The organism is Staphylococcus sp. GDX8P80P, from assembly GCF_017893095.1.
Classification (GTDB): domain Bacteria; phylum Bacillota; class Bacilli; order Staphylococcales; family Staphylococcaceae; genus Staphylococcus; species Staphylococcus borealis.
The window spans coordinates 1-57,671 of sequence record NZ_JAESMI010000021.1 but is presented as its reverse complement, the minus strand read 5'-3'; the positions used below and the strand labels follow the sequence as shown (position 1 = coordinate 57,671).

Below are 57,671 nucleotides of genomic sequence, written 5' to 3'. Positions count from 1 at the left end.
AATAAATATGAATATAAATGCTAACACTAAAGCAATCACATTTAATACTATTGATGACTTATATAATAAACCAAACATAAATAAAGCTATGAACACATAAAATAATGTAAGTCCTCTGACATCAAAGCTAGATGCTTTAACTTCCGCTTCCTCAGGAAAATGAAACGTAACAAATGCTAAAATAATTGCAATAACCGCTATCGGGATATTTATGAAAAATAGCCAATGCCATGTTGCAAACTCTAAAATAGCTCCACCTAGCAATGGTCCGATAATGCTAGATATCCCCCATACACTTCCAACTATACCCATAATTTTGTATCTAAATGGTATTTCAAAAGCTAATTTAGGAACAATTTGAGTTAACGACATCATAACCCCCGCTCCTAATCCTTGGACGATTCTTGAGATGATGAGCATAACAAATGTGCTACTCATTCCTGACATTAAACTACCTATACCAAATAATAATAAACCTACCATTGCAATATAAAGAATTTTAAAACGTGTTAATAATTCACCAACAATCGGATTAGCTACTACCAGCGCAATAAAATAAACTGTAAATACTAATGATATTGATGCTCCAGCATTTAAATCTGTTCTTATTGTAGGCATAGCTAATGAAATAATTGAACTTTCAATTGCAGCCATAAACATAGTTAAAACTAATGTAACAACAATACCTATAGATTTTAAGTTCATGAACAATTTTCCTCCTTTTTTATCTTTTTAGATTCTTTAATAGAATAATCGTTAGATTTATTCAGACGCAATATAATAATCACTTTAAAATAAAAATAAGACTGATGACCGATAAAATCATCAACCTTATTTTTTAGTTTCTCTATATAAAATAAAGTATTGCAATAAAGTGGAACATTGAAGCGATAACGATAAATATATGCCAAATCATATGGAAATAAGGACGATTTTTTTGCGCATAAAACCAAGCCCCTATCGTATATGATAAACCGCCTAACACTATAAATAGAATGAACATCCATGACGTACGCATAATAATAATAGGAAGAAAAATAATACCAACCCATCCCATCACAAGATATACAATTAAACTTAACTTTGGATTCACATTTTCAGAGATAGATTTATATAATATTCCCCAGACTGTGGTACCCCATAATAATATAAACACTAACCAACCTATCCATCCGCCTACAACAGTTAATAGAACGGGCGTATACGTCCCAGAAATTGCAACATAAATCATACTATGATCTATGATTCTCAATATGTATTTATGTGCAGTATTGTTCTTCATTGAATGATATATTGTAGATGAGATAAACATCATAAAAATGCTAATTACAAATATTGAAACACTGATTGAGCTCAACGTTCCATGGGCTATATAACTGTGTACTGCCGCATAAGGAAGTAAAAAAAGTATAATCAACGCAGCAACACCATGTGATACTGCATTACCTATTTCTTCACCAAAAGATAGCGGGATGATGTCTTTAAAAGATTCAACAACAGCACTTTTTGTTTTCTTAGATGAGTTAGACATCTAACACCACCACCCTTTAAATTAAATTCATACGTTCTAAATCTGATGTAGCAGTTTCAACACTATCTTTACCTTCTTTATTTTTAAGTGGAGAGAATTCATCTTCTCTATTAACTTGTAACGTGTTAAAACTAGTTGCATATCTAAAAATATCAAAATAGAACAGTTCAAATTTTAAAGTTGGTTTTTCAACAACACCAAAATCTTCATCTAATTGTTTTAGATTTTTCACTGCTAAATGATATGGTAAGTCATTATTTACTACTTGTTTAATAAATCCAACTTTAAAGGCATGAATACCAATATTTGCATTATTAAACGTATTTGCTACTTCTTCATCTAATTCAGAGTATTCAAGTACTGTATCTTTACTATTTTGATTTACTAAACGTCCAACACTTTCACCATCTTTAGGTTGAATTGATTTAGATGTTACATCACAATCATGTACTACTGTATATCCTGCAAACAGTGGATTTAAAACTTTAACTAATACATTGTCAATATTATTTAAGAAAATATATTTCACACCATCAGTTGCCATTTTATCTAAAAAGCCATTCTTATCTAATGATTTAAATACACCGCCATTACCATTTGGCGTCTCCATAATATAACCTTGTTCATTCAGAATAAGACGTCCTTCTTCACTTAACGCAACCATATTATCTTGTTTGAAGAAATGTATATTATCAGGATTATAGCCAAAATAATCGTGTTGTTCAAAATACGTTAACGTTTCTTCATGATTAATATCACTAGTCATGATATACCAATTAATTAAATGACCCGTTTCTTTTTTAAGTTTAAGTAATTGTTGTGCTTGTAGTTCAAATAAACTAATACCTTTTATTTCAAAAGAACCTTTAGGTCCTTTATAACCTAATCGAGTACCTTGGCCACCAGCCATCAAAAGTACTGCAAATTCACCGTTTCTTATTGCTTCTAATCCTTTATGTTCATATTTAGCTACTTCTTGATCCGTCAAGTCTGACTTGCGCTGATATTTCACTTCTGAAACTGTTGATACGTCTGAAATCGATTGACGATTTATATATAAATCTTTAAATAATTGCTGAATACTTTCTAAATCTAAATCATTCACTTTAGCTTCTAATTTTTCTTTTTCATTACTACTCATTAGCTTTTCATATTCACTCAAATGCTCTTGATTATATTTCTTTAATTGATTTTGATCTAACATTTTAACTCTCCTTGTGATGAATTCAATATGTATTCATACCCATAATAATTTAGTATTACCCTAAAATGGACTGGCTTATATATTGTAATAAATCATTAATAAACGTTTGGAATAATATGTATAATGCGCCAATACTTAATGCAGTAGCCAGTGATACATCAACTAAGCCGCCTGTTTTAAAGGTGAATGGGAACTTAATAGTTAGAGGAATCGGATAAAGTAACTTTACTCCTCTTGGCGTTAACATATCTAGTATAACATGAGACGCCATACCACCGATAATGGAAAACAAATAGTATATAGGAGTTTGAATTAAATTAAGGAGGAATCCAATGATACCAATAAATAATAATGAGTGAGTGAATGTCCTGTGACCAAATAAAAGCCTAATGATTATGCTTAGCAACTTTAATTTCCTACCAATCTTACTTCCAGTATGACAAATATCTGGAAGCAAACTTGAAACCACTGCTAAACATAATACAGTAACAGTAGAGAACAAATCAGTTTGAAAGTGTTCGGTTGTTAATGCACCCACTAGCAAACCAGCAGATACGTGAGTTTTGCCTGTCATATACCTTCTCCTTTATAGAGAACATTCTAACACAAAATGCGCTAAAATACGAACATATTTTCGGTTTAAGTAAATAGTGTATCACAAAATAAAAAAGTATAGCATTAATACTTGAAAACGATTACATGCTGATATATGATATAGACATAAATAACATAAAGGATGTGTTCTTTAATGGCAATGACTGTAAAGAAAGATAATAATGAAGTTAGAATTCAATGGAGAGTAGCAGATATTAAAATCCCTACTAGTGACATTAAAAATATCTCACAAGACCAAGAAATTCATGCCGTTCCAGATTTAGACTCTAAAAATATTTCACGTATTGGTTCTACTTTTGGTAAAACGAATAGAGTGATTATTGATACAGATGATCATGAATACATTATTTATACGCACAATGACCAAAAAGTTTATAATGAATTAACTAAGTAATTATATAATACAATTTCTTTCGCAAAGTTATATGTAACATTTCACTGTCAACGCATTAAATGTAGTTGGCAGTTTTTATATACCTAGACATTTAATAATTAATTACTTTTTATTTTGCGAGTTATTAATTACACTATGCTTAAGAATAAGGAGGTTAAAAAATGTTTGTAGTAACGAATAGAATTACTGTAAAAAAAGGGTTCGCTGAAAAAATGTCACCAAGATTTACTAAAGGTGGAAAAATTGAAGCATTACATGGTTTCCATAAAATTGAAGTTTGGAAAGTTGAACGAGACAGTGACAGTGAAGATATGTATGTCAATACGTGGTGGGAAACTGAAAAAGATTTCGAAGCATGGACTAAAAGTGATGCATTTAAAGAAGCACATCAAAATAGAGGTAAAACATCAGCCGAAACATCTCCAGTTATAAATAGTGAAATTGTCAAAGCTAATGTATTAGCTACCTTAAATTAAAAAGAAGGCAATGAAGTTACGTTGGATGAATAGGATCAATATTTCCAACATAAATCTTCATTGCCTAAATTGTTGTTATAACAATAAGTGGGCCATCAATGCAATAATCGGTAAAGTGATAGCAGTTCTGATTAAGAAAATCATAAATAGTTTACCTAAGCTAACTGGTATTTTAGAACCAAGTATTACACCACCAACTTCTGATAAATATATTAATTGAGAAATACTTAATGCACCTATGACAAATCTCGTAATTTCACTATGTGCATCAGCGATGAGTATTGAAGGTAAGAACATATCCGCAAAACCAATTAATAAAGTTTCAGAAGCTTTAGCTGCCTCTGGTATTTGCAATAATTCAAGAATCGGAATAAATGGTTGTCCAATAATTGAGAATACCGGTGTATAGTTAGCAATCATCGTTGCAAGTGTTCCTATACTCATAACAACTGGAAGGATAACAAACCACATATCTATGACAGTTTTTAAACCTGATTTCCAAAATTCTTTAAATCCTGGTGCCTTCAAACCAACAATCGTCGCCTCTTCAAAACCATAGCCTATCGCCGTTTTACCTTCAGGTAATTTTTCTAATCTAGTATTTTCAGAAACTTCTTTCGTAAATTCATCGGGTATTTGGTTCAATGGCCAAATACGAGGCATAATCATAGCTGCTACAAAACACGAAACGATTACTGTTAAGTAAAAAGCAAAAAACTTATGTTGCAGTCCAACCGTTTCTGCGATAACAATTGCAAAAGTGATAGAAACTACACTAAATGTAGTCGAAATCACTATTGATTCCCTTCTAGAGTAAATACCTCTTTCATATTGTCGACTTGTAATAAGCACACCTACAGTTCCATCGCCTATAAATGAAGCAAGATTATCTACTGTCGAACGTCCAGGTAATGTAAATAAAGGTCTCATAATTGGTCTAAATAAAGGCCCTAAAAATTCCAACAATCCATATTCCATTAAGAACGGTAGAAATAGTGCAGCGAATAAAAATACTGCAACTAACGTTGGTAATAGGTCGTTAAACACTAATCCACCTGTATCTTCTGAATAAATCACTTTTGACCCTAACTTAAAATAAGTCATCCAGACAAAGACAACTGCCAATAATCTTAATGTCAACCAAACTGGACCGACTTTAAATGCACTATCTAGTAATCCACCAGGCTTAACCTTACTTCTAAATAGAGTGGAGTATAAAAGTGTTAATATTGCAGACAATGTAATAATAGTAATGATGATGATAGGCATTACATCTCCTAGTAGACCTTTTAACCAATTCGCTAAAAAAGCTACAGGTAATGTCGTTTGTTTTTCACCATCTTGCGTAACCGGAATAGGAATTAAGAAAAGTATAATTCCAATAATAGACATTGTTATAAACTTCGCTCTACCTTTAGCAATTTGTTGCTTCGTATATCCTTCCACCATTTATAACCTCTTTCTCTCTCATAATTGATGTTTTTATATTCATTAATTATGTATTTATATTACTAACAGACTTATAATTATATATAAATATAAGAATATATGCATTTTTATGAATAATATGTTTAATACTATATCTTATTTTTAATAGAGATGCAATATGAAAAGAGCTAAATCTCCACCTTTAATTAGAGGAAAATCAGCTCTTTAACTTCATTATATTCTTCTTAATAAAAATAAGAAATAAGGAACACCAATGATGGCAATGATAACACCAACAGGTATATCTAATGGTGGGTGAATACCTCTAGCCAATCCATCACTGAATAAAATTAAAATCGCACCTATCAAACCAGACATGATTACTACATGAAAATATCGCTGTCCTACAATTGATCGAGCAATATGGGGTGCAATTAAACCTAGGAAGCTAATTCCACCAACAACTGAGATAGAAGCACCCGCTAACATTACTGACAAAATAAGTAAAATCATCTTAAGTCTTTGTACCCTTGCACCAAGTGCTGTAGCAATATGTTCGCCTAAATTTAAAATATCTAATTGATAACTCAAACCTAATACGAATGGTAAAGTAATAATAAACCAAGGTAGGATTGAATAAAAATTATCAATTGTATGACCGTATAAACTACCTGTTAACCAAACTAAAGCATTATTAGCATCCATAGGATTTCTAATAAGTAAAAATTGAACCACAGCTGTACATATCGCACCGATAGCTAAACCTATCAAAGCCAATGTTGATCCTTTAATATTATATTTAGAAATCAAAAATGACAAAATTAAACTGATTAATAATGCACCTATAAACGAACCAATTGGTAATACTAATAGTGGTGCAGAAGGAAATAACATAATTACAATAATTGCTGCTAAACTTGCACCTTTAGTTATTCCGATTACATCCGGAGATGCAAGTGGATTTCTAACTACACCTTGAATCACTGCTCCAGAAATAGCCAGACTACTTCCTACAACTAACCCCAATAACGTTCTTGGAATACGATATTCATTAAGTATAAAATCATCCAAACTTAAAACACTGTGAAATGCTTTTAACGGGCTATACATTGTTGAACCAACACATAAACTTACAAAGACACTTGCAATTAAACAAGTAATTACAATGGCATAACGAATAGATAATTGTCGTTTTGTCATATTCGTTTCACCCCTTTTAAAGTTATTAATAAGAAATAGATTGCTCCAACAAATGATGTAACTATACCAACTGGTGATTCATAAGGGAATGTTATAAGTCGACTTAACATATCTGATAGCAATAATAAATCTGCACCAATTAGAAATGTTAATGGCACCATTAAGAAGTAATCTTTGCTTATATAGCGTTTAACTATATGAGGGACAATTAAGCCAATGAATCCAATGGGCCCTGCTATTGAAACAGACGCGCCTGCTAGTACGATGACTAGTAGGCCAACTATAATTCTGATAAGCTGAGTCTTCTGGCCTAATCCTTTCGCTATATCGTCTCCTAATTCCATTATGGTTAATTGACGGCCTAATAACATCGTTATGATAAGCGCTAATATGAGCCAAGGCATAACTGACAAGACTGCAGTCCATTTCAATCCATTTAATGAACCTACTAACCAGAACATAACGGTAGTATTAGAATCTTCATTTAAAATGATGATGCCTTGCGTTAAACTACTGAAAAACAAATGAATTGCCATTCCTGCAAGGGCCAATTTAATTGGTGTTATTTTTTTCGTAGATCCGGATAATACATAGACAGTTAATCCACCAATAAATGCACCTATAAATGCCAAGTACGTAGCATAATTTCCAAATGCAGGTATTAATATGGTAATTAGTACTATGACAAACGATGCGCCAGAATTAACTCCAAATATTTGAGGCGATGCGAGTGGATTTCTAGTGATTGCCTGCATTAATAGACCTGCTAAAGCCAATGCACCACCAATCAATAAACCGCCAATCATTCTAGGCATTCTTACATTATGAATAAGAAATGTTTGTTTATTATCCGTAGACGTAAAAAAGTATTCGAAAATATGTTTTGCATGAATTTCAGAAGAGCCAATCGCTAAATTAAAATATGCAAAAATAAAAAGAAAGCACCCACTCACAATAAATGTGAGTGTAGTGCGTCTCTTATTTGCTTTATCTATAGCAGATTGACTATCAGTTGATCTAATAGTCATCGCTTAGCCACCTTACTTTTCTTTGTCTTTTTTAGAAATTTCAACAAGTTCTTTAGCCATTTCTTCAGAAGATATCAAACCACGAGCTCTAGCCCAAGTATCTCGGCTAACAATACTTACACGATTATGTTTAACCGCATCTAATGTATCCCAAACTGGATCTTTTTTCATTTCTTGATAAGATGGTTCTTTAGGACTTGCACCATCAGTCATTATAAACATACGTTCTGGATTAACATCTTTTAACGTTTCAGCATTGAGTTGTAAATAAGGTCCTTGTAAATATTTACTTAAACCTTTAGTAACATCTTTATTTAATGCTTCTTTAAAGCCAAGTTGAGTTAGGAATTGACCTACATAAGATTCACTTGGATGCGCTAATAATCCAGACTTAGACGCTACTGCTGGTAACACTTTTTCATTTTTATCAAATTGAATCTCATCTTTGTATTTAGCTAATTTTTCTTTATGTTCTTCTAAACGTTTTTTACCTTCATCTTCTTGATTTAAAGCTTTAGCGACCGTTTTAAACGCTTCTATATTATCGTTATAGTCACCATCAAAGCTTTTTAATTCTATTGTCGGCGCAATTTTACTTAATTCTTTGTAAATACCTTTATGTCGGTTACTATCCGCAATAATTAAATCTGGTTTCAATTTACTGATTTCTTCCAAATTAGGTTGTTTACGAGTACCAACAGATTTGTAATCACCAATTCTATCTTTTAATGGCTTAATAATACGATTTGGTTTATTATCATCAGCAACCCCTACTGGTTTAACATTAAGTGCTGCCAATGCATCTACGAACGAAAATTCCAAAGCTACTACACGCTTAGCATCTTTAGGAACTTCTGTAGTACCTAATTCATGTTTAATTTTAATTGCGTCTTTAGATGACGATTTACTATTTGAATCGTCTGACCCATTATTACTAACATTACCACATGCAGTAACTAATACTAATGCAAATAGTAATGCGACTATCCCTGCAAACTTAAAGCCTTTCATGAATTCCACTCCTTAATATGTATAGGTTTACAATACATAGTTTATTGATAACGATTATCAATGTCAATATCGTTTGGGATATTTTTTAATTTTTTTATAAAAAATTATTGGAATTTTAATTAACAATAAAATATAGGTATATAAGCATAAATTAAAAAGCCATTAATCAGAAATATAATTCTAAATTAAAGGCTAATTAATCTATTGCATAATGTTTCGATATCGGGAGTGGGACAGAATTCTTTTTAAATTCGTCGTCCACTCCCAGCTTGCTTTGCTTGTAGAATTTCTTGATGAAATTCTCTTTGCTGGGGCCCCACCCGCAAGGATGACTAGAACTGTGAAAAGCTTGATTCAAGCGCCTTCTTAGTCCAGTCAGCTACTGCGAATTTGCAAAATTGCTTCGTTATATTATTTATGTCCCATTCTTATTTATGTGTCAGTATTGGAGAATGATTCATTTGATTTTTCAAAGAATGAATATAATGATCCTTTAAATAGTTCTTTGTCATACGATTATGGTACATGACTTGAGAAAGTGCCTCATATTCCAATGAGAATTCAATAACATCACCAATTTTATAGTAATCTTGATTATTTAAGTTAATCATAAGATGGTCACTTGATGCGCCGACAATATTAACATCATTTTTTATCGGTTTAATTTTGTCAATATCTGTATCAACATAGCCTATATCTACTATAGCTTGTAGATAGCATTGGTTATTGTCTGATAATCGTGGCTTAATCTCCAATATTTCCGCTTCTAATGTAATGGCATTTTGAAATAACATCGGAATAGATTGATAAGTTGTCGTATCAACACCTCTAAACAGGGCTTCACCTATCCTTAATTCGTTAATTCTCCCCAAATCGTTATACATTAATTGAGGAATCATACTTGAGTTACCGCCGGATATAACTTTCAGTCTAAATCCTAAATTATTTTCAATAGCATCAACGAATTGATTTATTTTAAATATATCGTCCTCAGTTGGTGCGGATGATTTAAAACACATAAAATTAAAAGCGATACCTACTAACTGAATTTGAGTCATTTTTATAATTTCTTCTATATAGTTTAATACATCGTAGGTAATTACGCCTTCACGTCTATCTTTCCAATCTATCATCAGCATAATTTGATGTTTTTTATTTAAACTTTTAGCGATGTCATTAATTTCTCTAATCGTTTCAATTTCTGTTTGCATACTTATTTTTATTGTTTCGACAAGTTGCGTATAGTGTTTCTTAGATGTTGGTCTTAAAAGTAGATAATTGCATTGATCCTGGAAGTTTTCATTTATATTCTCAAGTCTGGATTCTGCAAAATGTGTAATCCCTGATTGAATTAATGTTTCAATAATGCGACTGTCACCGGCAATGCATTTGATGACTGGAGTTAAATGTATATCATTCTCTTCTAATAATGTTCTCAACGCTTCTGCATTATATTCAATTTTAGATAAGTTTATATTGATTTGAGCCACTTATTACACCTCTTTTCGAATTGGGTTCTCAAGTTGTATATTTAAATATTTTTTCACTCTATTGGTCATGCGCATGCGCAATAAAGCTTTTACAGTAATCGTTGGACCAAACAGCACCTCTCTTAATGCTTGGGCATGTGGCTTATGATCATTAATAGCGACTTCGACTTCTTTTCGGACTATATGAAACAATTCCGCTTCTGTAATATTTTCTTTTTTTGAAAAATGATGTATTAATTCAGCTAACTGATTTTGTATAACCGCATGCTGAAATTTAGCAATGACTTCCTCAATTGTTTGGGCTAATAAACTTTGATTTGTTATTTGTATATTATTCATTTTATGTGTAAGTGTGTTTAAGTCTATTCGAGAGCCACCTAAATCTCGTACAATAAAATTCATTTGAAAATTCGGGCCCAAATTTACTATCGTATTTTGCATATGTGCTTCTAAGGCTATGCCGTAGTCTTGTATTAAATTGAGTAAAGGTGTAATAAGTTGTCGACTATAATTTTCCATAAACGTTATGATGCCACTTTTATTTACTTCACCATTAACCCACTCAATATAACTATCAACTGTGATGTGTTGATCAATTGGATTTGGGTTAACCAATGCACCAGTAACAATTGTCACACCATTATTTGCTATGTAAGGTTTTTCTCTTATGATACATGCCAATTGTCTCGCGTCATCGTCATTTGTTTTAGCACACAATCCATATGGCTCGATGGCAACGTTTAGTTGTGAATACTGGTTTAAGACATTGTGTAGAGACTTGCTCAACTTTGGTCCATCCACTGTTGTTACACTTGAAACGGTTCTGACAGCACTTGTCGCTTGTACATTAACAGGTAGTTTTACGTGATAAGGTTTATTAATTAAAGACATCGTTCTAAATGATAATGTGGCTTTAGAATCGACTTCGAATGGTGTCGTGACTAATAATTTGTGCGCTATCCAATTTGAAAACTTATCATAAATGGTATGGTTGTATTGCCACGGATGTACCAATATGACGTAATAGTCTTCTAATGAAATTTGTATCGATTGTGCATATTTTCTTAGCCTTATTTGATATTCTGGAATAACTTCTCTTAATATAAAGTCTTCAGTAGCATCAATACTTGTCGCCTGAGCACAATCTTTATGTAATAACATTATTTTTAATGGAATGACTTTTTCAAATTCAGGCGAATACATTTTAACTTCATCCATAGTTAATGGCAGTTTGGTTTTAGTAAGTGGATGCGTTGGATGTCCTTCCAATACTAAACTTTCCGAATATAATAAATCATTAATCTCATTGGAATCACTTAAATGCTGTAACCATGCAAAGAAATTTAATGTGGTCGGCATACAAGAGAACTGCATACTTGATTGCACGTTATGTTGCCGTTGATCGAATTGCTTATAAATCTCAACAAAGCTATCCCTACTATGTATAATTTCATTAATAAGTTGTTGTTGTATATCAATATCAAATTGATGTTTTAAAACACTTAATAATTTTTCTACCTCAGTGATTGTTTTATTTTCATTACCACATTGGTATGTAATTGGACCTTCAAAGTCATATCGTGACATCATACTTTTACGATTAAAATGAGTAGATAGTATACACCCATGATATTGTATAGTTAATTGATGATTTTGAGTTGTTATTATGGTTTGTTCAGGCCAAATGCTTTCTTTGATCAATGCATTTAAAATGCGATATTGAATATTGGTGTCCGCATTTTGCCATGCGTTTTGAATCATATGTTACTCCTCCACTTTAATTGGTCTTTGCATCATATATGCTATGAATGCAATTATAAAAGTAAATACTCCCATTACGATGAATGTATTAATAGCACCCATAATTTCTGATAAAGTTGTTAATAGTAAACTTCCTAATGGTATCATTCCTCTGTCCATCATTACGATACTTAATATTTTTCCACGATGCTCAGGTGTTATATCCTCTTGAAAGTAAATTCGATTTGACGTTCTCGCGAATTGACTAAATAAACCTACAAGTGCCATACAAATGAACATGACCATAATCTGATGTATGATGACACCTAATAGTGCTATGCCAAATAGACAAGAACTTAAATAATACATATGAACGGTATTTAACTTTTTCAAAATCATAGGTAGTAAAAGTGTGGCTAGCATACCACCTATGGCACAAAAAGTCATTGATATGCCAAATATTTCTGAACGACCTGGAAATATATCATGTACTAATACTGGGACTAATGTCGTATATGAAAAACCTGTAGCCATTATGATTAATGAAGTAATGAATATTCTTGAAGCTTGCATATTATTCTTAAAGTATTCCCAAACAACATTAAAAGAAAACGCCTTGCCCGCTTTACTTATCTCACTTTCATTCTTAAACGTTAATGGCAAACATAAAAGTGTCGCAATGCAGTAACATGCCGTTTGAGCAAGAAAGGTAGCCGGTGCATGGTAAATAGATAAAATAAGTCCTGCAATCGCTGGACCGATTGAACGACAAATGTTGATGATGAAAGAATGATATGAAACAGCTTGACTCGTATTTAATCGACTAGATAAATCAGGTAATACAGCCTGTCTTATTGGTGTTTCCGTCGCATTAATCATACCTCTAAGTGTCGCATAAATCAGAATGATACTAATTGGAACTTTAGCTAATAGAAACGTACAAGCACATAGTATGCCTGTCACTATAAATGAGGATGAAATAGTTATTTTAAGTAATTTCCCTCTGTCAAACTTGTCTGCAATAGCGCCAGCCCAGACACTTAATAACAAAATCGGTACGAGTCGGCAAAAATTAACCAATCCTAAATAGACTGCGTTATGATAACTAGTAAGCACATACCAATTCAAGCCAATTTGTCCTATCCAATTCCCTAGAAATAATAAAAAGGAACTAGAGAAGAAAAATTTCGCCACAGTATTCCACCTACTTATTTATAATAATATTTATAATTGATAATGAATATCATTATCGATATTATGGATTATACAAATGTTTTAGATTTTTGTAAAATGAATTTGAGGTGCCATATGAATCATTTAATTTCAATACATAATAAAAACATACAGTTAACTGAGGAAGAATTAGGCGCGTTAAACTATTTAGAACAAGCGTTACCCCACTTAGTTAGCTACTTTAAAAATGAGTTACTCATTGCACGAGATAAAATCTCACAACGTTTAATTACATCACTCTACAGAGAGAATTTAGTTAACGCTCAATCAAATAGTGTCATCATGTGGTCCAATGATATCGAAGACTGTCCCATCGATGGACAACACCAAATGATGCGCGTGTATTTTCCACAAGAGGATAAATATATCTTTGCACGTATTACTGGTAAACATGCTTTTGGACGTGTGGATGTTGAAGGCCCGTTTTATTATCGCGCTAAACATAGTAACCAATTTTGTCGTATATTGCATCCAAATGAAATATTGGCTAGCATTTTAAAAGAAAATCCAGCGTTAGATAATGAAGCAAGTTCACAATTTAAGGATGATATGGAGAATAGTGTTGCAAACATGGCGTTAGCACTTGCTTATCAAGCTTATGAGATGCAACATGCAAACGAACCATTATTGGACATTATTTTTAATGAACAAGATAGTTATTTACGTTCGGAGCAGGCTGTTATCGAAGGTCATCCGCTTCATCCTGGTGCTAAATTACGTAAAGGGCTAAATGCTAATGAAAATATTAAATATAGTTCTGAATATAATAAAGAAATTAATTTAAAATGTGTACTAATTCATCAAAGTATTGCTAAAACAAAAACGTTATCGCTTACGTATAATGATGAACTAAAATCCCACTTTCCAGAACTCTATCAACGCATTGAAAATGAATGTACTGGTTTTAGTAATCTAGATGATTATGATTTGATGATTGTCCACCCATGGCAGTTTCATAATATATTACTACATCAATACGAAGAAGAATTAAAGCATCATTTAATGATTCCATTAAACGTAGAACTGCCATATTATGCTGGATTATCATTCAGAACATTAATGCCAAAATATCCTGTAACTTTGCCACATATCAAATTATCTACTAATGTGCATATTACTGGTGAAATTAGAACTTTATCTGAACAGACCACACACAATGGTCCTTTAGTGACTCGTATTTTAAATGACATTCTAGAACAAGATGCAGATTTCACATACTATAGAACTGGTATTTTAAATGAATTTGCTGGCATTCACTTTTATAATTCAAATGACGCTGAGGCTATACAAACAGATCGTAGTGAACAATTAGGGACCCTTTTTAGAGATAATATTTATAATCTAATAGACAATGATAGTGTGCCTATTATTCCATCGAGTTTAGTGGCTACTTATAAAAATAATGAAGAACCGCCGATAATCAGTTTAATTCAGCGCTATAAAACGAATTATGTAAAGGATAGTTTAGACGTTGCAGCACACGAATGGCTAACCGACTATATTTCTCAACTGTTGGGTATCGTCATGCCTTTATATGTGAAATATGGTATTGCATTAGAAGCACATTTACAAAATTCAATTGCAACATTTAATACTGATGGCCGATTGCGTACCATATATATTCGTGACTTTGAAGGTTTACGAATCGATGAACAACAATTAAATGAAGCTGGTTATGTGACTGAGCATTTTCACGAAAAATCTAGAATACTAACCGATTCTAAAACTACAGTATTTAATAAAGTATTTTACTCGACTGTTCAAAATCATATAGGTGAACTTATATTGACCGTTTCTAAGTTTATCGATGACGACAAGTTTGAAGCTACATTATGGAATAGTGTTGGAAATATCATTCATCATATTCTAAATCAATTAACAAACGTTGACACAAATCGCATATCTCAAATTAAAAAAGTCATGTTTGATGAAGTTATAGATTATAAATGCGTGACTACAATGCGTTTAGAGGATGAAGCACATCACTATACTTACATTAAAGTAAGTAATCCATTACATAAATAAAATGACCAATCGTTTGAACAAATAAAATGATACAAAAAACCCTTTAGGATGTGAACACAACCTAAAGGGTTAAATTTATACTTATTGTAATCCTGATCTTTCAGAATTGTTATTGTTGTTGTTATTATTTTTTTCGTTTTTTTGTTGCCATTCTTTTTTAGTCATCACATCATCTACTTGCATGTTCACTTCTACTACTTCTAAGCCAGTGATGTATTTAACTTGTTCTTTAACTAAGTCAGTAACTTTACGGAAGATTTTTGGTGCAGATTCACCATATTCTAAAATTACTTTTAAGTCAATTGCTGCTTGTTTTTCGCCAACTTCAACAGAAACACCTGTTGTTACGTTGTTACCACTTGAAAATGCATTAGTGAAGTTATCAGCGAAACCGCCTTTCATATCTAAGATACCTTTAACTTCACGAGCTGCGATGCCTGCGATTTTTTCAACAACTTCATCTGAAAATGTTAATTTGTTTTCAAATTGTTGTTGTTCATTTTGTTGTCTGTATTGTTCTGCTTGTTTTTGTTGTTCTTCTCTTTCTTTTTCATTAACTCCTGTTTGATTGTTATACGCTTGTTTAGCTTTGTTATTATTGTTTTCTACTGACATATTACATTCTCCTTTTATCTATATATTATTTTTTAGTCTTTTAATAATGTGTTCTCAAATAAATAGGTTAACTCCATCTATTTAAAAAATTCATGAAATCCTGTGTACGGTCTTTAATATACCCAACACCGATTCCGATTAAACATAATACGATAACTAAAATTGTTTTCCAAAATCCTAAAGTTAGGAATAAGATTGCTATAATTAAAAATGCAAAGAAACCAATGATTCGCCATTTGTAAGATTTAATAAAGTCAATGATTTGTTGACTTCCATCTTGTCCATTTTGATTATTATTATCAGCCATGTTATCCCTCCCTTACAGAACGCGTTGGCCAGCTGTTTTTTGATCTCTGACATTCACTTCAAGTTTTCTAACTGGTAATTCAGTAAAATGCTCAACATTATGTTTAATGTCTGAACGAATACTTTCAGTTAAAGACTTAACTTGTACATCATTAGGTACTAAGAAGTCAGCCTTAATATCGATGTAAGATTTATTTTTCTTATTATAAAGTTTCGCAACAACGTTAGGTTGTCTTACTTGATCGTATTTAGTAATTGTATCGTAAGCTGATTTTTCGACTGCTTTACGAGATACATAAATATGACCATCATCATAATCTTTGTATAATCCTGGTTTTCTATATGTTGGTTTAAATATGCTGAATACTAATATTAAGCCTATCAATATAAGTAATGCAGCCAAACCAATTAATAGTGGTTGGAACCAATTGAATTGTAGGAAGTAGTCTTGATATTTTGTTATTCGACTATCTTTTATGTACATAAACAATAGGAATCCAACAATAGCAACTATTAATAGGCCGAGGATAAAGTTTTTTAGTCTTTTCACCTCGTACGCACCTCCTAAGTTATTGTTGAATTATTGTATACGAATTAATACCCTATAAATATTATTCAAAACATTAATTCAAAATTATTAATATAATTATTTAAATATTTATTAAATTTTTACTTTCTACAAAGAGTATTCCCAAATTTAGCACAGTGAAAACATATATTTCATTCCTATTTTTTTATTTCTTTTTGCTTCGACGTTTTATACTGCAATATATTTGGAAATTTATTAGACGTTCTTGGATGATCTATACTTAACGATTTAAATAATGACCAAATCATTAATATTATGACAACTGAAAAGGGTAAAGCGGCTATAATAAGTAAGTTTTGAATTGCTTGTGTACCACCGGTATAAATCATAATCATGGCAAATAATGCTAGTATTATACCCCAACTTACTTTGACAAATGAGGCTGGATTAATATCACCTTTTGAACTTAACATGCCTAATACATAGGTTGCTGAATCTGCTGATGTCACAAAGAAAATCATAATTACGACTAAAGTGACAATACTTAAAATAAATCCTAGTGGATAATGTTCTAAAGTAGCAAAGGTTGCTGTTTCTGTTGCTTCTTTTGCAATATTAGCAATACCTTTATCTTGTAAATACACCGCTGATGCGCCGAAAACTGCAAAGAAAAAGAAACATACAAGTGCTGGAACAAATAATACACCGAGAATAAATTCTTTAATCGTACGTCCTCTTGAAACTCTTGCTATAAAGATACCGACGAAGGGTGCCCATGATACCCACCAGGCCCAATAGAAAATAGTCCAGTTTTGAAGCCATTGGAATTTTTCTCCACCATTCATTGGAATACGTAAGCTCATATTAAAGAAATTAAAGATATAATTACCTAATCCATTTGTAAATGTGTTTAGGATATAAAGTGTTGGCCCCACTATAAATAATCCTATTAATACAATAAATGCTAATAGCATATTTACGTTGCTGAGTGTTTTAATTCCTTTATCTATACCAGACCATGCTGACCAAGTAAACAAAGCTGTCGCAATAATAATTAATATAACCTGAGTACCAAAATTATTAGGGATATTAAACAGGAAATTTAAGCCTTCATTGATTTGAAGCGCCCCAAACCCAAGTGTTGCTGCAACGCCAGTAACTGTTGCAATAACAGCTAACACATCAATTGCGCCACCTAAAGGTCCCTTCATAGATTTTTCACCAAATATAGGGACTAGTGTTGCACTTACTAAGCCAGGATATCCTTTATGGAAACTAAAGTATGCAAAGACTAAAGCCACAATTCCATATACAGCCCATGCATGTACACCCCAATGGAAGAATGCAAATTGAAAGGCATCATTAATAGCCGTCTGACTACCTGCTTTATGTATAGGCGTTAACGTAAACGCATGACTGATCGGTTCAGCAGTAGTCCAAAATACCAATCCAATCCCCATACCAGCACTAAATAACATAGCAAACCATGATGGAAGAGAAAATTCAGGATCTTCACCTTCTTCACCAAGTGTAATCGACGCATATCTTGAAAATAATAAATAGACGCAGACAAAGAATATAAGTAAAACTAGCAATAAGTAGTACCATGAGAAATGCTTCGCTATAAATGTAGTAATGTTTTGGGTTCCTATCTCTAATTGTTTAGGAAAAATAGCACCGTATATAACAAATAGTGTACAAATAGCTAATGCTGTCCAAAACACTAAACTAATCGACTTTTTTCGCATCATATACTCCTTTCAACAAATATTGTTTATTCAATTTTGGTCAAAATAAAATGACGTTTATACCTATTGCCTTTTTCAACAGGAATAAACGCCAATTATTCATATTTCTATTACAATTAAATTATTTATATATTTAAGTTATTGCGTTAGACGAATAACTAATTTACCAATCATTGAATTTGATTCTAATAATTGATGTGCTTGATATAGGTTATCAGCCGTTAAGCCCTCTATTACTCTCGTTGTAGTTGGTTTATATACATGTTGCTCAATTTTCTTAGTAATATCTTCTAAATATTCATGATGTCTAATCATATCATCCGTTTGATTCAATGGTCTTGCAAACATAAATTCATGTGAGAAAGTTAAACTTTTAGGTTTCAAAGCATTTAAATCTTGTTTATTTTGAAATGCTACTATCGTTGCAATATGACCTCTTGGCTTCACTAATCCAATCATTGTGTCATAATACATATCTGTATCGAATGTACAAAAGACGTAATCTACTAATTCAATGCCTTGCGCTTTAAATTGCTTAACTAAATATTCTTTGTGATTGAGGACAATGTCAGCACCCATGTCCTTAGTCCAATGAATGGTTTCGTCACGTGATGCAGTCGTTATAACGTGTAGACCATAAGCCTTAGCAATTTGTGTCGCAATACTACCTACACCTCCTGCCCCATTAATGATTAACAATGATTTCCCTTTATTTTCTTCAGGATTATGTGAAATGCCAAATACATCAAACAATGTCTCGGATGCAGTTATACCAGTCAATGGTAAACTTGCAGCTTGCTCGAAGCTAATATTTTGAGGCGCCTTAGCAACTAATCTTTCATCAATGATTTGATATGTTGCGTTTGATCCATTTTGATCGGGTGAGCCAGAATAATATACAATGTCACCTTCCTCAAACATACGAACGTCGCTTCCAACAGATTCAACATAACCGACTGCGTCAAAACCTAATACACGAGGTACTTTTGATACCTCCGTCAAACGTTGTTTCGTATCTACTGGATTAACACTGATAGATTGTATTTTAACTAATAATTCATGTGCCTTTGGTTTTGGAATATCTAACGCGTAAGTTTTAAATAAATTGCCTTCTGATAAATGAAATGGTTGTTCAAATCCAATTACTTTCATTGATTTAACGCCACCTTTAACTATGCTAATGTTTTAACTAAGTATAATATTATAAACAAATAGATAGCAATATAGATGGCTTCATTTTACAATACTAATACAATTTATCTAACTTATTATTACTTTTGAAAGGAGCATATTTACAATTGAAATTAAGCATTTTAGATTATGTTCCAATTTTTGAAAATAGCAATGCCCACGATGCATTTAAGCATAGTATAACGTTAGCTCAAACTGCTGAGAAATTAGGTTATACACGATTTTGGGTTGCTGAACATCATAATGTTTTTTCGGTCGCATCTAGTGCACCAGAAATTGTAATGATGATGTTACTAGAACATACGCAAACGATAAAGATTGGTAGTGGTGGCGTAATGTTACCTCATTATAGTGCTTATAAAGTGGCTGAACAATTTAAAATAATGTCAGCATGTCACCCTCACAGAATAGATATGGGTTTAGGTCGTTCACCAAGTTTTAAGCAAGTAAATGAAGCGCTTAATGAGTATAAAAGCAAAAAGCCCACTCTAGACAATCAAATAGATGATTTGCGACACTACTTTAGTAACCAATATGATGAACCGCATCGATATATGTCTATATATGCAACACCTCAAATTGATGACTCACCTGATATGTTTATTTTAGGAATGAGCAAACGCAGTGCAGAATTAGCTGCGCAAAAAGGGTTACCTTTTGTAATTGCATATATGGGACAACCACAAGATAAACTTAATCATCTTATCAGCTATTATCGACATCGATACAATCAATTGAATGACATATCAGAATCAAAGAAACCTTATGTTATTCTGTCTACATTTGTAGTTACAGCTCAAACGTCTAATAAAGTTGCTGATTTATTAGATGCCCTACATTTATGGCTTTTGCGTATCAATTATCTCAATCAACCAAAATCTTACCCATCAATTATTACTGCGCAACACCGTCATTATACTTCGAGTGAATTAAAAAAAATTGAACAAAACAAGCGTCGTGTTATTAGTGGCCTACCTAATGAAGTACGAATAAAATTAACTCAATTAATAGAAACGTATCATGTAGATGAAATCATGATTATGCCTCACGTGTTTGGAGAAGAAGCTAGACTAGAATTAATTCAACTCATCGCTAACACCTCACAATAAAATCATCGTGTCTGGCGTTACAATTTGACAACTATTATTGTGACACTTTATTCCCACAAAAATTTTATGATTTCATCTGATACTTCTCTATTATGATGTAGCGCACTGTGTTGCGCTTCTTTTCCTGTATATTTAGATTCTCTATAAGTTTTAGGACTATCACCTAACAAATATTTTAAGGAGCGTGACGAACTATTTGATACACTTCCATCTGAATGTGTACCATCTTGTAAGTCACCATAAATATTTAACACTTCTATATTTTTATGATTATAACTATTTTTAAGACCTAATAATTCTTTATAATTTGCGTTCATTTTACTCGGTTTACCGTTTTTATCAACAGATATTTCATTTACTTTTTCATTTAAATTTAAAACACCATTATATGTACCAGCTATGTTTACTTCTTTTTGAAGTTGAGGCAATTCATTGTCATTTCCATAATATTTCATAAAGTAAGCAAATGATAAATTCCCCATTGAATGTGCTACGAAATTATAATGCTCTATATGATATTTTTCTTTCATTTGAGTGAGTACATTTTTAATATTTTTGGCATTTTGAGCTACATCCCCATTTTTATTATCTTCAAATAATATTTTGATAATTGGATTGTTTGACCTCTTCGAGATATTGCCTCTAAACTGAACTTCTCCATTGGTTGAAACATTTGCTGTAACAACATCCTTAGTCACACCTTTATTTACTGCTTGATTGACCATATATTTTTCGGAATGATTCGTTCCTCCATACCCATGCATAAACAATGTTGCAACCTGCTTTTGATCATTATTCTGATAATTAGATGAATGATTACTATTTGTTTGACAACCAACTATCGTAAATATCAATACGCTTATAATTAAACTAAAAATAATGGTTTTAAAAGTGCTCATAATATCATACTCCAATAGGTTTTCTATAAGTATAAATGATATTGTTATAAATATGAAAATTAAGCTAGTTAGTAAATTTAAATACGCTTGTTAATGAACTAAATATAAATTGCTAATTTATTGTAGTAATAGGATTAAACTATTATTAAAGAAATAGGACAGAGATCAGCTTGATATAAGCATTTTCTCTGCCCTAATTGATTGAATATAATAGTTTTGAGGCGGAACTACGAAATTTTTTTAATTTCTGTCCGGATCTTATTTAATTTCCTTACTTTCCGCTAGTTCTTTGTACCAATATGCACTCTTCTTAGGATAACGTTCTTGTGTTTCAAAATCGACATAAAATAGACCATATCGTTTTTCATAACCATTTGACCATGAGAAGACGTCCATTAATGACCATAAGAAGTAACCTTTTACATTGGCTCCATCACGAATAGCATCAGAAATGACTTCAAGATGTTTTTTCACATAATCTATACGAGCGTCATCATCTACCGTTTTACGTTCTTCATCAAATTGGTCTTTGTATCCAAGTCCATTCTCAGTAATGTAGATTTTATGATAATTTGGATAATCTTTAACTACACGCATGATTTGATCATATAATCCTTTTGGATAAATCATCCAGTCCCAATCAGTACGGGGTACATCAACATCAAATTCACGTTGACCTACACCTTTGAGTTGATATTTAGAACCACCTTTATCACCTGTGGCATTATGCGTAATTTCAGATTCACCTTCATAACCTCTCATCCAATCACTCATGTAGTAATTGATACCTAAGAAGTCATTTAAATCTTTGGCCGCATCCAATATTTTATAATCTTCTTCTGGTATATCTAATTTACCACCATTAACAGATAAAATGTGTTGAACGCCTTCCATAGTTTCACGAGAATATTTACCAAGATAAGTTGCATCTAAGATAAATTTATTGTGAATGATATCTTCTAATTCAGCTGCTCTAACATCTTCTGGGTTTGTTGGATCATAAGGGTATTTAGTTGGCAATGCGTGTACGACTCCAATTTCACCACTATAGCCATTATCCTTAAATAACTTCACAGCTTTTGCATGTGCGACCATCATGTTGTGGTGTGATTGAAACACTTTAGCAAAGTCATACTTAATTCCTGGTGGGAATTTACCTACTAAATATTGGCCATCACCAATAGGTCCAATTTCATTAAATGTCGTCCAATAATTAACCTCTGGAAATTCTTCAAAACAGAATTTTGCATATGCCACAAAATAATCGATTGTCTTACGATTTAAGAAGTCACCGTCACTGTGCAATGTTTCAGGCGTATCAAAGTGATGCAATGTTACAAATGGCTCTACATGTCTTTTATGACATTCTTTAAATAAATTATGATAGTATTCTACACCTTTAGGATTAACTTCACCATATCCGTCAGGGAATATACGTGACCATGCAATCGAAATACGAATACCATTCACACCAAATTTTTCACTTAATTCTAAATCAATAGGATATTTATTGTAAAAATCACTTGCTGGTTCAGCTGTATACCAATAGTTTTCTTCAAGATACGTGTCCCATGCTACACGACCTTTTCCATCTGTGTGAGTCGCGCCTTCTGCTTGATAAGCCGCTGTCGCACCACCGAATATAAAATCTTCTGGTAATTTTTTCATTATACTTTCATCTCCTATTTATTTTTCAAATTGTTGTTGAACGAAGTCTAATGCTGCTTTGCCATCTCGAGTTAAATTAATATATTCAACACCTTGTGTTTTTGCTAATTTAATACCTAATCGATCTGTATCTTGTTTGATATCTTCATAGTTTGAAGCAACTTGAGGCGCTAAAATAATTAATTGATAATCTTTCATAATATCCATATGCGCACCATAACCGCCTGCTGCTGCTTTAACAGGAACATTATAGTCTTCAGCTGCTTTATTTAAAGCGTTAGCTAATAGACCGCTAGTTCCTCCACCAGCACATAGAACAAGTACATTGGTTTGTTCTGTGATGTTACTTTGTTGCGTTTCATTCTTATTGATTTCTTCATCTCGACCTGTTTGAGAATGACTTGTATCAGTCGCACCAGCTGATGCTAGGATGGCATCTGCTTTTTTAGTATCAAAGTTTGCTGCTACTTTGTTTTGCAACTCATTATTAGCAGTTTTATTTCCTAATTCTTCTTCTAAAATTTGTTCATCATACACTTTTACAAATGGGTAGTAAATAATTACATCTACTACAATTAAGACGATAGCAAGTAAAAATGACCAAAATGCAAAACCAGTACCCATCACGATACCTAATGGACCTGGTGTAGTCCATGGTAAGAAGATACTAAAACTGTTCATTCCTAATACATCTACGAAGAACTTAAAGATCCATACGTTTGCAATTGGGGCAAAGATAAATGGAATAAAGAACACTGGGTTTAACACTAAAGGTGCCCCAAATAAAATTGGTTCATTGACACCAAAGAATGTAGGTACTACAGATGCTCTACCAATCGCTTTATTACGTTTTGATTTCGTTAGCCACATGAACATAAAAGGTACTACTAATGTTGCACCTGTACCACCCATTGTTACAACGAACATTTGGGTACCAGGTGTAATAACTTTATCTGCATGCTCACCTGCTTGAATTAAATGTAAGTTCGCTTCAAGGTTGGCATAAGTAATTGCTGCTATCGCAGGTTCCACGATTGATGGACCATGAATACCTACGAACCAGAAGAATGCAAAGGCACCAAAAATAATAGTTACACCAACCCAACCATCTGCTGCAGTAAACAATGGTTCAAATAATTTTAATACGCCATTGGCTACATTCGTATGTACAGTAGCTCTCACAATTAAATCTAACGCATATAAAATAATGATTACTGCTGATAGAGGAAATATATCTTTGAACACTTGCGAAATGTTAGGTGGAACTTCTTTCGGCATTTTGATTGTAATTTCACGTTTGATAAAGAAGTTATATACAATCACTGTAATAAATGCTGATAGAAATGCTGTTAATAAACCTTTCGTTCCCATAAACCCACTTAAGAATCCACCATCTTTTGCAGGATCCGCTGCTAGGAATAAAAAGCCACACATTGCTGCCATCATAGTTGAGATAAAGTTAATTTGATTTGTTTTATCCAATTTCCGGTTAAATGAATCAGTCAATGATTTAGCAGTCGTACCTGCTACTATAAAACCAACAATTCCCATCGTATAGTTGTATGGTTTCATTAGAATTCCTTCCATTGTTTTACTCCATGTGAAACCAAACACGTTAGGAACATAGGTAACTAAAATAAAGATACTAGAGAATAAGATAATTGGGATTGCTGCGATAAATCCATCACGAATAGCTCTTAAATAAATATTACGAGATATTTTTTCAAAGAACGGTTTTCCTTTCTCAATCCAGGCAATTAATTTGTTCATAGCATTCAACTCTCTCTTCTATATAATTCTAATAGATGTTTCATTAAATCTTTTAATAGTAGTGTTGTCATTAAATGGTCTTGACCGTGCATCATTGTAACGCTGTATGCGATATCTTCACCTTGTGCTTCCTTAGCTAACAAACTTGTTTGCGCTTTATGTGCATTTGCAATACATTCGTTTGCTTCTTCAGTTAATTGCTCTGCTTTATCTAACTCACCATTTTTAGCTGCAGTTAATGCCTCTAATAATTTTGAACGTGCATCTCCAGCATATGCTACAATTTCAAACCCTAGTAATTGCACTTCTTCTCTATTCATTATGATGTGCCCCCTTTAAATGATTTATTTTGATTTCCATGATGTTGCAGTTGATTTTAATACTTTATTAAGATCATCAATATTTTTGAATCCAGTAGTGCGTAACCATTTACGCGCAGCTGCTTCGCCTTCTTCGATATACACTTTTACTGCGCCTGACCAAGTAGCACGTCCACAAAGTACACCATTAAATTTCGCACCAGCTTCATGTGCAAATTTCAATGTTTCTTGGAATAATTCTGCAGAAACACCAGCACTTAAATAGATATATGGTAAATGTGTTGAAGCTTCTTGATCACGGAAATGTTGCACCGCTTCTTCTTTGCTATAAACAACTTCACCTTCTGTAAATCCTTCTACAAAGTTCATATTTACCGGTACTTCAACTTTAAGTACATCTACATTAAATCGTTCTTCGGAAAATAATTTCATAGCTTCATTTACTTTACGAGGTTTTACTTTCGCGAATTCAGCACTTTTATTATCCGGAATATTATCATCATAAGTAAGTACTTCTAAGAAGAATGGGATATCTTCTGCTACACACTCAGATCCGATTCTTTCAATATATGCTTTCTTTTGAATATTAATGTCTTCCGAATCATCAACATCATAGTAAAGTAAAAATTTAACCGCGTTAGCGCCTTGTTCTTTTAAACGTTTTGCTGACCATTCAACTAGGCAGTCTGGTAAACGTCCTTTAGCATTTACGTCATAACCTGTTTTTTCGTAAGCTAATAATAATCCACAGTCTTTATTACGCGCTTCAGATGCTGGAAGACCATATTCAGGGTCTAATAAAATTGACGAAGCATATTGTGTTAATTCTTCAGATACTAATACTTTTAGTTGTTCAATTTGTTCAACAGTTGGTTCTTCTGTTTGATGCTCAGCCATCATTCTTTTTAAAGCACCACGTTGGTCAAACGCTAAAGCTGAGATAACGCCTTCTTGATTACTCAATTGCTCTATTGATGCTAATTTTTGTTGTGATTTAGTCATTAATTACACCTCTATAACTTCAATTTGTTGGAATATTTCGTCAAATTTATGTACATCAATATGTCCAGTTTGACTTTCCATTGCATTTAATATTCCAAATGCATTGGCTTTTTTTAATAGTACGTCATCCTCATCTTGATGAATTAAACCTGATGCAATACCTGCTACAGTTGAATCACCTGAGCCAACAGGATTCACCACATCTATGCGAGGAATATTTACTTTATAGTAGTTGTTATGATGTTTGGCGAATGCACCTTCGCTTCCCAGTGAAACGATAATCCACGCTATACCATCAAATATGGGTTGATTAACTGCATCTTTTAGACACTCAATTTCTGAGGTTACTTTCGTTTGTAACAATTGTGCCAACTCATCGATGTTAGGTTTGATTACAGTTGGTTTATAATCACTTAGCAAAACATCTAACAAAGATTGACCTGAACTATCTAAGATAGTCAATTTCTGATGCTGTTCGGCTAATTGAATTAAATCGGCATAATAATCCGACTTCAATCCTCTTGGTAAGCTACCAGACATCGCAATGACGTTAGCTTTTGTTAATAATTTGGCCAAATGCGTTTTAAATTCTGACGCTTCTAGCTCAGTGATTGAAGGTCCTTGTTCAAGAATCTCAGTCTGTTGTCCCTCATGAAGAATAGCAATACAATTTCGTGTTTCTTCATTAATCTTAAAAAAGTGATGATTAATTTGATTGGCATTCAATTGTTGCTCTATAAATTCGCCCAACTTGCCACCTAAGAAACCGCTTGCTGTCACATCTTCACCATATTCTGATAAAACACGAGTTACATTTAAACCTTTGCCTCCCGCAGTTTTTATCGTGTTATTAACACGATTTACTGTATCAAGACTTAAATGGTCTAGAGAATATGAAATATCTATCGAAGGATTTAGTGTTAACGTTAGAATCATAGATTGTCACCCTTAATCGTGATATTCACCTTTGTCCCATTTTTCTAAAAATTCATCGAAGAAATGAGGATCAGCTTGTTTATCATTATGTGCTTCTAAATGCTCAATTTTAGCTATTAATTTTTTATTCTCTTCGCTTGGTTTATATTCCGCTTTGATGAAAGCATCTACAATATCAAAAATGAATAATTCACCTACGATTTTTCCACCAAAACTAACAACATTCGCATTTAATTCTTCTTTTGAATAAAGCGCTGTTGTCATATCACGAACTAAAGCAGTACGTACGCCTGGTACTTTGTTAGCAGAGTTACTAATACCAACACCTGTTCCGCAAATACATACACCTAAATCCGCTTCACCGCTTGTTACAGCTTCACCCACTTTTTTACCAAAAATTGGATAGTGTGTTCGTGTAAAGTCATATGTTCCTACATCAATTACTTCATGTCCTTGTTCTTTTAAATGTTTTGAAACTGCCATTTTTGTGTCTGTTACAATATGATCGCAACCAATAGCTATTTTCATTTTAAAGTCCTCCTATTTAGCACATTTTATTTAACATATCTACACGGATTTGATGACGACCACCGTCATAGTGTCCATTTACAAATTCTTTAGCAACATGCTTAGCAAGCATATCTCCAACAATTTCTGAACCCATCGTAATCATACGAGCATTATTATGACCACGTGTCATATAAGCAGATCTTTCATCTGAAACTTCTGCTGCAATCATTCCTTTGATTTTCGTAGCGACCATGAAACTTCCTGCGCCATAAGCATCAATTGCAATGCCTAAATTCTCATCATTCTTTTGAACTTCTTGCGCAACGGCTAATGTTGAATCAACAAAGTCAACATCTTTACCTTCTGTTACATCTAATACTTCATGATTATTCTCTTTTAAAAATGTTTTGACTACTTCTTTGAGTCGTTTACCGTCTACATCTGAACCAATAATAACTGTCATAACCATTCTCCTTTAATAAATTGATTCACATATATGTGTCTATCTTTATATTATGAAAAAGCGCTTTCAACTCTTTATGTTTAAATTATAAACATAAACAAACAAATAATCAACAATAAATGTTTGAATATTGTTTGATAATTAGTTGTTTTAAACAAAAATGTTTTGTTTTATGTTTATTTATATTTTTGAAATATAAAAAAGCCTAATATTGTTTAATTTCAAACAATATCAGGCTTAAAGTGTAATTTACTCAATCACTTCAGTATGTAATTTTAATTTCTCTATGTTATCAACATCGACCTTATCAATGATGACTGCAGTTAAATCGTCTAACCTACACAATTGGGTAAAGTCTTCTTTCCCTAATTTTGATGAGTCTATTAGTAAGTACTTTTCAACTGATCGCTCTAAAGCCAATTGTTGAGTATACGCTTCATCAATTGTCGAAGTTAGGACATCGATATCTTTTATGCCATTACAACTAAAGAACATCTTACTAAATCGCTTTGTTTTCAGTAGAGTATTAGCCATTTCTCCTACAAATGATTCAGTTAAATCTCTCATTTCCCCACCAAGTAAATAAACTTTAAAATCAATTGATCTTTTTTCAAACAATATTTTAAACACTGGAAAACAATTTGTGATAACTGTTAGTGATTTTAGCTCCATGATTTCGGCTAAACATTCTATTGTCGTACCAGGTCCAAGAAAAATCGTATCGTTTTCTTCAATTAAATGAATGGCTTTTCGTGCAACGTTTCGTTTTTCTTCTATATTGTGTGTGTGTTTCTCTTGATGTGACTTCTCTTTAAATTGAAACATAGCATTACTTCTTGCGCCCCCATGAATTTTGGTAAGTAATCCTTTTTCTTCAAGTTCAGCTAAATCACGTCTTACTGTCATATCCGATACATTTAATTCTTCTACAATCTCATTAGTTCTAACAGTGCCTCTTTGATTTACGAGTTTAATTATTTCATCTAAACGATCGTATTTATTCATTCAACTCTTCACTTCCCACATCACATTTTCAAGTAAATGAAATACATTGGATACTTGAATTTATTAAAATTAATTCGCACATATTAATTTTATACTATAAATCTAGTGAACTCTAACATTTTTATCAATGCGCTTACATTTAAATCTTATATTTAGAAAGCAATTTCTAGAAAGTATATCTGATAGTATGTTGTAATAAGTATATAAGAAATATTAAAAATAATTCTATCAAAAGTTAGAATCAATTTGTGTATATGGAGTGTTTAGAATGAGTAATAAGATCGAAAAGTTAAAAGAAATTGTAGATAAATCAAATCATATTGTCTTCTTTACGGGCGCTGGTGTCTCTGTTGCAAGTGGAATTCCAGATTTTCGCTCAATGGGTGGATTATTTGATGAAATATCCAAAGATGGCTATTCTCCAGAATATTTATTAAGTATTGACCATCTTAATGATAATAAAGAAAGCTTTATTGATTTTTATCATAAGCGTTTACTTGTAGCTGATAAAAAACCTAATATTGTTCATGAATGGATTGCAGAGTTAGAAAAAGAAGGTAAATCTTTGGGTGTCATCACTCAAAACATTGATGGCTTACATGAAGATGCAGGAAGTCAAAATATCGATGAAATTCATGGCACACTCAATCGATTCTATTGTATTAAGTGTGGTGAGGAATACACAAAATCTTATGTCATGGATCATGAATTAAGATATTGTGAATCATGTGGTGACGTTATTCGACCAGACATTGTCTTATATGGTGAAATGTTGGATCAACCAACTGTTTTCCGTGCGCTTGATAAAATTCAAAAGGCAGATACTGTGATTGTATTAGGTTCATCACTTGTTGTACAACCAGCAGCTGGTTTTATTTCTAACTTTACTGGTGATCATTTAGTTATCATTAATCGAGATAAAACACCATACGATAGAAAAGCAGAATTAGTCATTCATAATGATATGACAGAGGTCGTCGAAGAAGTATTTAAAAAGTAAAAAGATAATTCAAAGAGGCTGGGACATAAATAATATAATTAAGCTATTTTTTCAAATTCGCAGTAGCTGACTGAACTGAGAAGGCGCTTAATTCAAGCTTTTATCAGTTCTAGTCACCCTTGCGGAGGTGGGCGGGGCCCCAACACAAAAAATCACGAAAATGATTTTACAAGCTAAGCAAGTTGGGGTCGGGACCCTAGCAAAGAGAATTTCATCAAGAAATTCTACAAGCAAAGCAAGCTGGGAGTGGACAACGAATTTAAAAAGAATTCTGTCCCACTCCCTTTTATGCATAAAAAAAGCACTTCTCAAAATTGAGAAGTGCTTTAATCGTTCTAATGGAACACAACTTGCTGACGCAATTTGCGTACCAAATCTGTAAGCGAATAAATTCGTAACAGCTTTGGCAATTAACGTTTTGAGAATTGTGGAGAACGACGTGCTTTTTTAAGACCTGGTTTTTTACGTTCTTTCATACGTGGGTCACGAGTTAATAGACCTGCGCGTTTTAATGAACCTCTGTATTCAGGATCTGCTTCTAATAATGCACGTGCGATTCCGTGACGGATAGCTTGTGCTTGTCCAGTGAAACCACCACCGTGTACGTTAACTAATACATCATAGTTACCTTTAGTTTCTGTAACATCAAATGGTTGGTTTAAGTCTAAGATTAATGATTCGAATGGTAAGTACTCACGTACGTCACGTTCGTTAACTGTAATATTACCTTCACCTGGTACTAAACGTACACGTGCTACTGAGTTTTTACGACGGCCTGTGCCTCTATATTCAACTTGTGCCAATGTAATTTCCTCCTTCTAATTAACCACGTAACTCGTAGTTTTCTGGTTGTTGTGCAGCGTGTGGATGTTCAGCGCCACCATATACAAATAATTTTTTACCTTGTTTTTCACCTAAACGTGAACTTGGTAACATACCTTTAATTGATGTTTCAAGTAAACGTTCTGGGTTATTACGTTTTAATTCACCAGCAGTAACTGATTTGATACCACCTGGGTGATTTGAGTGACGGTAATAGATTTTATCTGATTCTTTTTTACCAGTTAATTCGATTTTAGCAGCGTTGATGATGATGACATAATCACCTGTGTCAACGTGTGGTGTGTAAGTTACTTTATTTTTACCGCGTAAGATAGATGCTACTTCAGATGATAAACGACCTAATGTTTGGCCTTCAGCATCAATAACATACCATTTGCGCTCAATGTTTGATTCATTTGCCATAAATGTTTGACGCATAATAATTGTCCTCCTAAAAATAAATGCTTCGTTTTAGATTACAGGTACGTATCGCAGTCGAACCTACGAACGAGGCCTGCAATCTATTCATTCTGTTACGATTTCAAAGCGTAAATGTTCATTTATTTTATTCCTGTATAATTTGCTTATATATCTTGTAACACAATAAGTTTCCGGGGCTTATCATGGGGTGGATATAAAACAATACCGTTAACTATGTTATATTTTATAGCTCCGTTTGTCAATGCAATTTAATCATTTTGTAGTGATTTTTTACGATGAATTTTAATATTATCTCCAAAGTCTGTTGTTAAGCCTTTTTCTGAGAGATATATATTCTCTAAATAAAGCCCTTCTGCCGGAGCAGTAAATGGTACATTATCTCTATTTTTTTCATTTAATAATGTCGGTACTTCATTAGGGTTACGCTTACCTTTTCCAACTTCAATTAAAAACGCTACTAACACGCGAACCATATTATATAAGAAGCCGGATCCAGTCACTACATAATCAAAGCCTTCATCGGTTATGATGATTTCACTTTGATACAACGTTCGCACTTTACTTTCAACTTCAGTCTTTTGAGAACAAAATCCTGTAAAATCGTGTGTTCCAATAAAATGCTTCGCAGCTTCGTTCATTTTAGAATAATCTAAATCTTCTTTGATAAATGTCTTTAGACCACTTTCAAAAGGATTACGATGAGATCCTTGATAGACTCTATAACGATATCGTTTACCAACACAGTCGTAACGACAATGAAATTGATCATCGACGTGTTGGACATCATTCACATATATATCGTCTGGTAACGCACGATTCATTGCATACTTCCATTGCTTAGGTTCAATGTTTAATTCAGTATCAAAGTGAAAAAACTGTTCATATGCATGCACACCTCTGTCAGTGCGACTAGAAGGATGAATTCGGACATGGCGACGATGCATACGCTTTAATATTTTTTCGAATTGTTGTTGGACCGTTCTTCCTTGTTGCTGAATTTGGAAACCCAGAAATTGACTTCCTTGATAAGAAATATTAACGAGTATACGCACTGTATTACACTCCAATGTATTTTAATACGAATAATACGAAAGCTATGGGAACGAAACTGATTAAGCACATCGTATCAGCCATTCGCCATTGTAATTTTCTATAACTTGTTCGCTTTACATTTGCATCATAACCACGCACTTCCATAGCAATTGCTAACTCCTCAGCCCTTTGAAAAGCTGAAATAAATAACGGAATCATTAAGGGTATAAATGCTTTAATACGTGTCATTAGTCCGCCTGAACTAAGCTCAGAACCACGTGATTTTTGGGCTAATATAATTTTATCTAATTCATCCATTAATGTTGGAATAAATCTTAATGCGATTGACATAATCATACTTAGCTGATGTACAGGTATCTTAAACCATTTTAATGGTGTTAATAATTTTTCAAAAGCATCTGTCAAATCAATCGGACTTGTAGATAAAGTCATTATCGTTGCAACCATCACAATAGTAATCAGACGTAATGATATAAATATACCTTCTAGTATGCCGGCACTATCAATTTTTATGATTCCGTAATCTACTAGCGGCGTGCCACCATGTGTGAAAAAGATATGCATTGCAAATGTAAATAACGTAAAGATAAATATAGGTGTCAAACCTTTAATTAGGAACCAAAATTTAATCTTCGCTAAAAACATAAATACTAATATTAATAATATAATCCAACCAAACGTTGCAAATGAATGTGCAAAAAAGATTAGAATGATAAACATAAATACAAATAAGACCTTAGCCCGTGGATCTAGATGGTGAATAACTGAGTTATTAGGCAAGTATCTACCTATAATTAATTTATTCTTCATGTTGTTGCCACTCCTGATACATCGTTACAAATTCATCTTCTGATAATGCGATTGTCTTAAATTCAATGCCGTGTTTGATTTCAATATCACGTTGTAATTGAACGACATCTGGTAATGCTATATGCCATTCTTCTAATCGGTTCACTTGTCTGAACAGTTCCTTAGGTGTCACTTGTTCAACAATATTGCCATCATTCATCACGATAATCTCTTCAGCATATTTTGCAACTTCATTCATATCATGAGACACAAGGATGATTGTTTTATTTTGCTTAATTTGTATTTCTTTAAATAACGCCATCACTTGTTGACGACTTTTTGGATCTAAACCAGCTGTAGGTTCATCTAACACAATCACATCTGGGTCCATAGCTAATATAGAAACAATTGCAATCTTACGCATCTGTCCCCCCGACATTTGAAAGGGTGACAGTGACATAACATTTCTTGGAAAACCAAGCTCTAATAATAAATCAAACGCTCTTTCCTTCACTTCTTCAACATTCATGCCAAAGTTCTTAGGTCCAAACTCGATTTCTCTTTCAATATTGTCCTCAAATAATTGTGATTCAGGAAATTGAAACACTAGGCCAACTTTTTGTCGTATAGGCCTAATCCACTTATCTTTAGTCTTTGCTGTAATTGTCAGTTGATCATACTCTATATAACCGTTTGTTGGTTTTAATAACCCATTAAAATGTTGAATTAAGGTTGATTTTCCACTTCCAGTTTGTCCTACAATAGCGTAGTACTTTCCTTGTTCAATCGTTAAATTTATATGTTCTAATGCATTATACTCATAAGGTGTGCCTCGTTGATAGGTATAAGCAACATCATTAAACTTAATTATCATAGCTTTTCTACCAACCCTTCATATGTTATGAACTGATCATCAAATCCTAGCAATTGATTCATTTTCATTGAAAAAGGTAAATCTAGACCAAGTTCTTGTAACATATGTATATCTTTGAAAATCGCTTTAGGGCTACCTTCTTTATAAACTGTTCCGTGATTCATGACAATCACATGATCTCCTTCAAGTGCTTCAGTTAAATCATGTGTAATAGATATAATTGTCACATCTTTCGTTGCTTTGACATCTTGAATCAAGCTTAATAATGATTTTTTAGCTTGAGGATCCAGCATAGACGTCGCTTCATCTAAAATAATCACGGTTGGGCTTAATGCTAACACGCCTGCAATAGCAACACGTTGTTTTTGACCACCTGATAGTGAATGTGGCTCATAGTCAGCATAATCTGTCATTCCAACATCACTAATCGCCCGAGCAACGATGACTTTCATTTTTTCTGTGGGAACAGAATGATTTTCCAAACCGAAGGCAACATCATATTTAACAATTGAACCAACAAATTGGTTCTCAGGGTTTTGAAAGACAATGCCTATGTGTTCACGTATATTTTTAAACTCCTCGTTAATAATCGGTGATTGATTAAAATATACCGTACCATTCGTAGCCGTTTCAATACCAACAATGAGTTTAGCAATTGTAGATTTTCCAGAGCCATTGTGACCAACTATAGAAGTCCATTTATTTTTAGGGATTTGAAAGGATACGTCGTTCAGTGTGAAGGCTGCATCGCCTTGATATTGAAAATCGATATGCTTAAGTTCAATAATATTTGTATGATTTGCCTCCACTAGAATCCCTCCTAAAAATTTGTACTCTTCTAGTTTACATGAATATGATTATCATGTATATGAAACTTTGTTTCATTTCTGAATATAAAAAGAGGACCGGATAGAATTCTTATTGAATTCAATATCCCGCCTCTCTATGGTTGACTATAGTAATTAGCATTTAATTGAGCCATCTCAATTTAGTCAACTACTGTGAATTTGCAGTCAAATATTAAAAGTTCGTATCTCATCATATGAGAACATTTTATATCATTGGTTGCTGATATGCGCTATTAAAATAAAAAAGCGCGCACCCCATCATATTTTAGTTGAGTTCACGCTTTGAAATTTATTTAATTGATGGGGCACTCTGAGCTAGACAATATTTGTATGTGGCAAACATTATCGTTGCACTCATTTGCTTTACATATAAGTAGTTAGTGTATTTATATCTTGAATTAATCTACTAATTCGATGATAACTGATTCAGCACCGTCTCCACGACGAGGACCTACTTTAAGAATACGAGTGTAACCACCTTGACGTTCTGTATAACGTTCAGCAATTTCACCGAATAATTTTTGAAGTGCAGTTTGTGTCGTTTCATCTTCGTTTAAGATTTCAACATTACGTAATGTTTTAGCAGCATTACGACGAGAAGCTAAATCTCCTTTTTTACCTAAAGTGATTAATTTCTCAACAACACTACGAACTTCTTTTGCACGAGCTTCTGTAGTTTCAATACGTTCACTAACGATAAGTGAAGTAGCTAAGTCACGTAACATAGCTTTACGTTGATCAGAAGTACGACCTAATTTTCTGTAACCCATGAGTTGACCTCCTTTAACTTATTAATCTTCTTTTCTTAATCCTAATCCTAAATCTTCTAATTTATATTTAACTTCTTCTAGAGATTTACGACCTAAATTACGAACTTTCATCATATCAGCTTCAGATTTATCAGCTAACTCTTGAACTGAATTGATTCCTGCACGTTTTAAACAGTTGTATGAACGTACTGATAAGTCTAATTCTTCGATAGACATTTCAAGTACTTTTTCTTTTTGATCTTCTTCTTTTTCAATCATGATTTCAGCATTTTGTGCTTCATCTGTAAGACCTACAAAAATATTTAAATGTTCAGTCAAAATCTTAGCAGCTAATGATACTGACTCTTGTGGAGTGATTGAACCATTAGTCCAAACATCTAAAGTTAATTTATCAAAATCACTACTTTGACCGACACGTGTATTTTCAACTGTATAGTTAACACGTTCAACTGGTGAGTATAGTGAATCAACAGGAATTACACCGATTGGTAAATCACTAGTATTATTTTGTTCTGCTAATGCGTAACCTCTACCCTTGTTAGCAACAAGACGAATTTTTAAATGTCCACCTTTAGACACTGTTGCGATTTTAAGTTCTGGATTTAGAACTTCCACATCACTATCATGAGTAATGTCACTTGCAGTAACTTCGCCTTCATCTCGAACATCGATTTCTAATGTTTTATCTTCTTCAGAATAGATTTTAAGTGCTAATTTTTTGATGTTCATAATGATAGTAGAAACATCTTCAACAACATTATCTATAGCTGAGAACTCGTGTAAAACACCTTCAATTTCAATGTACTTAACGGCTGCACCTGGTAATGAAGATAGTAGGATACGACGTAAGGAGTTTCCTAGTGTAGTACCGTAGCCACGTTCTAGTGGTTCAACAACGAACTTACCGAATTTAGCATCTTCACTAATTTCAATTGTCTCAATTCTAGGTTTTTCAATTTCTATCATTTACAAAAATCCTCCTTAATTACGTCGACTTAATTTTAAACTGTTTCGCTCAGTGACCTGTAACAATAACAATCTATTAAAAATTAGACGCGACGACGTTTTGGTGGACGACAACCGTTATGTGGTACTGGAGTAACGTCTCTGATTGCAGTTACTTCTAGACCAGCTGATTGTAATGCACGGATAGCTGATTCACGACCTGGTCCAGGTCCTTTTACTGTTACTTCAACAGTTTTTAAACCATGTTCCATTGCTGATTTTGATGCAGTTTCAGAAGCCATTTGCGCTGCGAATGGAGTTGATTTTTTAGATCCTTTGAAACCTAATGCACCAGCTGATGACCAAGATAAAGCATTACCAAATTCATCAGTGATAGTTACGATTGTATTATTGAATGTTGAACGGATGTGAGCCACACCATTTTCAATATTCTTTTTAACTCTACGTTTACGAGATACTTGTTTACGTGCCATTTATATTTTGCCTCCTTTACCTATTATTTTTTCTTGTTAGCTACAGTTTTAACTGGGCCTTTACGCGTACGTGCGTTGTTTTTAGTTTTTTGACCGCGAACTGGTAAACCACGACGGTGACGGATACCACGGTATGATGAAATTTCCATTAAACGTTTAATGTTTAAGTTTTGTTCACGACGTAAGTCACCTTCAACTTTATAACTGTCAACAACTTCACGAATACGACCTAATTCGTCATCTGTTAAATCTTTTACACGTGTGTCTGCTGATACGTTAGCTTCTTCAACGATTTTTTTAGCTGTTGAAGTACCAATACCATATACATATGTTAATGAAATAACGATACGTTTTTCACGTGGAATATCTACTCCTGCAATACGTGCCATATATATTTACACCTCTCTTTTATTAACCTTGTCTTTGTTTGTGCTTAGGATTGTCACAAATTACCATTACTTTACCTTTACGTTTAATGACTTTACATTTTTCGCAAATTGGTTTAACTGATGGTCTTACTTTCATTTTTATACCTCCCTATATTATGGAGTGACGATTATTTATAACGATAAGTAATTCTACCGCGTGATAAATCATACGGAGACATTTCTACAGTTACTTTGTCGCCAGGTAGAATACGAATATAATTCATTCTAATTTTACCACTCACGTGCGCTAAAATTTCATGACCATTTTCTAATTCTACTTTAAACATAGCATTTGGTAAAGTATCTAATACTGTACCTTCTAATTCAATTACATCTTGTTTCGCCATTGATTAACTTCCCCCTTTTTACAATAGTAAGGTAATCGTCAATAGACAACTTCAACGATACGAATCTAATATAGTGACTAGTTATAATAAGTTTAACAAAATGCGGGAATTATTATCGTCATTCGACACTCAGAAAATTAATTCTTGCCAGAGAAACCTAATCAAATTCACATAAACCTAGACCGTATTAAGTTGATCTATTTTAATTGATCTAAGATATCAATGACATCTTTGGTTACATCGTCAATATCTTTCGCGCCATCAATGTTTTTAAGCACACCTTTTTCATTATAGTACTCTAAAATAGGTTTAGACTGCTTAACATTAACGTTTAAGCGATTAGATACTGTTTCAGGATTATCATCTTCACGTTGATAAAGTTTTCCACCATCGATATCACAAATACCATCAACCTTTGGAGGATTAAATACAAGATGATAAGTCGTACCACATTTCTCACAGATACGACGACCTGTAAGACGATTCATCAATTCTTCCTCAGGAACTTCGATGTTTATAACCGCATCAATGTTTCTACCAAGCTCAGACATAATTTCATTTAATGCCTCAGCTTGATCGATTGTTCTTGGGAAGCCATCTAATAAGAATCCTTTTTTTGCATCGTCTTCAGATATTCTTTCTTTAACGATACCTACAGTAACTTCATCAGGGACTAATTCTCCACGATCCATGTAAGATTTAGCTTCTTTTCCTAAATCTGTTTCATCTTTAATCGCTTTTCTGAACATGTCACCAGTAGATATATGTGGTATTGGGAATTTCTTAACAATTTCACTCGCTTGAGTACCTTTACCTGCGCCAGGTAAACCCATTAAAATGATATTCATAAATTGCCCTCCTACAAATTATCTACCACCAAAGCCTTTATATTCTTTTTGACTCACTTGCGCTTCAAGTGATTTCATAGTTTCAATTGCTACACCAATTACGATTAATAAGCTTGTACCACCAATTTGAATGGATTGAGGTAAACTCATAAACTTAGTTGCTAGAATTGGTAATATCGCAATGACTGCTAAGAAAATAGAGCCGACAAAAGTTAAGCGATAAAGTACTTTAGTAATATATTTTTTAGTTTGATCGCCAGGTCTGATACCTGGAACGTAACTACCTTGTTTTTTCAAGTTGTCAGCCATTTTTTCAGGATTAACTTGAACAAAGGCATAGAAATACGTAAATGCAATAATTAGAATTACATAAACAATCATGCCGTAAGTGTTTGAAGGGTTAGCATATTCAGATATAGTTTGCGCCCAATCAGCTTTAGGGAAGAACAGTGTTAATGTTCTTGGCAATAAGAAAAATGCCATCGCAAAGATTACTGGAATTACCCCTGCAGAGTTTACTTTTAAAGGTAGATATGTTGCTTGAGATCCTAATCTTTGTGCAGATTGTTTTTTAGCGTATTGGATAGGAATTTTACGTTTTGCTTCTAGTACATAAATCGCACCAATTGTAAGTAAAACTAGTCCTACAATTAATCCAATCACTTTCAACCATGCCAACGTTGTATCATCATTACCAACAAATGCTTGTTGCACAAATTGAATAATAGATGACGGCAATGTTGATAAGATACCTGCAAAGATAATGATAGAAATACCATTACCCACTCCAAATTGAGTGATTTGGTCACCAAGCCAAATTAGAAATGCTGTTCCTGCTGTTAAAACAACGGCAATCAATAAATAACTCATTACAGATTGGTGAATAATTAATTTACCACCTAAATAGTTATTAAATTGGAATGCCATACCAATTGACTGTATAAAAGCCAAAATGATAGCGAAATAACGTGTTACATTGCTAAGCTTTCTTTTACCTACTTCACCTTGTTTCGCCCATTCAGAGAATTTCGGAACAATATCCATTTGTAATAATTGCATTACGATAGATGCAGTGATGTAGGGCATAATGCCCATAGCAAATATTGAAAAGTTCTTTAAGGCTCCGCCACCAAACGTATTAAGAAGAGCGGCGACTCCTTGATCAGAACCTTGTTGTTCAAAAGGCTCAGGGTTAACACCTGGAGCCGGAATGTAAGTTCCTATTTTGAATATAATTAACATTGCTAAGGTAAAGAAAATCTTGTTTCGAACTCCTTTAGTTTTAAAGAAGCTCACAAGCGTTTGAAACATTAGATCACCTCGTGTGCTCCACCTTTTGCATCAATTGCTTCTGCTGCTGAAGCTGAGAATTTGTGAGCTTTCACTGTCAATTTTTTATCAAGTGAGCCGTTACCTAGTACTTTAATACCAGATTTTTCATTCTTAACTACACCAGTTTCAACTAATAAAGCTGGAGTTACTTCAGTACCATCTTCAAATTTATTAAGTTGGTCTAAGTTAACAATAGCATATTCTTTACGATTAATGTTAGTGAAGCCACGTTTTGGTAAACGACGGAATAAAGGTAATTGTCCACCTTCAAATCCTGGTCTTACGCCACCACCTGAACGTGCTTTTTGACCTTTTTGTCCGCGACCACTAGTTTTACCATTACCAGAACCAGCACCACGGCCAACACGGTTACGTACACGACGTGAACCTTCAGCTGCTTTTAACTCATGTAATTTCATTATATAGGCACCTCCTTAATTATTTTTCTTCTACTGTCAATAAGTGTCTAACTTTGTTGATTTGCCCACGGATTGCAGGGTTATCTTCAACTACTACTGAACTATTAGTCTTTTTAAGACCTAAAGCTTCAACAGTTTTACGTTGTGTTTCAGGACGACCAATAACACTACGAGTGAGGGTAATTTGTAATTTAGCCATTATCTATTTTCCCTCCTTAATTATATAATTCTTCTACTGATTTGCCGCGTAATTTAGCAACATCTTCAGCATTTTTAAGGTTTTGTAAACCATTGATAGTAGCACGAACCATATTGATTGGTGTGTTAGATCCTAATGATTTACTTAAGATATCAGTGATACCTGCTAATTCTAATACGGCACGAACTGGACCACCAGCGATTACCCCTGTACCAGGTGCAGCTGGTTTCATGAATACGCTACCTGAACCGTAACGACCAGTGATAGTGTGAGGAGTAGTTCCTTCAACACGTGGAACAACTACTAAATCTTTTTTAGCTGCTTCGACAGCTTTTTTGATAGCTTCTGGTACCTCTTGAGCTTTACCAGTACCGAAACCTACACGACCATTTTTGTCTCCAACTACTACTAATGCAGTGAAACGGAAACGACGTCCACCTTTAACAACTTTAGCAACACGATTGATTGTTACAACGCGTTCTTCAAATTCTTTCGTTTCTTCTTCTCTACGAGCCATGTATTTGTCCCTCCTTTAAATTAAAATTCTAATCCGCTTTCTCTAGCAGCTTCTGCTAAAGCTTTTACACGACCATGGTATAAATAACCGCCACGATCAAATACGATTTCTTTAATGCCTTTTTCTGATGCTTTTTTAGCAATTGCTTCGCCTACTTTTGTAGATAAATCTACTTTAGAAGTTGATTCGTTTGCGATATCTTTGTCTTTTGATGAAGCTTGAGCTAAAGTTACGCCTTTAACATCATCGATAATTTGTGCATAAATGTGTTTGTTTGAACGATATACATTTAAACGTGGTTTTTCAGCTGTACCTGATAATTTAGTACGCACACGAGCATGTCTTTTCAAACGCACTTTGTTTTTATCAATTTTACTGATCATTGTATTACTCCTTTCTTAAGAGAGTTATCTATTATTTACCTGTTTTACCTTCTTTACGGCGAACGTATTCACCTTGGTAACGAATACCTTTTCCTTTGTAAGGTTCTGGAGGTCTTACTGAACGGATGTTAGATGCGATTGCACCAACTTGTTCTTTAGATACACCAGATACTCTAATAGTTGTGTTTTTCTCTACTGCGAAAGTAATGCCATCTTCAGCTTTAATTTCAACAGGGTGAGAGTAACCAACGTTTAATACTAAGTCACTACCTTGCATTTGAGCACGGTAACCTACACCAACAAGCTCAAGTGTTTTTTCGAAACCTTGAGAAACACCTTGTACCATATTATTTAATAAAGCACGAGTTGTACCATGAACTGTTCTATCTTCTTTAGACTCAGTAGGTCTTACAACTTCGATAGTGTTTTCTTCTTGTTTGAAAGTCATTCTTTCGTTAAATGTTCTAGTTAATTCACCTTTAGGACCTTTTACAGTAGCAGTATGACCATCAAAAGTTACTGTAACGTCGCTAGGGATGTCAATAATTTTCTTACCAACACGACTCATGTTATGGCACCTCCTTATTTATTATTACCAAACGTATGCGATAATTTCTCCGCCAACGTTACGTTTTCTTGCTTCTTTGTCAGTGATAACACCTTCAGAAGTTGAAACTAATGCAATACCTAAACCATTTAATACTTTAGGTACTTCGTTTGCTTTAGCATAAACACGTAAACCTGGTTTAGAGATACGTTTTAATCCTGTGATAACACGTTCATTGTTTTGACCATATTTTAAGAATAAACGAATAACACCTTGTTTATCATCTTCAACGTATTCTACGTTTTTAATGAAACCTTCACTTTTTAAGATTTCAGCAATTTGTTTTTTAATGTTAGACGCAGGTAATTCTAATTTCTCGTGACGCACCATGTTTGCGTTTCTTACACGAGTAAGCATATCTGCGATTGGATCTGTCATTGTCATTGATTGTTGCCTCCTTTCAGACTCTTATATATTACCAGCTAGCTTTACGTACGCCAGGGATTTGCCCTTTGTAAGCTAATTCACGGAAACAAATACGGCATAATTTAAATTTACGATATACAGAATGTGGACGACCACAACGTTCACAACGAGTATATTCACGTACTGCATATTTTTGTTTTTTCTGTTGCTTAGCAACCATAGAAGTTTTAGCCACTTAATTAGCCTCCTTTTTAGAGATTATTTACGAAATGGCATACCGAAGTTTGTTAACAATTCACGAGCTTCCTCGTCAGTGTTAGCAGTTGTTACGATAACAATATCCATTCCTCTTACTTTACTTACTTTATCATAGTCGATTTCTGGGAAAATTAATTGTTCTTTAATTCCTAATGTGTAGTTACCACGACCATCGAATGCTGTTTTAGAAACACCTTGGAAGTCACGTACACGAGGTAATGAAACTGCGATTAATTTATCTAAGAATTCATACATTCTTTCTCCGCGAAGTGTAACTTTCGCACCGATTGGCATACCTTCACGTAAACGGAATGTTGCAACTGATTTTTTAGCTTTTGTTACTAATGGTTTTTGACCAGTGATTAATTCTAATTCTTCTACAGCGTTATCTAACACTTTAGAATTTTGAACTGCATCACCTACACCCATATTTACAACGATTTTTTCGATTTTTGGTACTTCCATTACAGAACTATAGTTGAATTTTTTAACTAAGTTTTCAGTAACTTCAGTATTGTAGCTTTCTTTTAAACGGTTCAAAGTGGATCCTCCTTTCAACTAGTTATTAATTATTAGATTTGATTTCTTCGCCAGATTTTTTAGCGATACGAACTTTTTTACCATCAACAAATTTATAACCGACACGTGTAGGTTCGTTTGTTTTAGGATCTAATAATTGTACGTTAGAAACATGGATTGCTGCCTCTGTTTCTAAGATTCCACCTTCAGGATTTAATTGAGTTGGTTTTTGGTGTTTTTTAATTACGTTAACACCTTCCACAACGACACGGTCTTTTTTAGGTTCAGTAGCGATTACTTTACCTTCTTTACCTTTGTCTTTACCTGCGATAACTTTTACGTTGTCACCTTTTTTGATATGCATGTGGGCACCTCCTTAAATGATTTGGTTTTTATAAATTAAAGTACTTCTGGTGCTAATGAAACGATTTTCATGAAGTTGCCTTCACGTAATTCACGAGCAACAGGACCAAAGATACGAGTACCACGTGGGCCTTTGTCATCACGAATAATGACACATGCATTTTCATCAAACTTGATATAAGAACCATCATTACGACGAACGCCTGATTTAGTTCTAACGACAACAGCTTTGACTACGTCACCTTTTTTAACAACGCCACCTGGTGTTGCATTTTTAACAGTACATACGATAACATCGCCGATGTTCGCTGTTTTGCGACCAGATCCACCTAATACTTTAATTGTAAGAACTTCACGAGCACCAGAGTTGTCTGCTACTTTTAAACGAGTTTCTTGTTGGATCATTAGTTAAACCTCCCTTATCTCTAATCTTGTATTAAATAATTACTGACTCTTCAACAATTTCTACTAAACGAAAACGTTTTGATGCTGATAAAGGACGAGTTTCTTGAATTTTAACAATGTCTCCTAATTTAGCTGAATTGTTTTCATCATGAGTTTTGTATTTTTTAGAGTATTTTACACGTTTACCGTATAATTTGTGTGTTTTGTAAGTTTCAACTAATACAGTGATAGTTTTGTCCATTTTATCTGAAACAACTTTACCTACATAAACTTTACGATCGTTTCTTTCACTCACTTTTGTAACCTCCTCTTTCGAATGTTTTATTGATTAGCTTTACTTTCTTCGATTTCTCTTTCACGAGCAACAGTTTTTAGACGTGCAATCGTTTTTCTAACTGTACGAATACGTGCAGTTTCCTCTAATTGACCTGTAGCTAACTGAAAGCGTAGGTTAAAAAGCTCTTCTTTTGAAGATTTAATTTGTTCTTCGATTTCTGAAGTGGTTAAGTCTCTAATTTCCTTAGCTTTCATTTGTTTCACCACCCAATTCTTCACGTTTTACAAACTTAGTTTTTACTGGAAGTTTGTGACTTGCTAAACGTAATGCTTCACGAGCAACTTCTTCTGATACGCCTGCAACCTCGAATAAAATTCTACCTGGTTTTACAACAGCGATCCAGCCTTCAACGGCACCTTTACCAGCACCCATACGTACTTCTAAAGGTTTTTTAGTATATGGTGTATGAGGGAAGATTTTAATCCAAACTTTCCCGCCACGTTTCATGTAACGTGTCATAGCAATACGAGCAGATTCGATTTGACGAGAAGTGATCCAAGATGTTGTAGTAGCTTGTAATCCATACTCACCAAATGTTACATAGTTACCGCCTTTAGAACGACCAGTTGTTTTAGGACGATGTTGACGACGATATTTAACACGTTTTGGTAGTAACATTATTATTTTCCTCCTTCACTAGTATTCTTAGTAGGAAGAACTTCACCACGATAAATCCATACTTTAACACCTAATTTACCGTAAGTAGTGTCTGCTTCAGCATGTGCATAATCGATGTCAGCACGTAAAGTATGAAGTGGAACAGTTCCTTCTGAATATTGTTCAGCACGAGCAATGTCAGCTCCGCCTAAACGACCTGATACTTGAGTTTTGATACCTTTAGCACCAAGTTTCATAGCTCTTGAAATAGCTTGTTTTTGTACACGACGGAATGAAGCACGGTTTTCTAATTGACGTGCAATATTCTCAGCAACTAAACGAGCATCGATATCAATTTTCTTGATTTCGATAACGTTGATGTGTACTTTTTTATCAGTTAAGTTGTTTAATTTATTACGAAGTTTTTCAATTTCAGATCCGCCTTTACCAATTACCATACCTGGTTTACCAGTGTGAATGGCAATGTTAATACGGTTAGCAGCACGTTCGATTTCAACGTGAGAAACTGATGCTTCTTTTAATTCGTTATCAATGAATTTACGGATTCTTAAATCTTCGTGTAATAGTGAAGCGAAATCTTTTTCAGCATACCATTTTGCTTCCCAGTCACGGATGATACCGACACGAAGTCCGATAGGATTAATTTTTTGACCCACAGTGTTCCCTCCTTAAATAATTATTAAGCTTCTTTAGCTTCTTCTTTACCGTCACTTACGACGATTGTAATGTGGCTTGTACGTTTATTGATAGCACTTGCACGACCTTGTGCACGTGGACGGAAACGTTTTAAAGTTGGTCCTTCATTTGCATATGCTTCTTTAACTACTAATTCATCAGTGTTCATGTCATAGTTATGTTCAGCATTTGCTAAAGCGGACATTAATACTTTTTCAATTACTGGTGATGAAGCTTTGTTAGTTAATTTTAAAATAGCAATAGCTTCTCCAGCATTTTTACCTCTAATTAAGTCAAGAACTAATCTTACTTTACGAGGTGCGATTCTGATTGTTCTAGCAACCGCTTTTGCTTCCATTAGGATTTCCTCCTCTACTTCTATTTATTATCTTCTAGTTTTTTTATCGTCTGCAGCATGTCCTTTAAATGTACGAGTTGGAGCAAATTCACCTAATTTGTGACCTACCATATCTTCAGTTACATAAACAGGTACATGTTTACGACCATCGTATACTGCGAAAGTATGACCGATGAAATTTGGGAAAATTGTAGAACGACGAGACCATGTTTTGATTACTTGTTTCTTTTCACTTCCGTCTTGAGCTTCTACTTTTTTCATTAAATGATCATCGACGAAAGGTCCTTTTTTAATACTACGAGCCATTTGGGCGCCTCCCTTCTTATTGTGTGCGTGCAGCAATTAAGCCGCACACCCAAATAAGTTGTTATTATTTTTTCTTACGTCCACGAACGATAAGTTTGTCTGATGATTTTTTACCACGACGAGTTTTCTTACCAAGTGTTGGTTTACCCCATGGTGACATTGGAGATGGTCTACCGATTGGAGCACGACCTTCACCACCACCGTGTGGGTGATCGTTAGGGTTCATTACTGAACCACGAACTGTTGGACGGATACCTTTCCATCTAGAACGTCCAGCTTTACCAACATTAACTAATTCATGTTGTAAGTTACCAACTTGTCCAATTGTAGCACGGCAAGTTGATAAGATCATACGAACTTCACCAGAACGTAATCTGATTAATACGTATTTGCCTTCTTTACCAAGTACTTGTGAACTTGCACCCGCTGAACGAGCTAATTGTCCACCTTTACCAGGTTTTAATTCGATATTGTGAATTACAGTACCAACAGGAATGTTTTGTAAAGGTAATGCGTTACCAACTTTAATGTCAGCATCTGCACCACTTTCAACTTCTTGGCCTACTTGTAATCCTTTTGGAGCAATAATGTAACGTTTTTCACCATCAGCATATACTAATAAAGCAATGTTAGCTGAACGGTTTGGATCATATTGGATTGAATCAACTTTTGCAGTGATTCCATCTTTGTTACGTTTGAAATCGATAACACGGTATTGACGTTTGTGTCCTCCACCATGGTGACGAACTGTCAATTTACCTTGGTTGTTACGACCCGCTTTTTTCGGTAGCGGTTGTAATAATGACTTTTCAGGAGTTGATTTCGTGATTTCAGCGAAATCTAAACTAGTCATATTACGACGACCATTTGTAATTGGCTTATATTTTTTAAGAGCCATTGTCGCTTACCTCCTTAATGGTAACTTTTATTTTATTGTTTAGTTGAATAAGTCAATTGATCCTTCTTTTAAAGTAACAATCGCTTTTCTTCTTTTGTTTGTATAGCCTTGGTAACGGCCCATACGTTTTTTCTTAGGTTTGTAGTTGATGATGTTTACATTTGCAACTTTAACGTCGAAAATTTCTTCAACTGCAATTTTAACTTGTGTTTTATTAGCACGAGTATCTACGTCAAAAGTGTATTTATCTTCAGCCATTGCTTCAGAAGATTTTTCAGTGATTACGGGGCGCTTAAGAACATCTCTTGCTTCCATTATCCGAGCACCTCCTCAACTTTTTTCGCAGCTGATTCAGTAATAATAACACTGTCAGCGCTAGTGATATCTAATACGTTTAATCCTTGTGCAGTACTAACTTGTACGCCAGGGATGTTACGTGCAGATAATTCAACGTTTACGTCTTCGCTATCAGTAACTACTAACACTTTTTTAGGTTGTTCAAGTGTAGTTAATACGTTTTTGAATTCTTTTGTTTTTGGAGCTTCAAAACCAAAATTATCAACGATAGTGAAGTTGTTTTCTTTCACTTTGAAAGATAATGCAGAACGTAATGCTAAACGACGCATTTTCTTAGGCATTTTGTATGCATAACTTCTTGGTGTTGGACCGAATACGATACCACCACCACGCCATTGTGGGGCACGAATAGTACCTTGACGTGCACGTCCTGTACCTTTTTGTCTCCATGGTTTACGTCCGCCACCACGTACAGCAGAACGATTTTTAACTGCGTGAGTTCCTTGTCGTAATGAAGCACGTTGTAAATTAATTGCTTCGAAAAGAACACTGTTGTTTGGTTCAATAGCGAATACTGAATCGCTTAATTCAACAGAACCTGATTTAGATCCGTCTACTTTTAAAACATCATAATTAGCCATTATGCTTTTCCTCCTTTCGCTACTTATTATTTATTACCTTTTTTAATTGAAGTTTGGATTTCTAAGAAACCTTTTTTAGGTCCAGGTACGTTACCTTTTACTAAAATTACGTTGTTATCTTTATCAACTTGAACTACTTCTAAGTTTTGAACAGTAACTGTGTTTCCGCCCATACGTCCAGGCATTTTTTGGCCTTTGAATACTCTTGATGCATCTGAAGCCATACCTACTGAACCTGGTGCTCTGTGGAAATGAGAACCGTGAGCCATTGGTCCACGTGCTTGGCCATGACGTTTAATTGCACCTTGGAAACCTTTACCTTTTGAAGTTCCAGTTACATCAATAATGTCTCCAGCTTCAAAAGTATCTACTGTGACTTCTTGACCTACTTCGTATTCATCAACATTAACGTTTCTGAATTCACGAATGAAGCGCTTAGGTGCTGTGCCCGCTTTCTTAGCGTGACCTTCAGCTGGTTTATTTGCATATTTATTTGATTTAGCATCTTTTTTATATGCTTTTTTATCTTCAAAACCTACTTGGATAGCATTGTAGCCATCTACTTCTTCAGTTTTCTTTTGTAATACTACGTTTTGACTTGCTTCTACTACTGTTACTGGGATTAATTCACCGTTTTCTCCGAATACTTGTGTCATCCCAATTTTTCTTCCTAAGATTCCTTTGGTCATCGAAAGTCCACCTCCTAAAATTTTCTATTATAATTTAATTTCGATGTCTACACCAGATGGTAAGTTTAATCCCATTAGGGCATCAACTGTTTTTGGTGTTGGGTTAACAATATCGATTAAACGTTTATGTGTACGTTGTTCGAATTGTTCACGTGAATCTTTGTCCTTATGCACCGCACGGATAATTGTGTAAACTGATTTTTCAGTTGGTAACGGAATTGGTCCAGAAACTTCTGCACCAGAACGTTTTGCAGTTTCAACAATTTTCTCTGCTGATTGATCAATCACACGGTGATCGTAAGCTTTTAATCTGATTCTGATTTTTTGTTTTGCCATAATTTTCCCTCCTTATTCGTCTACATTTAAGTGATAGACTTCTCCACGAAAACTATCTCACACAACGCCATGGCAAAGCGGCCGGGTGTGTCAGTAACCTTTCGCTTCATCGCTTTCATCAAGTCCAACATTAGATATGTTACAGGAAAAACATTGATAAATCAAGGCTTTTCTATAACTTTTTGTACTTTGTCTAATACGTACCTAAGTATTGTACTTTAAATAGATGAGGACATCAACCATTTTAGGTAAATTTTTTCCCTTTTTTTGTTTTTACTTTATAATATAGGTAATTGTTGTTATGAATTTTGATTTCTTCTATATAATAGTAGAAATTTGAATTTGTTTCTTTTATTTACATCCGGAGGTGAATATTTTGAAGAAAGGTACTAAAACTGCGCTTGCAATTATTAGCGTCGTCTTATTAATTTGTGAATTTTTCTATGGTATACCATTTCTAGGTGGAAGCTTTATTTTAGGCTTCGGTTGGCAACCTTTATTAGTCAATGCCTTTTTATATCTTATAGTAGCTCTTATTCTATTAATAGATACTCAAAATGCTATTAAGCCAATGTCTATCATTCCTATTATAGGTATTGTTGGTTCTTTTATCGCATTTATTCCTATTATTGGTATGTTTGTCCATTGGATTCTATTCTTCCTAATGGTTTTCTTTATTTTCGTTGTTTTAAACGCGCCTAATTACGTTCGTAATAAAGATGCTAAAGTCGTTTACACACAATATAAAGATGATCAATACAAGAAATGGTAATTTAAAACATACTTAGATTAGCTGTGAATAGATCTATGACGGTAGATTTCTTCACAGCTATTTTTTATATTGGTTTTGATATCAAACCCTATCAATCTGGTAACATTCATTATAGGGATACAATTAATAAACGGGGAAGTGAAAAAGCTAGACAATTATTATTTTGGATAGTGATGAATATTATTCAGAGTTAACATAACTTCGATAATCATGTCGTCAATTATTATTACAAACTAAAAAAGCAGCCTAATGAGTAATCTCAAAAGACTGCCGCCGTCGCTTGTATAAATCGACTTTTAAAAACGATTCATTATCTGATAATGAATCAAAAATTGTACGATTATTAAATGTCTCCACATTAGCCAAACGTACAATCAAATACAGTTTAACATCTTATTCAAAAAAAATTAAAATTAAACCGTTTAGTTAAGTAATGCTTATTTTATTTGTAAATGCTTGACTAATCGTAGGAAAGAAGTGGGACGGATTCTTTTAAATTCATCGTCCGCCCCTAGCTTGCTTAGCTTGTAGAATTTCTTAGTTAAATTCTCTTTGCTAGGGCCCCGCTCTCAAGGTTGACTAGAACTGAAAAAATTTAATTTAAGCGTTTTTCAGTTCAGTCAACTACTACTAATTTGCAAAGTAGCATTATCTTATTGATTTGTTATAGCCCTTTATGACAATTTAGCCGTGTACAAAGATGAAGTATAGAATGAATAATACCATTAAGAAATACATAATTGGATGTACTTCTTTATGTTTTTTTGTAATGATCATTGTAATTGGATAGAATATGAATCCACAAGCAATACCAGTTGCAATTGAATATGATAGTGGCATCATAATAATTGTTATAAATGCTGGCACTGCGACTTCAAATTTCTTCCAGTTAATTTCTGCAAAATTCGCAGCCATTAAAATACCAACCACTACTAATGCAGGTGTTGTTACTGCACTTGTAACAATTTCAATTAACGGACTGAAGAATAGTGCTAACAAGAAACAGAATCCAGTTACTATACTTGCAAACCCTGTTCTTGCTCCAACCGCTACACCTGACGTTGATTCGATGTAAGAAGTTGTAGTTGTTGTACCAAAAATCGCGCCGACAATAGTAGCGAGTGAATCGGCGAATAACGCTCTACCTGCTCTAGGCAATTTGTTTTCCTTCATAATACCCGCTTGAGTTGCTACAGCCACCAATGTTCCTGCAGTATCAAAAAAGTCTATAAAGAAGAATGTTAAAATAACAATTAAAAATTGAATCGTAAATAATTGGCCTGGATCTTTAAACGCTTCAAAGGCTGCACCAAATGTTGGTGTAATGCTAGGTATTTTACCTACTATGCCTGAAGGTGTATGTATTAATCCTGTTATCATTCCAACGATAGCAGTTATAATCATACCAATAAAAATTGAGCCTGGTACTTTTCTAGCGTATAAAATAATTGTTATCGCGATACCAAAGATTGCTAATAATACAGGACCTTTAGTTAAATGTCCTAATGTAACTAATGTAGAATCATTTTTTACAATAATACCAGCACTTTGTAAACCTACAAAAGTAATAAATAATCCAATCCCAGCAGATACTGCCATTTTCATTTGATACGGAATAGCATTAATAATTATTTCTCGAAGACCGGTTGCAGTTAAAATTGCAAAGAATATTCCTGAGAATAGTACCCCTGTTAAACCTATTTGCCAAGGAATACCCATCGTTAATACTACCGTAAATGCGAAGAATGCATTAAGTCCCATCCCTGGTGCAAGTGCAATCGGATATTTCGCAATCAGTCCCATAAATAAAGAACCCACAAATGCAGCTAAAGCTGTTGCCACAAAAATAGCGCCTTGATCCATTTTCATGTCGCCTGATACACCTTTAACACCTGCTAAACTTAATACTTGAGGATTTACAGCTAAAATGTATGCCATTGATAAGAAAGTTGTGATACCACCGATTATCTCTTTCTTATAGTTAGTATCATACTCGTCGAATTGAAAGTATTTTTTCACGGCTTTAAACTCCTTTAATTGAAATACTTTAATATTTTAATATTACTTGCCGAAAAACACAATACTAAAAACGAACTTTTCCGATATTTAACTTAATTAAGTTCGATTTTAAACTATAATTTTAGATTTTTCAGTGCATCTTTAAACGGGTTATTCTCAAGTGACTCCTCTTTATTCATATATTTTTTCATTTCTTTTTTAGATACTTTGCCACTCGTTTTATTTTTGAACCTTTTATCCATTTGTTCTTGCGTTTCTGTATGACCACAAACACATCGATATACTGCATCCTTTCCTCTACCAAATAATGTCATTTTCTTTTTACAATTTGGACAACGTGCATTGGTTTTGCGCTGTATGTTCTTTTTAGTTTTGCAAGCAGGATCTTGGCACACTAACATTTGTCCATTTTTAGTTTTAACTTTAATCATAAATTTCCCACAGGTAGGACATTCTGTTGTCGTTAAATTATCATGCTTGTATTTTTGCTCACTGTTTTTAATATTATTTACAATAGCTTGCGTAAATGACTTCATTTCGTCAATAAAGCGTCGTGAATTGTACTTACCTTTTTCAATTTGCATTAACTTCTCTTCCCACTCAGCCGTCAACAATGGAGATGTTAATTCTTGTGGCGCAAGCTCTAGAATTTGTTTTCCTTTAGGTGTAACTTTAATCTTGCCATCTCTAGATTCAATGGCATTGATATTAAATAGCTTCTCAATGATATCAGCACGCGTCGCAACTGTGCCAATCCCACCAGTTTGCTTCAATGTATTAGCATGTTTCTTCTCTTTAAGTTGAATATAGTTTTGCGGATTCTCCATCGCTTTTAATAGTGAACCTTCATTAAAGTATTCTGGAGGTGTTGTTTCATGTTCATTAACCTTGATATTGTTAAGATGATAACTTTCTCCCTTTTTAAAAGAAGCACCCTTAACCACATCATTATTATTCATTTTAAGTGCTTTGTAGCCTAATTGACGAGTAATCTTTTCATTTAAAACGAATGTATGTTTACCAACGCTAACACTTACTTTAATTGCTTCATATTCATGTGGCGACATTAACGATTCCAAGAATCTTTCAGCCACCATCATATATATCTTGCTTTCTCTATTGCTTAAACGTTCCATATCAGGACGTACTTCTGTTGGAATAATCGCGTGATGATCTGACACCTTTTGATTATTAAAAATGCGCATTTTACGTGAGTATGATTGTCCTATTAGGGGCCTTAATTGTGCTTTATAATCAGTAGCTAGTAATGCTTGTAATCGTTCTTTAATCGTATCAACCATATCATCAGTTAAATAATTAGAATCTGTACGTGGATATGTGAGTACTTTATGACGCTCATATAAGTTTTGAATGGTATTAAGTGTTTCTTTAGGTCCCATTTTGTATCGTTGATATGCTTCTTGTTGCAAATCCGTTAAATTATAAAGTGGTTTAGGATAACTTTTTTTGAGTTTCTTATCAACGCTGGCAACGATACCTTCTGCATATTTAACTTCATTTGCAATTTGCATGACATCTTCTTTAGTCATATGGTGACGATCCGTTGCTAATTGGAAGGTTAATCCAGCTATTTCACTAGACAACGTATAATATTTCTTGGGTTTAAAATGATTAATTGCTTGTTGTCTAGCATTGACCAATTGTATCGTTGGCGTTTGAACGCGACCTAATGATAATTGCGCATCATATTTTGTTGTGAGCGCACGTGTAGCATTGATACCTACAATCCAATCCGCTTCACTTCTAGCTAATGCTGCTTCATAAAGATGTTGAAATTGTCGACCATCTTTCAAATTTTTAAAACCATCACGTATTGCTTTCTTAGTTACAGAACTAATCCACAAACGTTTAATTGGCTTTTTATTATGAACTTTATCTAATATAAGACGTGCTACAAGTTCCCCTTCTCTTCCAGCATCAGTTGCGATGACAATCTCTTTTACATTCTTATCTAATATAAGTGATTTCACGGTTTTAAATTGTTTACTCGTCTTACCAATGACGACCGTATGCATTTGTTTAGGAATAATAGGTAAATCTTCAAGTTTCCATTCTTTAAATGCTTTATCATAATGTTCAGGTTGCGCGTTAGTAACTAAATGTCCTAACGCCCATGTAACAATATAATGCTCATTTTCAATATAACCATTGCGCTTTCCTTTTATATTCATAGCTTCAGCAATATCTCTAGCTACGGATGGCTTCTCAGCTAAAATTAATGATTTCATAGAACTTTCCTTTCAATAAAAGATCTCTCAGTTAATGTATTTGATAATAATACAATTGTAACACGATAGACAATAGTCCAAACTTTCAATTACTAATAAATAAATTTATAATTAATTTAACAAATTGATATTGAAATGGAGGTACGCTATGGACATTATTAAAGTAAGCAACCTGAACCAAATCATATCTTTTATTAATTCATCATCAGACAATATTGCGTCTTATATATATAAACTTCATTCGTCTAATGATGATGTAGAACAGTTGCTCAATGCATCTATCAATACGACAGGTGTTTTCTGTTTAATAGAAGATGACTCAATTGTCGCACTCATCACTGGAATATTATATGAAGAAGATAAGTACAAAGTTATTGGACCATTCGTTAAAACAGATTTTGATTTCACAGAGGCACATTTTATTTCTTTATTCTCGGCATTAAGAGATGAACAATCTGCTAATGCAACATTTAACTTCTCTTATAATGATTGCTCACAAAATTCAAAACCTTTAATGAAGACGATTCATGCAAATTATAACTTTACGGATTATTACTTAAACGTCTATCAATCACTTAATGAATCAGATGCTGAAATGAACATCATTGAATATCAGCCGGGATTTCAACGTGCTTTTAGTAAATTACATGCGCAGACATTTAGGCATAATGCTTTAACGCCAAAAGAAATTGTAAACACTTTAGATGAATATAATCGTTTATTCCTATTTGTAAGTGAAGGCTTACTTAAAGGTTATCTTTATTTACAAATTGATAGTCAATCTTCGCTAGCTGAAATAAGATATTTTAGTTCACATACTGATTATCGTCTAAAAGGAATCGCATTTGATTTACTATCGTACGCAATACATTATGCCTTTGAACACTATGCAGTGAATAAAGTTTATTTTAAAATACGAAGTAAAAATGCTGCCTTAGTTGAACGATTTAATGAATTAGGATTTGAGATTGAAAGTGAATATACTAAATATAAAATTGATCCAAGCCAATTACATCATTAAGCTTATATGAAAGCATAGGAAATAACGAAATTTCTAAATGAAATCACTGTTCCTTTCCTATGCTTTTCTATTTTCAATACGATTGTATTTGAGCGTTTACATTTTAAAATGAATATTTTTCAGATAAAATGTTCACGAGTGTTATAGGAAGGAAGCACTTTTAAGTAATTAAATAAGGAGAGTGTCAGTATAATGCAGTTTATAGATATACTTATCGCATTATTACCAGCCCTATTTTGGGGGAGTGTTGTTTTAATTAATGTCTATGTAGGTGGCGGACCCTACAACCAAATTAGAGGTACGACATTAGGTGCACTAATTGTCGGTTTCATATTACTCTTAATTGGTAAAGCGGAATTTGATAATTTAACAGTCATTATCGTTGGCTTAATTTCAGGTGCGTTATGGGCATTTGGACAAGGAAACCAATTACGTTCAATCAGTTTAATCGGTGTTTCTAAAACAATGCCAATATCAACTGGTATGCAATTAGTTGGTACGACATTATTTAGTGCTATTTTTCTTGGTGAATGGAGTACCGGTGTTCAAGTCACGCTAGGAATTATCGCAATGATTCTATTAGTTACAGGTATCGCATTAACCTCATTACGTGGTAAGAACGAAGGTCAATCCAATGATCCAGAATTTAAGAAAGCAATGTTAATACTTATCATTTCAACAGTGGGTTATGTTGGATATGTCGTAATTGCCGATATTTTTGGTGTCAGTGGTACGGATGCATTATTCTTCCAATCAATTGGTATGGCTATTGGTGGTTTCTTATTATCAATGAAACATGAAACTAATATTAAATCTACTGCACTTAACTTAATCCCTGGTGTTGTATGGGCTGTAGGTAACCTATTCATGTTCTATTCACAACCTAAAGTTGGTGTTGCAACAAGTTTCTCATTATCACAATTACTTGTTATCGTATCAACATTAGGCGGTATTTTCTTATTAGGCGAGAAAAAAGACAAACGTCAAATGATTGGTATTTGGTCTGGTATCGTTTTAATTGTCATTGCCGCATTTATACTAGGAAATCTTAAATAGTTTGATTAATACTAAGGAGGAGTCAGATTGTTTTCAGATTTAGAAGGCAAAGTTATTATTATAACTGGTGCCGGAAGTGGCATTGGTAAATCGTTTGCTGAGAATTTTGGTAAAGCAAAAGCAAAAGTCGTTTTAAATTATCGCTCAGATCGTCATTTAGACGAAATTGAAGCAGTCAAGCATATCATTCATGATGCTGGTGGACAAGCCATTGCAGTTCAAGCGGATGTAGCCGTTGAAGAAGAGGTACAACAATTAGTACAAGCTGCGGTTAATGAATTTGGTACGTTAGACATTATGATTAATAATGCTGGCTTTGAAAAACCAATTCCATCACACAAAATGTCTGTTGAAGAATGGCAAAAAGTGATAGATATTAATTTGACTGGGGCCTTTATAGGATCTAGAGAAGCTGTTAATCAGTTTTTAAAAGAAGATAAAAAAGGTATTATCATCAATACATCAAGTGTACATGATACTATACCTTGGCCTAACTATGTTAACTATGCTGCTAGTAAGGGCGGTTTGAAATTAATGATGGAAACAATGTCGATGGAATATGCGCAACACGGTATTCGTATCAATAATATTTCTCCAGGTGCAATCGTTACTGAACATACTAAGGAAAAATTTTCTGATCCAGATACACGCGCAGAAACATTAGAAATGATTCCAGCTAAAGAAATAGGAGAAGCACAAGATGTTGCTAATGTTGCTTTATTCTTAGCTTCAGATTTAGCTAAATATATACATGGTACTACAATTTACGTTGATGGTGGTATGACGAACTACCCTGCCTTCATGGGTGGTAAAGGTTAAGTTTTATATGCTAATCATAAAAAGAGTCCGGGACATAAAGTTCTTGGATAAGTGAATAAAAGACAATTTCTATTGAAATAATATAGAAATTGTCTTTTTTATAAATT

The 57,671-nt window shown here is 33.6% G+C and carries 71 protein-coding genes and 1 pseudogene (1 of these 72 running past the window's edge); 10 read left to right on the top strand and 62 right to left on the bottom strand.

The genetic code is table 11. From position 1 onward, the window contains the following. The 4 genes from sdrM to KA858_RS03035 all read right to left on the bottom strand — a co-directional run. Window positions 1–705, bottom strand: the 5' portion of a protein-coding gene (sdrM, locus tag KA858_RS03050) for a multidrug efflux MFS transporter SdrM (protein WP_210134983.1). 624 nt of this gene lie to the left of the window's left edge; only the first 705 of its 1,329 coding nucleotides appear in the window; its start codon is at window positions 703–705; its stop codon lies beyond the left edge, outside the window. A 142-nt stretch (window positions 706–847) separates the two neighbouring features. Beyond that, a complete protein-coding gene (gene trhA / locus KA858_RS03045; RefSeq protein WP_210134982.1) occupies window positions 848–1,531 on the bottom strand; it encodes a PAQR family membrane homeostasis protein TrhA in 684 nt (227 codons plus the stop codon). 16 nt (window positions 1,532–1,547) lie between these two features. Further along, a complete protein-coding gene (locus KA858_RS03040) occupies window positions 1,548–2,735 on the bottom strand; it encodes a UTP--glucose-1-phosphate uridylyltransferase (protein WP_210134981.1) in 1,188 nt (395 codons plus the stop codon). Window positions 2,736–2,790: 55 nt separating this feature from the next. Next, window positions 2,791–3,309 (bottom strand): metal-dependent hydrolase, encoded by a 519-nt coding sequence (locus KA858_RS03035; protein WP_210134980.1) that lies wholly within the window; start codon window positions 3,307–3,309, stop codon window positions 2,791–2,793. Between the two features lie 174 nt (window positions 3,310–3,483). On the opposite strand from KA858_RS03035, the gene KA858_RS03030 reads away from it, so the two are divergent. Together KA858_RS03030 and KA858_RS03025 are read left to right on the top strand one after the other, a co-directional pair. After that, complete coding sequence (locus KA858_RS03030; protein WP_053028522.1) at window positions 3,484–3,744, top strand: SunI/YnzG family protein; 261 nt, start codon at window positions 3,484–3,486, stop codon at window positions 3,742–3,744. A gap of 161 nt (window positions 3,745–3,905) precedes the next feature. Further along, a complete protein-coding gene (locus tag KA858_RS03025) occupies window positions 3,906–4,220 on the top strand; it encodes a heme oxygenase (RefSeq protein WP_210134979.1) in 315 nt (104 codons plus the stop codon). Window positions 4,221–4,295: 75 nt separating this feature from the next. Here KA858_RS03025 and KA858_RS03020 read toward each other — a convergent pair whose 3' ends face one another. The 7 genes from KA858_RS03020 to KA858_RS02990 form a co-directional block, all read right to left on the bottom strand. Then, window positions 4,296–5,669: a YjiH family protein gene (locus tag KA858_RS03020; RefSeq protein WP_245342020.1), complete on the bottom strand. Its 1,374-nt coding sequence runs from the start codon at window positions 5,667–5,669 to the stop codon at window positions 4,296–4,298. A gap of 213 nt (window positions 5,670–5,882) precedes the next feature. Continuing rightward, window positions 5,883–6,848 carry a FecCD family ABC transporter permease gene (locus tag KA858_RS03015; RefSeq protein WP_107628918.1) on the bottom strand — a complete coding sequence of 322 codons (966 nt, stop codon included), beginning with the start codon at window positions 6,846–6,848 and terminating at the stop codon, window positions 5,883–5,885. Further along, entirely contained in the window at window positions 6,845–7,876 is a 1,032-nt protein-coding gene (locus KA858_RS03010; protein WP_210134978.1) for a FecCD family ABC transporter permease, read from the bottom strand. The genes KA858_RS03015 and KA858_RS03010 overlap by 4 nt, the downstream gene beginning before the upstream one ends. 12 nt (window positions 7,877–7,888) lie before the next feature. Continuing rightward, window positions 7,889–8,887 (bottom strand): ABC transporter substrate-binding protein, encoded by a 999-nt coding sequence (locus KA858_RS03005; protein ID WP_210134977.1) that lies wholly within the window; start codon window positions 8,885–8,887, stop codon window positions 7,889–7,891. Window positions 8,888–9,315: 428 nt separating this feature from the next. Continuing rightward, window positions 9,316–10,377 (bottom strand): alanine/ornithine racemase family PLP-dependent enzyme, encoded by a 1,062-nt coding sequence (locus KA858_RS03000; protein WP_210134976.1) that lies wholly within the window; start codon window positions 10,375–10,377, stop codon window positions 9,316–9,318. Between the two features lie 3 nt (window positions 10,378–10,380). Beyond that, window positions 10,381–12,138, bottom strand: coding sequence for an IucA/IucC family protein (locus tag KA858_RS02995; protein WP_210134975.1), 1,758 nt, complete (start codon window positions 12,136–12,138; stop codon window positions 10,381–10,383). Between the two features lie 3 nt (window positions 12,139–12,141). Continuing rightward, window positions 12,142–13,311, bottom strand: a complete 1,170-nt coding sequence (locus KA858_RS02990) for an MFS transporter (RefSeq protein WP_210134974.1) — start codon at window positions 13,309–13,311, stop codon at window positions 12,142–12,144. Between the two features lie 114 nt (window positions 13,312–13,425). Here KA858_RS02990 and KA858_RS02985 point away from each other — a divergent pair, with 114 nt between their 5' ends. Further along, complete coding sequence (locus tag KA858_RS02985; protein ID WP_210134973.1) at window positions 13,426–15,375, top strand: IucA/IucC family protein; 1,950 nt, start codon at window positions 13,426–13,428, stop codon at window positions 15,373–15,375. 81 nt (window positions 15,376–15,456) lie between these two features. On the opposite strand, the gene KA858_RS02980 is transcribed toward KA858_RS02985, so the two are convergent. From KA858_RS02980 to KA858_RS02960, 5 genes are all read right to left on the bottom strand, one after another. Next, window positions 15,457–15,990, bottom strand: coding sequence for an Asp23/Gls24 family envelope stress response protein (locus KA858_RS02980; RefSeq protein WP_053028531.1), 534 nt, complete (start codon window positions 15,988–15,990; stop codon window positions 15,457–15,459). 67 nt (window positions 15,991–16,057) lie between these two features. Then, on the bottom strand, window positions 16,058–16,297 hold the full coding sequence (locus tag KA858_RS02975; RefSeq protein WP_053028532.1) for a DUF2273 domain-containing protein: 240 nt from the start codon (window positions 16,295–16,297) through the stop codon (window positions 16,058–16,060). A 12-nt stretch (window positions 16,298–16,309) separates the two neighbouring features. Continuing rightward, window positions 16,310–16,846 (bottom strand): alkaline shock response membrane anchor protein AmaP, encoded by a 537-nt coding sequence (gene amaP / locus KA858_RS02970; RefSeq protein WP_053028533.1) that lies wholly within the window; start codon window positions 16,844–16,846, stop codon window positions 16,310–16,312. 176 nt (window positions 16,847–17,022) lie between these two features. Then, a complete protein-coding gene (locus KA858_RS02965) occupies window positions 17,023–18,573 on the bottom strand; it encodes a BCCT family transporter (protein ID WP_107628926.1) in 1,551 nt (516 codons plus the stop codon). A 138-nt stretch (window positions 18,574–18,711) separates the two neighbouring features. After that, a complete protein-coding gene (locus tag KA858_RS02960; RefSeq protein ID WP_210134972.1) occupies window positions 18,712–19,725 on the bottom strand; it encodes a zinc-binding alcohol dehydrogenase family protein in 1,014 nt (337 codons plus the stop codon). Between the two features lie 146 nt (window positions 19,726–19,871). Between KA858_RS02960 and KA858_RS02955 the strand changes: the two genes are divergently transcribed. Next, window positions 19,872–20,873, top strand: coding sequence for an LLM class flavin-dependent oxidoreductase (locus tag KA858_RS02955; protein ID WP_210134971.1), 1,002 nt, complete (start codon window positions 19,872–19,874; stop codon window positions 20,871–20,873). A gap of 47 nt (window positions 20,874–20,920) precedes the next feature. Here KA858_RS02955 and KA858_RS02950 read toward each other — a convergent pair whose 3' ends face one another. The 9 genes from KA858_RS02950 to KA858_RS02910 form a co-directional block, all read right to left on the bottom strand. Beyond that, window positions 20,921–21,772: an alpha/beta hydrolase gene (locus KA858_RS02950; RefSeq protein ID WP_210134970.1), complete on the bottom strand. Its 852-nt coding sequence runs from the start codon at window positions 21,770–21,772 to the stop codon at window positions 20,921–20,923. A 258-nt stretch (window positions 21,773–22,030) separates the two neighbouring features. Further along, on the bottom strand, window positions 22,031–23,443 hold the full coding sequence (lacG, locus tag KA858_RS02945) for a 6-phospho-beta-galactosidase (RefSeq protein ID WP_210134985.1): 1,413 nt from the start codon (window positions 23,441–23,443) through the stop codon (window positions 22,031–22,033). Window positions 23,444–23,458: 15 nt separating this feature from the next. Next, window positions 23,459–25,210 (bottom strand): lactose-specific PTS transporter subunit EIIC, encoded by a 1,752-nt coding sequence (locus KA858_RS02940; RefSeq protein WP_210134969.1) that lies wholly within the window; start codon window positions 25,208–25,210, stop codon window positions 23,459–23,461. 5 nt (window positions 25,211–25,215) lie between these two features. Then, window positions 25,216–25,530 (bottom strand): PTS lactose/cellobiose transporter subunit IIA, encoded by a 315-nt coding sequence (locus KA858_RS02935; RefSeq protein WP_037536047.1) that lies wholly within the window; start codon window positions 25,528–25,530, stop codon window positions 25,216–25,218. Between the two features lie 24 nt (window positions 25,531–25,554). Continuing rightward, window positions 25,555–26,532, bottom strand: a complete 978-nt coding sequence (gene lacD / locus KA858_RS02930; RefSeq protein WP_210134968.1) for a tagatose-bisphosphate aldolase — start codon at window positions 26,530–26,532, stop codon at window positions 25,555–25,557. Between the two features lie 3 nt (window positions 26,533–26,535). Further along, complete coding sequence (locus KA858_RS02925; RefSeq protein WP_210134967.1) at window positions 26,536–27,468, bottom strand: tagatose-6-phosphate kinase; 933 nt, start codon at window positions 27,466–27,468, stop codon at window positions 26,536–26,538. A gap of 12 nt (window positions 27,469–27,480) precedes the next feature. Further along, window positions 27,481–27,996, bottom strand: coding sequence for a galactose-6-phosphate isomerase subunit LacB (gene lacB, locus KA858_RS02920; protein WP_210134966.1), 516 nt, complete (start codon window positions 27,994–27,996; stop codon window positions 27,481–27,483). Between the two features lie 16 nt (window positions 27,997–28,012). Continuing rightward, window positions 28,013–28,441, bottom strand: a complete 429-nt coding sequence (gene lacA, locus KA858_RS02915) for a galactose-6-phosphate isomerase subunit LacA (RefSeq protein ID WP_210134965.1) — start codon at window positions 28,439–28,441, stop codon at window positions 28,013–28,015. A 249-nt stretch (window positions 28,442–28,690) separates the two neighbouring features. After that, window positions 28,691–29,446, bottom strand: a complete 756-nt coding sequence (locus tag KA858_RS02910; protein WP_210134964.1) for a DeoR/GlpR family DNA-binding transcription regulator — start codon at window positions 29,444–29,446, stop codon at window positions 28,691–28,693. A gap of 268 nt (window positions 29,447–29,714) precedes the next feature. Between KA858_RS02910 and KA858_RS02905 the strand changes: the two genes are divergently transcribed. Next, window positions 29,715–30,446 (top strand): NAD-dependent protein deacylase, encoded by a 732-nt coding sequence (locus KA858_RS02905; RefSeq protein WP_210134963.1) that lies wholly within the window; start codon window positions 29,715–29,717, stop codon window positions 30,444–30,446. A 410-nt stretch (window positions 30,447–30,856) separates the two neighbouring features. Here the strand turns inward: KA858_RS02905 and rpsI are convergent, their stop codons facing one another. The 35 genes from rpsI to rpsJ form a co-directional block, all read right to left on the bottom strand. Beyond that, entirely contained in the window at window positions 30,857–31,249 is a 393-nt protein-coding gene (gene rpsI, locus KA858_RS02900) for a 30S ribosomal protein S9 (RefSeq protein ID WP_011275150.1), read from the bottom strand. A 19-nt stretch (window positions 31,250–31,268) separates the two neighbouring features. After that, window positions 31,269–31,706, bottom strand: coding sequence for a 50S ribosomal protein L13 (gene rplM, locus KA858_RS02895; RefSeq protein ID WP_011275149.1), 438 nt, complete (start codon window positions 31,704–31,706; stop codon window positions 31,269–31,271). A 251-nt stretch (window positions 31,707–31,957) separates the two neighbouring features. After that, window positions 31,958–32,761 carry a tRNA pseudouridine(38-40) synthase TruA gene (truA, locus tag KA858_RS02890; protein ID WP_210134962.1) on the bottom strand — a complete coding sequence of 268 codons (804 nt, stop codon included), beginning with the start codon at window positions 32,759–32,761 and terminating at the stop codon, window positions 31,958–31,960. 4 nt (window positions 32,762–32,765) lie between these two features. Further along, the gene (locus KA858_RS02885; protein ID WP_210134961.1) at window positions 32,766–33,572 is read right to left on the bottom strand and encodes an energy-coupling factor transporter transmembrane component T family protein; all 807 of its coding nucleotides are present in this window, start codon (window positions 33,570–33,572) and stop codon (window positions 32,766–32,768) included. Further along, window positions 33,562–34,425 (bottom strand): energy-coupling factor transporter ATPase, encoded by an 864-nt coding sequence (locus KA858_RS02880; protein ID WP_210134960.1) that lies wholly within the window; start codon window positions 34,423–34,425, stop codon window positions 33,562–33,564. The genes KA858_RS02885 and KA858_RS02880 overlap by 11 nt, the downstream gene beginning before the upstream one ends. Next, window positions 34,422–35,234, bottom strand: coding sequence for an energy-coupling factor transporter ATPase (locus KA858_RS02875; protein WP_210134959.1), 813 nt, complete (start codon window positions 35,232–35,234; stop codon window positions 34,422–34,424). Before KA858_RS02875 ends, KA858_RS02880 begins: the two co-directional genes overlap by 4 nt. A 437-nt stretch (window positions 35,235–35,671) precedes the next feature. Continuing rightward, window positions 35,672–36,043 carry a 50S ribosomal protein L17 gene (rplQ, locus tag KA858_RS02870; protein WP_011275144.1) on the bottom strand — a complete coding sequence of 124 codons (372 nt, stop codon included), beginning with the start codon at window positions 36,041–36,043 and terminating at the stop codon, window positions 35,672–35,674. 21 nt (window positions 36,044–36,064) lie between these two features. Next, window positions 36,065–37,009, bottom strand: a complete 945-nt coding sequence (locus tag KA858_RS02865; protein WP_011275143.1) for a DNA-directed RNA polymerase subunit alpha — start codon at window positions 37,007–37,009, stop codon at window positions 36,065–36,067. A gap of 83 nt (window positions 37,010–37,092) precedes the next feature. Then, entirely contained in the window at window positions 37,093–37,482 is a 390-nt protein-coding gene (gene rpsK, locus KA858_RS02860) for a 30S ribosomal protein S11 (RefSeq protein ID WP_000101625.1), read from the bottom strand. A 23-nt stretch (window positions 37,483–37,505) separates the two neighbouring features. Continuing rightward, window positions 37,506–37,871, bottom strand: coding sequence for a 30S ribosomal protein S13 (gene rpsM, locus KA858_RS02855; RefSeq protein ID WP_011275142.1), 366 nt, complete (start codon window positions 37,869–37,871; stop codon window positions 37,506–37,508). 22 nt (window positions 37,872–37,893) lie between these two features. Then, window positions 37,894–38,007, bottom strand: a complete 114-nt coding sequence (gene rpmJ, locus KA858_RS02850) for a 50S ribosomal protein L36 (protein WP_001829709.1) — start codon at window positions 38,005–38,007, stop codon at window positions 37,894–37,896. Between the two features lie 31 nt (window positions 38,008–38,038). Further along, window positions 38,039–38,257 (bottom strand): translation initiation factor IF-1, encoded by a 219-nt coding sequence (gene infA, locus KA858_RS02845; protein WP_001829792.1) that lies wholly within the window; start codon window positions 38,255–38,257, stop codon window positions 38,039–38,041. A gap of 197 nt (window positions 38,258–38,454) precedes the next feature. Next, entirely contained in the window at window positions 38,455–39,105 is a 651-nt protein-coding gene (locus KA858_RS02840; protein ID WP_053028550.1) for an adenylate kinase, read from the bottom strand. Between the two features lie 18 nt (window positions 39,106–39,123). Beyond that, window positions 39,124–40,416 (bottom strand): preprotein translocase subunit SecY, encoded by a 1,293-nt coding sequence (secY, locus tag KA858_RS02835; RefSeq protein WP_210134958.1) that lies wholly within the window; start codon window positions 40,414–40,416, stop codon window positions 39,124–39,126. Next, window positions 40,416–40,856 carry a 50S ribosomal protein L15 gene (gene rplO, locus KA858_RS02830; RefSeq protein WP_053028552.1) on the bottom strand — a complete coding sequence of 147 codons (441 nt, stop codon included), beginning with the start codon at window positions 40,854–40,856 and terminating at the stop codon, window positions 40,416–40,418. Before rplO ends, secY begins: the two co-directional genes overlap by 1 nt. A gap of 19 nt (window positions 40,857–40,875) precedes the next feature. Beyond that, window positions 40,876–41,055 (bottom strand): 50S ribosomal protein L30, encoded by a 180-nt coding sequence (gene rpmD / locus KA858_RS02825; RefSeq protein ID WP_011275138.1) that lies wholly within the window; start codon window positions 41,053–41,055, stop codon window positions 40,876–40,878. A gap of 16 nt (window positions 41,056–41,071) precedes the next feature. Continuing rightward, a complete protein-coding gene (gene rpsE, locus KA858_RS02820) occupies window positions 41,072–41,572 on the bottom strand; it encodes a 30S ribosomal protein S5 (protein WP_011275137.1) in 501 nt (166 codons plus the stop codon). 20 nt (window positions 41,573–41,592) lie between these two features. Further along, a complete protein-coding gene (gene rplR, locus KA858_RS02815; protein ID WP_210134957.1) occupies window positions 41,593–41,955 on the bottom strand; it encodes a 50S ribosomal protein L18 in 363 nt (120 codons plus the stop codon). Between the two features lie 31 nt (window positions 41,956–41,986). Beyond that, a complete protein-coding gene (gene rplF, locus KA858_RS02810) occupies window positions 41,987–42,523 on the bottom strand; it encodes a 50S ribosomal protein L6 (protein WP_210134956.1) in 537 nt (178 codons plus the stop codon). Between the two features lie 24 nt (window positions 42,524–42,547). Next, window positions 42,548–42,946, bottom strand: a complete 399-nt coding sequence (gene rpsH, locus KA858_RS02805; protein ID WP_011275134.1) for a 30S ribosomal protein S8 — start codon at window positions 42,944–42,946, stop codon at window positions 42,548–42,550. A gap of 31 nt (window positions 42,947–42,977) precedes the next feature. Beyond that, window positions 42,978–43,163 (bottom strand): type Z 30S ribosomal protein S14, encoded by a 186-nt coding sequence (locus tag KA858_RS02800; protein WP_001140799.1) that lies wholly within the window; start codon window positions 43,161–43,163, stop codon window positions 42,978–42,980. 23 nt (window positions 43,164–43,186) lie between these two features. Next, complete coding sequence (gene rplE, locus KA858_RS02795; protein ID WP_210134955.1) at window positions 43,187–43,726, bottom strand: 50S ribosomal protein L5; 540 nt, start codon at window positions 43,724–43,726, stop codon at window positions 43,187–43,189. Window positions 43,727–43,751: 25 nt separating this feature from the next. Then, window positions 43,752–44,069 carry a 50S ribosomal protein L24 gene (gene rplX, locus KA858_RS02790; protein WP_002448459.1) on the bottom strand — a complete coding sequence of 106 codons (318 nt, stop codon included), beginning with the start codon at window positions 44,067–44,069 and terminating at the stop codon, window positions 43,752–43,754. Between the two features lie 35 nt (window positions 44,070–44,104). Next, a complete protein-coding gene (gene rplN / locus KA858_RS02785) occupies window positions 44,105–44,473 on the bottom strand; it encodes a 50S ribosomal protein L14 (protein WP_002466492.1) in 369 nt (122 codons plus the stop codon). A gap of 31 nt (window positions 44,474–44,504) precedes the next feature. Continuing rightward, window positions 44,505–44,768: a 30S ribosomal protein S17 gene (rpsQ, locus tag KA858_RS02780; RefSeq protein WP_011275131.1), complete on the bottom strand. Its 264-nt coding sequence runs from the start codon at window positions 44,766–44,768 to the stop codon at window positions 44,505–44,507. 26 nt (window positions 44,769–44,794) lie between these two features. Continuing rightward, entirely contained in the window at window positions 44,795–45,004 is a 210-nt protein-coding gene (gene rpmC / locus KA858_RS02775; RefSeq protein ID WP_011275130.1) for a 50S ribosomal protein L29, read from the bottom strand. Beyond that, window positions 44,994–45,428 (bottom strand): 50S ribosomal protein L16, encoded by a 435-nt coding sequence (gene rplP, locus KA858_RS02770; protein WP_002432945.1) that lies wholly within the window; start codon window positions 45,426–45,428, stop codon window positions 44,994–44,996. The genes rpmC and rplP overlap by 11 nt, the downstream gene beginning before the upstream one ends. A 2-nt stretch (window positions 45,429–45,430) precedes the next feature. Further along, window positions 45,431–46,084 carry a 30S ribosomal protein S3 gene (gene rpsC, locus KA858_RS02765; protein WP_011275129.1) on the bottom strand — a complete coding sequence of 218 codons (654 nt, stop codon included), beginning with the start codon at window positions 46,082–46,084 and terminating at the stop codon, window positions 45,431–45,433. A 23-nt stretch (window positions 46,085–46,107) separates the two neighbouring features. After that, window positions 46,108–46,461 (bottom strand): 50S ribosomal protein L22, encoded by a 354-nt coding sequence (rplV, locus tag KA858_RS02760; RefSeq protein ID WP_001829734.1) that lies wholly within the window; start codon window positions 46,459–46,461, stop codon window positions 46,108–46,110. Between the two features lie 27 nt (window positions 46,462–46,488). Next, on the bottom strand, window positions 46,489–46,767 hold the full coding sequence (rpsS, locus tag KA858_RS02755; RefSeq protein WP_001829710.1) for a 30S ribosomal protein S19: 279 nt from the start codon (window positions 46,765–46,767) through the stop codon (window positions 46,489–46,491). A gap of 64 nt (window positions 46,768–46,831) precedes the next feature. After that, window positions 46,832–47,665, bottom strand: a complete 834-nt coding sequence (gene rplB / locus KA858_RS02750; RefSeq protein ID WP_053028554.1) for a 50S ribosomal protein L2 — start codon at window positions 47,663–47,665, stop codon at window positions 46,832–46,834. A 39-nt stretch (window positions 47,666–47,704) separates the two neighbouring features. Further along, window positions 47,705–47,980 carry a 50S ribosomal protein L23 gene (gene rplW / locus KA858_RS02745; RefSeq protein ID WP_011275127.1) on the bottom strand — a complete coding sequence of 92 codons (276 nt, stop codon included), beginning with the start codon at window positions 47,978–47,980 and terminating at the stop codon, window positions 47,705–47,707. Next, window positions 47,980–48,603, bottom strand: a complete 624-nt coding sequence (gene rplD, locus KA858_RS02740) for a 50S ribosomal protein L4 (RefSeq protein ID WP_011275126.1) — start codon at window positions 48,601–48,603, stop codon at window positions 47,980–47,982. The genes rplW and rplD overlap by 1 nt, the downstream gene beginning before the upstream one ends. A 26-nt stretch (window positions 48,604–48,629) precedes the next feature. Next, window positions 48,630–49,292, bottom strand: a complete 663-nt coding sequence (gene rplC, locus KA858_RS02735) for a 50S ribosomal protein L3 (protein WP_210134954.1) — start codon at window positions 49,290–49,292, stop codon at window positions 48,630–48,632. A gap of 27 nt (window positions 49,293–49,319) precedes the next feature. Beyond that, the gene (rpsJ, locus tag KA858_RS02730) at window positions 49,320–49,628 is read right to left on the bottom strand and encodes a 30S ribosomal protein S10 (protein WP_033079618.1); all 309 of its coding nucleotides are present in this window, start codon (window positions 49,626–49,628) and stop codon (window positions 49,320–49,322) included. A gap of 376 nt (window positions 49,629–50,004) precedes the next feature. On the opposite strand from rpsJ, the gene KA858_RS02725 reads away from it, so the two are divergent. Continuing rightward, window positions 50,005–50,400, top strand: a complete 396-nt coding sequence (locus tag KA858_RS02725) for a hypothetical protein (RefSeq protein WP_107628941.1) — start codon at window positions 50,005–50,007, stop codon at window positions 50,398–50,400. A 65-nt stretch (window positions 50,401–50,465) separates the two neighbouring features. Further along, window positions 50,466–50,747 (top strand): annotated as a pseudogene (locus KA858_RS02720) (transposase); the annotation flags it as partial. A 337-nt stretch (window positions 50,748–51,084) separates the two neighbouring features. Here KA858_RS02720 and KA858_RS02715 read toward each other — a convergent pair. After that, window positions 51,085–52,419: an NCS2 family permease gene (locus KA858_RS02715; RefSeq protein WP_053028558.1), complete on the bottom strand. Its 1,335-nt coding sequence runs from the start codon at window positions 52,417–52,419 to the stop codon at window positions 51,085–51,087. 113 nt (window positions 52,420–52,532) lie between these two features. Then, entirely contained in the window at window positions 52,533–54,668 is a 2,136-nt protein-coding gene (locus KA858_RS02710) for a DNA topoisomerase III (protein WP_210134953.1), read from the bottom strand. Window positions 54,669–54,816: 148 nt separating this feature from the next. Here KA858_RS02710 and KA858_RS02705 point away from each other — a divergent pair, with 148 nt between their 5' ends. From KA858_RS02705 to KA858_RS02695, 3 genes are all read left to right on the top strand, one after another. Further along, the gene (locus KA858_RS02705) at window positions 54,817–55,689 is read left to right on the top strand and encodes a GNAT family N-acetyltransferase (RefSeq protein ID WP_210134952.1); all 873 of its coding nucleotides are present in this window, start codon (window positions 54,817–54,819) and stop codon (window positions 55,687–55,689) included. Between the two features lie 192 nt (window positions 55,690–55,881). Continuing rightward, on the top strand, window positions 55,882–56,745 hold the full coding sequence (locus KA858_RS02700) for a GRP family sugar transporter (protein WP_053028561.1): 864 nt from the start codon (window positions 55,882–55,884) through the stop codon (window positions 56,743–56,745). Window positions 56,746–56,772: 27 nt separating this feature from the next. Next, complete coding sequence (locus KA858_RS02695) at window positions 56,773–57,564, top strand: glucose 1-dehydrogenase (protein ID WP_210134951.1); 792 nt, start codon at window positions 56,773–56,775, stop codon at window positions 57,562–57,564. The last annotated feature ends 107 nt before the right edge of the window (window positions 57,565–57,671 follow it).

Excerpts from the sequence above, each read along its gene's own strand:
- trhA (WP_210134982.1), bottom strand. The coding sequence starts at position 1,531 with ATGTCTAACTCATCTAAGAAAACAAAAAGTGCTGTTGTTGAATCTTTT.
- KA858_RS03040 (WP_210134981.1), bottom strand. The coding sequence starts at position 2,735 with ATGTTAGATCAAAATCAATTAAAGAAATATAATCAAGAGCATTTGAGT.
- KA858_RS03035 (WP_210134980.1), bottom strand. The coding sequence starts at position 3,309 with ATGACAGGCAAAACTCACGTATCTGCTGGTTTGCTAGTGGGTGCATTA.
- KA858_RS03030 (WP_053028522.1), top strand. The coding sequence starts at position 3,484 with ATGGCAATGACTGTAAAGAAAGATAATAATGAAGTTAGAATTCAATGG.
- KA858_RS03025 (WP_210134979.1), top strand. The coding sequence starts at position 3,906 with ATGTTTGTAGTAACGAATAGAATTACTGTAAAAAAAGGGTTCGCTGAA.
- KA858_RS03020 (WP_245342020.1), bottom strand. The coding sequence starts at position 5,669 with ATGGTGGAAGGATATACGAAGCAACAAATTGCTAAAGGTAGAGCGAAG.
- KA858_RS03015 (WP_107628918.1), bottom strand. The coding sequence starts at position 6,848 with ATGACAAAACGACAATTATCTATTCGTTATGCCATTGTAATTACTTGT.
- KA858_RS03010 (WP_210134978.1), bottom strand. The coding sequence starts at position 7,876 with ATGACTATTAGATCAACTGATAGTCAATCTGCTATAGATAAAGCAAAT.
- KA858_RS03005 (WP_210134977.1), bottom strand. The coding sequence starts at position 8,887 with ATGAAAGGCTTTAAGTTTGCAGGGATAGTCGCATTACTATTTGCATTA.
- KA858_RS02995 (WP_210134975.1), bottom strand. The coding sequence starts at position 12,138 with ATGATTCAAAACGCATGGCAAAATGCGGACACCAATATTCAATATCGC.
- KA858_RS02985 (WP_210134973.1), top strand. The coding sequence starts at position 13,426 with ATGAATCATTTAATTTCAATACATAATAAAAACATACAGTTAACTGAG.
- KA858_RS02980 (WP_053028531.1), bottom strand. The coding sequence starts at position 15,990 with ATGTCAGTAGAAAACAATAATAACAAAGCTAAACAAGCGTATAACAAT.
- KA858_RS02975 (WP_053028532.1), bottom strand. The coding sequence starts at position 16,297 with ATGGCTGATAATAATAATCAAAATGGACAAGATGGAAGTCAACAAATC.
- KA858_RS02965 (WP_107628926.1), bottom strand. The coding sequence starts at position 18,573 with ATGCGAAAAAAGTCGATTAGTTTAGTGTTTTGGACAGCATTAGCTATT.
- KA858_RS02960 (WP_210134972.1), bottom strand. The coding sequence starts at position 19,725 with ATGAAAGTAATTGGATTTGAACAACCATTTCATTTATCAGAAGGCAAT.
- KA858_RS02950 (WP_210134970.1), bottom strand. The coding sequence starts at position 21,772 with ATGAGCACTTTTAAAACCATTATTTTTAGTTTAATTATAAGCGTATTG.
- KA858_RS02940 (WP_210134969.1), bottom strand. The coding sequence starts at position 25,210 with ATGAACAAATTAATTGCCTGGATTGAGAAAGGAAAACCGTTCTTTGAA.
- KA858_RS02935 (WP_037536047.1), bottom strand. The coding sequence starts at position 25,530 with ATGAATAGAGAAGAAGTGCAATTACTAGGGTTTGAAATTGTAGCATAT.
- lacD (WP_210134968.1), bottom strand. The coding sequence starts at position 26,532 with ATGACTAAATCACAACAAAAATTAGCATCAATAGAGCAATTGAGTAAT.
- KA858_RS02925 (WP_210134967.1), bottom strand. The coding sequence starts at position 27,468 with ATGATTCTAACGTTAACACTAAATCCTTCGATAGATATTTCATATTCT.
- lacB (WP_210134966.1), bottom strand. The coding sequence starts at position 27,996 with ATGAAAATAGCTATTGGTTGCGATCATATTGTAACAGACACAAAAATG.
- lacA (WP_210134965.1), bottom strand. The coding sequence starts at position 28,441 with ATGACAGTTATTATTGGTTCAGATGTAGACGGTAAACGACTCAAAGAA.
- KA858_RS02910 (WP_210134964.1), bottom strand. The coding sequence starts at position 29,446 with ATGAATAAATACGATCGTTTAGATGAAATAATTAAACTCGTAAATCAA.
- KA858_RS02905 (WP_210134963.1), top strand. The coding sequence starts at position 29,715 with ATGAGTAATAAGATCGAAAAGTTAAAAGAAATTGTAGATAAATCAAAT.
- rplM (WP_011275149.1), bottom strand. The coding sequence starts at position 31,706 with ATGCGTCAAACATTTATGGCAAATGAATCAAACATTGAGCGCAAATGG.
- KA858_RS02885 (WP_210134961.1), bottom strand. The coding sequence starts at position 33,572 with ATGAAGAATAAATTAATTATAGGTAGATACTTGCCTAATAACTCAGTT.
- KA858_RS02880 (WP_210134960.1), bottom strand. The coding sequence starts at position 34,425 with ATGATAATTAAGTTTAATGATGTTGCTTATACCTATCAACGAGGCACA.
- rplQ (WP_011275144.1), bottom strand. The coding sequence starts at position 36,043 with ATGGGTTACAGAAAATTAGGTCGTACTTCTGATCAACGTAAAGCTATG.
- KA858_RS02865 (WP_011275143.1), bottom strand. The coding sequence starts at position 37,009 with ATGATAGAAATTGAAAAACCTAGAATTGAGACAATTGAAATTAGTGAA.
- rpsK (WP_000101625.1), bottom strand. The coding sequence starts at position 37,482 with ATGGCACGTAAACAAGTATCTCGTAAACGTAGAGTTAAAAAGAATATT.
- rpsM (WP_011275142.1), bottom strand. The coding sequence starts at position 37,871 with ATGGCACGTATTGCAGGAGTAGATATTCCACGTGAAAAACGTATCGTT.
- rpmJ (WP_001829709.1), bottom strand. The coding sequence starts at position 38,007 with ATGAAAGTAAGACCATCAGTTAAACCAATTTGCGAAAAATGTAAAGTC.
- infA (WP_001829792.1), bottom strand. The coding sequence starts at position 38,257 with ATGGCGAAACAAGATGTAATTGAATTAGAAGGTACAGTATTAGATACT.
- KA858_RS02840 (WP_053028550.1), bottom strand. The coding sequence starts at position 39,105 with ATGAATATCATTTTAATGGGTTTACCTGGCGCAGGTAAAGGTACTCAA.
- secY (WP_210134958.1), bottom strand. The coding sequence starts at position 40,416 with ATGTTTCAAACGCTTGTGAGCTTCTTTAAAACTAAAGGAGTTCGAAAC.
- rplO (WP_053028552.1), bottom strand. The coding sequence starts at position 40,856 with ATGAAATTACATGAGTTAAAAGCAGCTGAAGGTTCACGTCGTGTACGT.
- rpmD (WP_011275138.1), bottom strand. The coding sequence starts at position 41,055 with ATGGCTAAATTACAAATTACCCTCACTCGTAGTGTTATTGGTCGTCCT.
- rpsE (WP_011275137.1), bottom strand. The coding sequence starts at position 41,572 with ATGGCTCGTAGAGAAGAAGAAACGAAAGAATTTGAAGAACGCGTTGTA.
- rplR (WP_210134957.1), bottom strand. The coding sequence starts at position 41,955 with ATGATCAGTAAAATTGATAAAAACAAAGTGCGTTTGAAAAGACATGCT.
- rplF (WP_210134956.1), bottom strand. The coding sequence starts at position 42,523 with ATGAGTCGTGTTGGTAAGAAAATTATTGACATCCCTAGCGACGTTACA.
- rpsH (WP_011275134.1), bottom strand. The coding sequence starts at position 42,946 with ATGACAATGACAGATCCAATCGCAGATATGCTTACTCGTGTAAGAAAC.
- rplX (WP_002448459.1), bottom strand. The coding sequence starts at position 44,069 with ATGCATATCAAAAAAGGTGACAACGTAAAAGTTATCGCAGGTAAAGAC.
- rplN (WP_002466492.1), bottom strand. The coding sequence starts at position 44,473 with ATGATCCAACAAGAAACTCGTTTAAAAGTAGCAGACAACTCTGGTGCT.
- rpmC (WP_011275130.1), bottom strand. The coding sequence starts at position 45,004 with ATGAAAGCTAAGGAAATTAGAGACTTAACCACTTCAGAAATCGAAGAA.
- rplP (WP_002432945.1), bottom strand. The coding sequence starts at position 45,428 with ATGTTACTACCAAAACGTGTTAAATATCGTCGTCAACATCGTCCTAAA.
- rplV (WP_001829734.1), bottom strand. The coding sequence starts at position 46,461 with ATGGAAGCAAAAGCGGTTGCTAGAACAATCAGAATCGCACCTCGTAAA.
- rpsS (WP_001829710.1), bottom strand. The coding sequence starts at position 46,767 with ATGGCTCGTAGTATTAAAAAAGGACCTTTCGTCGATGATCATTTAATG.
- rplB (WP_053028554.1), bottom strand. The coding sequence starts at position 47,665 with ATGGCTCTTAAAAAATATAAGCCAATTACAAATGGTCGTCGTAATATG.
- rplW (WP_011275127.1), bottom strand. The coding sequence starts at position 47,980 with ATGGAAGCAAGAGATGTTCTTAAGCGCCCCGTAATCACTGAAAAATCT.
- rplD (WP_011275126.1), bottom strand. The coding sequence starts at position 48,603 with ATGGCTAATTATGATGTTTTAAAAGTAGACGGATCTAAATCAGGTTCT.
- rplC (WP_210134954.1), bottom strand. The coding sequence starts at position 49,292 with ATGACCAAAGGAATCTTAGGAAGAAAAATTGGGATGACACAAGTATTC.
- rpsJ (WP_033079618.1), bottom strand. The coding sequence starts at position 49,628 with ATGGCAAAACAAAAAATCAGAATCAGATTAAAAGCTTACGATCACCGT.
- KA858_RS02710 (WP_210134953.1), bottom strand. The coding sequence starts at position 54,668 with ATGAAATCATTAATTTTAGCTGAGAAGCCATCCGTAGCTAGAGATATT.
- KA858_RS02705 (WP_210134952.1), top strand. The coding sequence starts at position 54,817 with ATGGACATTATTAAAGTAAGCAACCTGAACCAAATCATATCTTTTATT.
- KA858_RS02700 (WP_053028561.1), top strand. The coding sequence starts at position 55,882 with ATGCAGTTTATAGATATACTTATCGCATTATTACCAGCCCTATTTTGG.